Here is a 56,083-nt window from a genome sequence, read left to right on the forward strand (position 1 = left end):
CTGCACACTCTGGAGAACATGGGCCCCGCACCGGAGCCGAACCTGACCGTTCTGTACTCCTCTGCCCTGCCCGAGAACTTCAAGAAGTACGCTGCCAAGGTGTCCATCAATACCAGCTCTGTCCAGTACGAGAACGATGATGTGATGAAGCCCGTTTGGGGCGACGATTACTCCATCTGCTGCTGCGTGTCTGCCACCCAGACCGGCAAGGAGATGCAGTTCTTTGGTGCCCGCGCCAACCTGGCAAAGTGCCTGCTGTACGCCATCAACGGCGGCGTGGACGAGAAGAGCCACGAGCAGTGCGGCCCCAACTATGCTCCCATCACCAGCGAGTACCTGAACTATGACGAAGTCCTGCCCAAGTATGTCCAGATGCTGGACTGGCTGGCCGGCCTGTACGTCAACGTGCTGAACCTGATCCAGTATATGCACGACAAGTACTACTACGAGGAAGCCGAGATGGCCCTGATCGACACCGATGTGCGCCGCACCTTTGCCACCGGCATTGCAGGCTTCTCCCACGTCATCGACTCCCTGAGCGCCATCAAGTACGCCAAGGTCAAGGTCGTGCGCGACGAGACCGGCCTGGCCACCGGCTATGAGGTGGAGGGCGACTTCCCCAAGTACGGCAACGATGACGACCGTGCCGATGAGATCGGCGTGTGGCTGCTGCGCACCTTCCTGGAGATGATCAAGAAGCGCCACACCTACCGCAACTCCGAGGCTACCACCTCCATCCTGACCATCACCTCCAACGTGGTGTACGGCAAGTACACCGGTGCTCTGCCCGATGGCCGTGCCGCCTTTACCCCCTTTGCACCCGGTGCAAACCCCAGCTACGGTGCGGAGCAGAACGGCCTGCTGGCTTCCCTGAACTCTGTTGCCAAGCTGCCCTACCACTGGGCTCTGGACGGCATCTCCAACACCCAGACCATCAACCCCGAGGCTCTGGGCCACAGCGAGGGCGAGCGCAAGGAGAACCTGGTGCAGGTGCTGGACGGCTACTTCGATCAGGGTGCACACCACCTGAACGTGAACGTGTTCGGCAAGGAGAAGCTGCTGGATGCCATGGAGCATCCCGAAAAGGAAGAATACGCCAACTTCACCATCCGCGTCTCCGGCTATGCGGTCAAGTTCATCGACCTGACCCGCGAGCAGCAGATGGACGTGATCTCCCGCACCTGCCATGCCGCACTGTGACCCTGTCGGTCTCGTCCACTCGCTGGAAAGCTTCGGCTCGGTGGACGGGCCGGGTGTCAGGTTCGTTGTCTTTCTGCAGGGTTGTGCCCTGCGCTGCAAGTACTGCCACAACCCCGAAACGTGGAGCGCTGAGGGCGGCACGGAATGGTCTCCGGAGAAGCTGTTCCAGCACGTCTGGCGCTACCGCAATTACTGGGGCAAGAAAGGCGGCATCACCGTCAGCGGCGGCGAACCGCTGCGGCAGATGGACTTCTTGACAAAATTCTTCCAGCTGGCACGCGCCAAGGGGGTGCACACCGCGCTGGACACGGCCGGTCAGCCGTTCCAGCCCGATGACCCCGCCTACCTGGCCGCCTTCGATACCCTGATGGCTTCCACCAGTCTGGTGATCCTGGATCTCAAGGAGATCGACCCGGAGAAGCACCGTCAGCTTACCGGCAGGGACAATGCCAACATCTTAGCCATGGCACGGCACATTTCTGATCTGGGCATTCCGCTCTGGATCCGGCATGTGCTGGTGCCCGGCCTCACCGATGACGATGAGGGCCTGCGCAGGACCGCAGATTTCATCCGCAGCCTGAAAACGGTGCAGCGGGTGGAGGTTCTCCCCTACCACACGCTGGGGCTGTTCAAGTGGCAGAAGCTAGGCATCTCCTATCCCCTGCCCGATGCTGTTCCCCCCACGGCGGAACAGGTCCGCCGGGCGGAGGAACTGTTGGAAGTGGCTAAGTACCCCGGCTGAAGCGATGCAGCCGCCGGTGCTTGACAAAGCTTTTTGCATCTAATATCATAAGAGCAAAAGAAAAGGAGCCTTTTGGCACTCACACCTATTTCCCTGTAGAGACAGGGGATGTGAGCCCAAGAGGCTCCTTTTGCTTATGATATTTATTTTTCTTCCCTTCCGGCGTGATACACCTGCAGATACACCCTTTTGCGCTCGGCATCCGTGTTCTCTGCCAGCTGCTGGCAGAAACGCTCGTCCTCGAACAGGGCGACCACATTGGGCGCATAGCGGGTGCCGCTCTGGGCCCGCAGCTCTTCCAGCAGCGTGCGGAAGGGCTTGGCAAGGTTGTAGCACCGACCGATATTATCGGTGGCGGCATCCAGCGAGTCTGCCACGCTCAGCGCATCCACGATCCCCTTGATCTCCGGCGGGCAGGAGGGTACATCATTGGGATATCCGCCCTTGCCGTTGTAATAGCAGTGGTGATAGAGCGCCGCCAGGGCCAGCGTTCTTCCGCAGCCCATTCTATTCAAAATGTCAGCGCCGGTCCTTGGGTGGCTCTGGATGCAGAAAAACTCCTCATCCAGCAGGCGGCGGGCGTTGTTGTCGATGTACATCAAAACGGCACACTTGCCAAGGTCGTGGTACAGGCCGCACTCATAGGCTGTCTGGCAGAGCTCTTCCCGCCGGGCCTGCACCTCGGCCGCGCTCCTGCAGCCCAGCAGGCCAACCAGTGTTTCGGGCCTTGTCTCGATCTGCCGATGCAGCAGGGCACGGGTCAGCTCTGCCACCATCAGCGAGTGGACATAGGTCGGCTTGTGCCCGGCCAGAATGCTGCCCAGCATCCGTCGGTTCGCCGTTTCATCTGAGCTGGTGCTGATCTTGCTCAACTCCCAGGCGGCAGAGTTTACCACACGGGGATACTGGCTGGCCGGCATCTGTTCCAGATACTGATACGCAGAACGGCGTACCTGCTCCACGGTTGCACGATACCTCTATGCTCCCGCCTCGTCCAGACGTTCTGCATAGACCGAAAGATAGGCCGCCAGAACCAGCTTCCGGTTGATGGCTTCGGCAGAATAATCATCCTGCGCCACGCTTCCCGCCGATTCCAGAAGGATCTTGACCACGTCTTCCAGGCTGCCCACCCCGGCATGGTAGCGGGCAGCGGCGTAAAAATAGGGCACCCGCCAGTTCTGCAGGCGCGCATCCTGACCCTTGTACTTCTTCTTGTGCCCCCAGATGTAGTCCGCCGATTCCAGCACCTGCCGCGCCACCTCGGGATCCTCCTCCTGCCGCAGATGGGGCAGCAGGGTCATGCGGTCCATGTGCATGGAATAGATGTAGCTTTCCCAGGGGAACTCCGGGTCCAGCGCATGGTAATGCGCAGACTGGATGACCTCCATTGCGCGGCGGAACCGCTCCAGATACCGGCAGCTTTCCGCATGGGTGCCGCGGGACATCCCCAGCCGGGTGTTGCCCACACAGCGGATGAGATACTGCCGGGTATTCTTGTCCAGCTGTTCATACCGTGACATGTATTCAGCAGCTTCCGTGAAATAGACCTCGATCGCATCTCCCAACAGGTTGATGCCAGTTGCCTCATCCCGGACGTTCATATAATGCAGGGTGATGCCAGTGTAGTACAGCTCCCTGACGATCATGGGCACGTCTTCCCGGCTGCGGGCCGCTGCCAGCAGCAGTTGATGCACCTTGAACGCCACGCCCACATCCTCGCTGTTCGCGTAGTTGAACAGCCTGCCTGCAAAGGCACTCAGTCCCTGGATATCCGTTTCGGTCAGGGAGGCAGGGTCACGGTCGTAGACAAACTGCGCCAGCAGTGCCTCATTCTGCCGCATCAGGGCGTTGCATCTCAGCGCGTTGGTCTGGATCTCTTCCAGCACGGCAGCGGGAGCTTTACCCTCCGGAAAGCTGGGCCGGGAGATCGAGCGCACAACGCGCAGGTCCCGAATATACTGTTCAAAAGCCTCTGCCTGTGTGCACTCCATCTCATCAGCTCCTTTTGTCGAAGTCCGTCGTTCGATTTGAAACTATCATTCAGTATACGGCATTTTTCGGCAGAAATCAACTGATTTTCGCAGATTTTTACCCCCCCCCCCCGAATATTTTTACGCATTCATACGTTATTTTTTGTATAAAACGCCCTCTTACCGGGGGAAAGGAGTGCCCGATTTACGAAATTGCTTCCGGCAGCTGCATCCATTTGCCCTTCCAGGCGTAGAGCACCATCAACACTGCACCCACAGCCCAGGACACCGGGTAGACCAGCAGCACACCCTCAATGCCTGCAAACAGGGGCAGGGCAAACTGGATCCAAACGATGCGGAACAGGCACAGGGAGATCAGCAGCACCACCATGGGCGGCACGCTCTTGCCGGTGCCGCGCACCGTACCGGCAAGGCCCTGCAGGATGCCCAGCATCCAGTAGAAGGGGCAGAAATAGAGCATACAGATCTTGCCGTAGGCAATGACCGTTTCATCGCCGGTGAACAGGTGCATGATGGGGTCCTGGAAGACGAGCAGCAGGATACCGGTCAGGATGGTGTAAACGATGCACATGCCCAGGGTGACAAAGGTGCCCTTTTTGACACGGCCGATCTTGCCCGCACCAAAGTTCTGGCCTACAAAGGTGGTGGCCGCCATGCTGAAGCTCAGCACAGGCAGAATGTTGAAGCCATCCACCTTCATATAGGCGGCAAAGCCTGCCATAGCAGCGGCACCATAGCCGTTGACGCTGACCTGCACCAGCACATTGGAAAGGGAGATGACCATGTTCTGGATGCCGGTGGGCAGGCCCACCTTGATGATGCGGACCGCCATCTTTTTGTGCACGCGCACTTCCTTTGCCGTCACGCGGTAATCGTCCTCCACCCGCATCAGAAACCGCAGGGAGAGCACACAGGACACCAGCTGGCTGATATCGGTGGCAATGGCCGCACCGGCCACGCCCATCTTGCATCCGGCGATCAGGACAAGGTCGAGGACGATGTTGGTGATGGAGGCAGCGCCCAGGTAGAGCAGGCTCCGCTTGGAGTTGCCGGCGGCGTTCAGGATACCGGCCGCCATGTTATACACCACGCTGAACAGCACACCGCCAAAATAGAGCCGCATATAGAGCACCGCATCCTCCAGCACCTCTGCGGGGGTGTTCATAGCGGTGAGCAGGGCACGGCTGACGGCAATGCCGCACACGGTCAGGATCGCACCCAGAATGGCCGAAAGGGCCAGGGAGGTGTGAACTGCAGTGTGCGCGCCCTCCCTGTCCTTGGCTCCCAGAAACTGGGACACCACGACACCGGCACCCACGGCAATACCCTGGCTGAACCCGATGAGCAGGAAGATGGGCGATCCGCTGGAGCCGACGGCTGCCAGCGCATTGCTGCCCACAAAGTTGCCCACGATGATGGAATCGGCGGTGTTGTACAGCTGCTGCAGCATGTTGCCCAGGATCAGCGGCACCGAGAAGAGCAGGATGCTCTTCCAGATGCTGCCCTCTGTCATCAGCCGGGATTTTTTCTTTTCTTCTAAAATCGTCTGTGCCATAATGTTTCCTTTTTCACGCAAAGCTTCAACTCATATATCAATCGTCATACAGATAAACGATACCTTGTTTCTGCCAAAAAGTCAAGCAAAAGCGTAAAAAGGGGCGTTTTTACCGGTTCCGCCCTATTTCCACCCTCTTGCCGCAGGGTCCAGCATCTCGGCGGCAGAGTAGACCAGGGCGTTGCAGACTGCGGCGGCCACGGTGCTTCCGCCCTTGCGGCCCATGGCCGCGATGGCAGGCACGCCGTGGGCTGCACAGGCGGCAAACAGCGCTTCCTTGCTTTCCACCACATTCACAAATCCCACCGGCACGGCAACGACCAGAGCAGGCCGCAGCCCGGCCTCGATCTCCTCCACAATGGCCAGCAGGGCGGTGGGGGCATTGCCCACCGCAAGGATGGCCCCGGGGTGCTCCTGCGCCGCGCGGTGCATGGAGGCCACTGCCCGGGTGGTTCCGGTCTCGGCTGCGGTCCGCGCCACCTCGGGGTCCGCCATATAGCAGAGGGCACTGCCGCCCAGCCGGGCAAGAGCAGGCTTGGAAATGCCCGAAAGCGCCATGTTGGTGTCGGTGATGATGGGAGTCCCGGCCCGCAGGGCGGCAACACCTGCCGCCACAGCCCCCGGCGTGAAGCGCAGATTTTTCGCATAGTCAAAGTCGGCGGTGGTGTGGATGACCCGCTTGACCACAGCGGCAGTCTCGGGCGGCGGGGTCAGGCCCAACGCTTCCAGCTCTGCCGTGATGATGGAAAGGCTTGTCCGCTCAATGTCGGCGGGCAGATGATGTTGTGGGATCATTGTGCATTCCTCCGCGGGTTCTCCAACCCCATGGCCGCGTAAACGGCATCCAGATCCAGCGCGCCGCGCACGCCATCGGCCAGCAGGTCAAACTGCTGCTGGCGGTACTGCTCCATCGGGATGAGGGCCGCGCTGTCCGGCGCAATGCCCTTGCGCCGGCAGAGCAGGGCCACCAGCTTCTCGGTGAGTTCACCGGTATCAAACAGGCCGTGCAGGTAGGTACCGAACACATTGTCCTGCACGCAGCCCTCGGGTGTGCCGTCTGCCAGTGTGCAGAAGGGCACACCCTGCACCTCGGTGCGGCCGGTATGGATCTGATATCCGGTCAGGGCCGCACCCGCAAAGGGGGCGGCGGTCACGGCGGCAGTGTCCTGGGTGCGGTGCTTCTGGCCGGTAAAGACCGTGCGGGTGGGCAGCAGCCCCAGCCCCCGCATGGTCTGCGCCGTACCGCTCTCCGTGCCTCCGGGGTCAGCCAGCGTCTCGCCCAGCATCTGATACCCGCCGCAGACCCCCAGCACCGGCGTGCCGTTGGCCGCCAGCTTCAACAGGGCTGCTTCCAGCCCGGACTGCCGCAGCCAGAGCAGGTCATCCACTGTGTTCTTGGTGCCGGGCAGGATGATGAGATCCGGTGTGCCCAGCTGGCGGGTATTCTGCACATACCGCACACCCAGCAGCGGGTGCTGCTCCAGCGGCATGAAATCGGTAAAGTTGGAGATGTGCGGCAGGCGGAGGATGGCTGCATCCAGCGGGTGGACCGTTCTGCCCGCATCCAGCCGGGTGGAAAGAGAATCCTCGTCCTCAATGTCCACCTTCAGGTAGGGCACGACCCCCAGCACCGGCAGCTGCGTTTTCTCTTCCAGCATAGCAAGGCCGGGGCGCAGGATCTCCACATCGCCGCGGAATTTATTGATGAGCAGCCCCTTGATGCGGGCGCGCTCCTCTGGCTCCAGCAGCGCCACCGTACCGTACAGCTGGGCGAACACACCGCCCCGGTCGATGTCGCCCGCCAGCAGAACGGGGGCATCCACCAGCCGAGCAAGGCCCATGTTGACGATATCGTCTGCCTTCAGGTTGATCTCCGCCGGGCTTCCGGCCCCCTCAATGACGATGATGTCCACGGTTTCGGCCAGACTGTTGTAGGCTGAGAGGATCTCCGGGATGAGCGCTCTTTTCATTTTGAAGTAGGCGGCGGCGGACATCTGGCCCCGCACCTCGCCGTTCACGATGACCTGACTGCCCACGTCACTGCTGGGCTTGAGCAGGATGGGGTTCATCCGCACATCCGGCTCGATGCCTGCGGCCTGCGCCTGCACCACCTGTGCCCGGCCCATTTCCAGCCCATCCCGGGTGACAAAGCTGTTCAGCGCCATGTTCTGGCTCTTGAAGGGAGCCACGCGGTAACCGTCCTGCGCAAAAATGCGGCAGAGGGCGGCGCACAGCAGGCTTTTGCCTGCACCGCTCATGGTTCCCTGCACCATGATGCACTTTGCCTTGCTCATTCCAGCACCTCCGCAAGAAGTTTCAAAAGCTGTTCGTTTTCAGATCCGGTGCGCACGGCGGTGCGGTACCAGCCGGGGCCCAGCCCGGGGTAGTTCGCACAGCTGCGCAGCACAGCACCCCTTTGCCGCAGGGCTTCTCCCAGCGTCTCCGGGGCCTGAAACAGCAGGTAATTTGCCTTGCCGTCCAGCACCCGCAGGCCCAGCGCCCGCAGCCCGTCCGTCAGGCGGGGCCGCTGTTCGGCAATGAGGGCCCGGACCTTTTCCACATACGCTGTCTCCTCCAGCGCGGCAAGGCCCGCCGCCTGCGCCAGACTGGACACGCCCCAGGGCTGACCGCAGGCCTGCATCTGTTCCAGCAGCGCCGTGTCGGCACTCAGGGCATAGCCCAGCCGCACGCCCGCCATGCCGTAGAGCTTGGTGAAGGCTTTCAGGATGACCAGATCTCCCTCCCCCAGCAGGCCTTTTGCCGTGTGCAGGGCATGGTCGGGCAGGAAATCGAGGAAGCATTCGTCTACCACCAGCAGGGTGCCGCACGCCGCGCAGCAGCGGAGGATCTGTTCCACCAGCGGCAGGGCCGTCAGCTGGCCGGTGGGGTTGTTGGGCTGGCAGAGGAACACCATATCCACTCCCGGGCGGATGGCCGCACAGAACGCATCCGTGACCGCAAAGTCCTCCTGCTCCCGCAAAAAGAAGCGTTCCACCGTGCATCCGACACTTTCCAAAGCAGTGGCATACTCCGCAAAGGTGGGGGCGGTGACCAGCGCCCTGCTGGGCTTTCTGGCCCAGACCAGCCGGAAGATGAGGTCTGCCGCCCCATTGCCGCAGAGGATCTGCTCCGCCGGCACGCTCTCATGGAGCGCCAGCTTTGCCCGCAGCTCCCGGCACAGGGGGTCGGGGTAGCGGTCGGCCGTGGGCAATGCCGCCGTGATGGCCCGGGCCACCCCTTCCGGCAGGCCCAGCGGGCTGACGTTGGCCGAAAAATCCAGCGCATCCCGCCCGAACTCGGCCCGGTAACCGGCCCAATCGCCGCCATGTACTAGTTGCATGTTCGTTCTCCTTTTCCTGGATGGTTCTGGATCCCAGCTCTTGGCCCCCCTTTAGGGGAGCTGTCATGCAAGGCATGACTGAGAGGGCGAGGTCGTTACAAAATAGCCCGTATTGCCACGCCCCACGCCAGTGCAAGAGCGCTTGCCACGTACATCATCCGGTTGGCACGCAGGATATCCTCCGGTTCAATGGGGCGCAGCGGATCGCCGATGGTGGGCTTGGCGTAGTATTCGCCAAAGTAATAGGCGGGCCCGGCCAGCTGCACCCCAAGCGCACCGGCGCAGGCACTCTCGGTCTGGGCGCTGTTGGGGCTGGCGTGGTTCCGGCGGTCCCGCCGCCAGATCTTCCACGCCCCTTTTGCGTCATTGTGCGTAAAGGCTGCGGCAGCCACCCACAGCAGGGCGGCAAGGCGGCTGGGAAGGTAATTTGCCGCATCGTCCAGCTTGGCAGGGATGCGGCCAAAGTAGAGATATTTTTCGTTTTTGTAGCCCAGCATACTGTCCATCGTGTTGATGGCCTTGTAGGTCAGGGCCAGCGGTGCCCCGCCGATGAGCATATAGAGCAAGGGCGCGATCACGCCGTCGCTGGCGTTTTCGGCCACCGTCTCCACAGCGGCTCTGGTCACACCCTCCAGCGTCAGATCCTGGGTGTCCCGCCCCACGATGCGGCTGACCGCCCTGCGGGCAGTAGGCAGGTCGGGCTTGACCAGCTCCCGGTAAACATTGGTGCTCTCCTGCGCCAGCCCCTTTGCGGCCAGTGCCTGCCCGCACCAGAACATCTGGACAGCCAGTCCCAGCCACGGGCTGATGCGGGCAGCTCCCAGGCAGACAAGGCTCGTCAGCAGAAAGGTGCCCACCGGCAGGCAGAAGGCCACAATGGCCCCGCCCAGCAGTTCCCCCTGAGGCGTTTTTGGCAGGCGGGCCCGCAGGCGCTTTTCCAGCGCCGAGATGGCCTTGCCCATGTACACCACCGGGTGGGGCAGCCAGGCCGGGTCGCCAAAGAGGCAGTCCAGCACAAAACCGCCGAGTACTGCGTATTCGATCATCGGGCATCCTCCTTTGTGTACTGCACAGTTTTCAGCAGGTGCAGCACCCGCTGCTCCGCCCAATCTCCTGCATCCAGAACGTAGCCGCCCGCATTGGGGGCGCACCAGTGGTAATAATCCGCATGGGGCAGGGCGTAGCGCTCCATGGCAGCCATCTGGGTGCCGCCGTGGGCCAGAATGACCAGTGTCTCTTCCCCATCGGCAAGGGCCCTGTCCACCAGTGCGGCAAAGGCCCTGCACACCCGCTCCGAAAAGACAGCCTTGGTCTCGCCGTCCGGGCAGGGGCTTTCGCAGTTGGCGTTCACCCAGGCCAGATAGTCCGGGTCATGCTCCATCTCAATGAAATTGCGGCCCTCAAAGCTGCCGAAGCACATCTCCTGCAGGTCTTTCACCTCCACGAGCCTTGCACCCGGGAAGAGCACCTCAGCGGTCTGCCGGGTGCGGCAGAGCGGGGTGATATAGACCGTTTCCGGCCGGAGATCCGCCTGCCGCAGCTGGGCGCGGCCCGCGGGACACAGGGGGATATCCCGCTGGCCCTGATAGCGCTTTTCGGCGTTGTAGGCCGTCAGGCCATGGCGCAGAAGATAGATCAGCATGGGGGCAGTTCTCCTTTCAATACTGTGGGGATGCCGCAGAACATCTGCACCACGCACCCGGCCCGGGCCGCCAGCAGGCAGGCCAGCCGTCCGGCGGCTTCCCGTGCAGCCCGCTCCCCTGCGTCCATGGGCACCACGCCGCCGCCCACCTCGGTGGCCATCACGATATCATAAGCGGAGAGCTCCTCCGCAAGCTTTTCCAGATCCTCAGCCTCTGCGGCCAGGGCCTGCACCTCCGCAATGCGGGTGCCGGGCAGGCGCTGGGCAAAGGTGCGCTTGCCGCTGTACAGCGGCCCGATGATAAAGATCATAACAGTCCTCCCCACTGGCAGGCACACAGCGCCGCCAGCATCCACAGCTCGGCTTTCTGCAAAAACCACCCGGCCAGATCGCCGGTGATGCCGCCAAACTGCTTGTCCGAAACAACATGATAGCGTGCAAACACCAGCAACGCCGCCAGCACCAGCGCCCAGCCGCCCAGTGCCAGCAGGGCGGCGCTGAGCAGAGCGGCCAGCACCATCAGCACCCGGCGGACAGTAGTTCGATCCGCCGCCGTGGCAAAGGTGTGGGCAAGGCCGGTGTTCTTTGCCATCGGGAACGATGCCACGGCCAGGCCCGAAAGGGCCCGTTCCAGCACAAGGGCCAGTGTCCAGCAAAGGCCCACCCGGGGCGTAAAGTCCACGCAGGCGCAAAGGGCGAGGTAGGCCGCAAAATAACTGCACAGCCGGATCACCGCAAAGGCACCGCAGTGGGGGTCTTTGAGGATCTCCAGCTTCTTTTCCCGGTCGCCATAGCTGGAAAGGGCATCGCAGGTGTCGGCATAGCCATCCAGGTGGATGCCGCCCGTGACCCAGACCGGGATCAGGCAGAACCCCGCCGCCTTTGCGGGCATCGGCAGGGGCAGAGCGCCGCACAGGCACCACAGCCCGCCAATGACCACCCCGATGAGCGGGAAGGCGCACATGGCATACCGCATGTTTTTCTGGTTCCACGCGAACTGCGGCACCGGCAGGGCCGAAAACATGGCAAAGGCCACTGCAATGGTCTGCAATCCAATCATTTTTCCACTCCTTTATAATAGACCGGGATGCCGCACACCACCCGCACCACATGGTCGGCCCGGGCGGCAAGGGCATTGTTCACCTGCGCCAGCGCTTTCAGGTAGCGCCCGGTGTCGCCTGCATAGTCGGCACCGCCGCTGAACACCTCGTTGGAGACCACGATGAGGTGCGCGCATTGTCCGGCCAATTGGTTCAGTCCTTCCAAAATGGCCGAAGCCGCATTTTCTCCCGCCCCGGCGGGGTCGTAGAGCTCGTTGGCGGTCAGGTTGCCCAGATCCTCCAACAGCGCAGTTCCCCGGGCAGGCAGACGGATGTTCTCCAGATGCAGGGGGCACTCCACGGTCTCAAACTGCTTTGCCGCCCGCATCTTCCGGTGCTTTTCCACCCGGGCGGCACACTCGGCATCCCACACCTGCATGGTGGCGATGTAATAGCGCGGGAGCGCGGTTTTCAACACCAGGCTCTCGGCATACCCGCTCTTGCCGCTGGCGGCACCGCCCAATACCAGCGTCAGCATTGAGGGGTATACGGCGTGATGCCGCCCTCCGTGAAGGAATAGCAATCGCGGTAAACGGCCAGCGCCATATCCCACAGCGGGATGCTTGCCACCGCTCCGGTGCCCTCGCCGAGATGGAGCCCGGCGGTGAGCAGGGGCGCTTTGCCCAGCGCTTCCAGCACCAGCCTTGCTGCCGGTTCGGTGGAGCAGTGGCTGGCAAACACGGCCTTTTCCGCGGCGGGGCAGAGCCGCACCGCGCACAGCGCCGCCACCCCGCTGATGAAGCCATCCATCAGCACGGGCAGGCCTTCCAGCGCGCCGCCCAGAAAAACACCGCACAGCCCGGCGATGTCGAACCCGCCCAGCTTGGAAAGCACGTCCAGAGGGTCAGCGGCATCGGGCTGATTCCGCGCAATGCCCTGCCGGATGGCATCCAGCTTGCGGGCAAGCCCCGCGTCGGAAAGGCCCGCGCCCCGGCCTGTCATCCGCTCCACGGGCTGACCCAGCAGAACCGCAGCCACGGCGCTGGAGGTGGTGGTGTTGCCAATGCCCATTTCGCCCGTGGCCAGCAGCTGCACCCCCGCCGCCTTCTGCGCCCGGACAAGCCCCATGCCCGCTGCAATGGCATCCACCGCCTGCTGGCGAGTCATGGCAGGGCCGGTGGTGAAATCCGCCGTCCCGGCGGCAATGCGGCAGTTCTGCACTCCGGGCACCGGCTCCCCGGCCATGCCAAGGTCCACAGGCACCACTTCGCAGCGGGCCGTTTTTGCCATCTGGCAGACACTGGTGCGCCGGGCGGCAAGGTTCTCGGCCACAGCCCGGGTCACGCTCTGGTCTGTCTGGCTCACGCCCTGCGCCACCACGCCGTTGTCGGCGCAGAGCACCAGCACGGCCCGGCGGGAAAACGCCAGCTCTGCCGTGCCGGTCAGGGCGGCGGCATCCTCCAGCATGGTCTCCAGCATGCCCAGCCCGCCCAGCGGCTTGGCCAGGCTGGCCCAGTGAGCGTGGGCGGCGGTGCGTGCGGTCTCGTCCGGCCGGGTGATCTTGGAAAGAAGCTGTTTCAGTTCAAGCTCTGTCATTGGTCCTGTTCCTCTTGATGATAGTGTGCGGCGGCATCCACGAACCGCCGGGGCAGGGCCGTGCCCGCCCAATACAAATGCGGGAAGCCCGCATAGAAATGCTCATTTGCAAAGCCGCAGTCCCATTGCTTCCCGTTGGGCTTTGCGGCGGTAAAGCCGGTGCCGTTGTCCGTGGAATCCCAGTGGTGGAACTCGTGCACCGGCAGACGCTCCCCGGCGCGGAACAGCATACTGTCGGCGTGGGCAGTCAATGCCGCATATCCAAACCGCACCAGCCTCCCCACCCGGAAGCCCTGCCCCGGCAGAACGCCTGCCATGGGCCAGCATTTTCCGTTGGCATCCTCCAGGCTCTGGCCCAGATAGAGAAAGCCCCCGCACTCGGCCACCGTGGGCAGACCGCGCTCCACAGCCCGGCGCACAGAGGCCAGCATGGAGCGGTTCGCGCTCAACTGCCCGGCATACAGCTCCGGGTAGCCGCCGGGCAGGTAGAGCCCGCCGATCTGCCCCGGCAGGGCGGAGTCCTGCAGGGGGCTGAACCAGCAGAGCTCCGCCCCCGCCCGCTCCAGTGCTTCCAGCGTTTCGGCGTAGGTGAAGCAAAACGCCGCATCCCTTGCAACGGCAATGGGAACGCGGGGGCGCTGTTCCTCTGCTCCCTGGGGCGGCAGCTCTCCCGCAGGGGGGAGCCGATCTGTGTGCACCAAAGGCGCTGCGCCTTCGGTCAGAGCAAAAAGCTTTTCCCAATCCATCACCAGCGCATCGGCCATCCGGCTGATCTTCTGCTGTAAGTCCGCGATCTCCCCGGCAGTTTTCAACCCTAAGTGGCGGCTCTCAAGGGCGGCATCCGGCAGGTGGGGCAGATAGCCCAGCACCGGCAGGCCGGTCTCCCGTTCCAGCATGGGAGCCAGCAGAGCATACAAATGGGGGGCGCAGTCATTGAGCAGGATGCCCGCCAGATGGCTGGGGGTGCGGAACTGCTTCAGCCCGTTGATCTGGGCCGCCAGCGTCAGGCTGGCCCCTCTGGGCTGGACCACCAGCAGCACCGGCAGGCCCAGCGTATCGGCCAGATGCCAGGCACTGGCGGTATCACTCACGCCGCCTAGTCCATCGTAAAAGCCCATGGCACCCTCGCACACAGCTGCCCCATGCCCGGCTGCGGCCTGCGCATAGAGCGCGCGCACGGTCTCCGGCGCGGAGAAAAACAGGTCGAGGTTATGGCTCTCCACCCCCAGCACGGCCCGGTGAAACATGGGGTCGATATAGTCCGGCCCGCTCTTGAAGGAGCAGGGGTCCTGCCCCCGCCGCTTGAGCGCCGCCAGCAGAGCGCAGGTCAGTGTGGTTTTGCCGCTGCCGGAACAGGGCGCGGCCACAAGAAATTGGATCATTTGCGTTCTCCTGTGATAAGGAAGATGGGGTTATTGGCCATCAGCAGGTGGAGCCTGCCCGCAGGCCGGGTGCGGCTGACCGCGATCTGCGTTACCTCCGCAGCAAGGCCGTGGGCAGTCAGTGCGGCCACGGCGGCGCTCAGCGTTTCCAGCGCAATGGCAGAGATGCAGATGCGGGCGTTCGGATTCCGGGCAAGCACCGTGTCCACTACAGCCTCCATGCCCCCCTTGGTCCCGCCGATGAACACGGCATCCGGGGCGGGCAGGTCAGCCAGCGCGGCGGGGGCGCGGCCCTCCACCAGTGTCAGGTTGCAGGCGTGGAACGTTTCCCGGTTCTGCCGGATGAGCCCACAGGCCTCCGGGTCACACTCCACGGCATACACATGCCCCCGGGGTGCGGCCAGTGCCAGCTCCACGCTCACGCTGCCGGTGCCCGCTCCCACATCCCACAGGGTATCGGCAGGCTGCACGGCCAGCTTGGCCAGCGCCGCCGCCCGCACCTCCTGCTTGGTCATGGGCACCTCTCCCCTGTGGAAGGCTTCATCCGGGAAGCCGGGCACCCGCCGGGGCGGCTGAGGAAGATGCTCCACAAGCAGAACGCTCAGGCTTGCAAACTGCTTTTGCGCAAATTCCTGCGCTGTGCCGAACAGGATCTTTTCCTCTGCCCGGCCCAGCTCTTCGCCCACCAGCACATGGGCATCGCCCAGCCCGGCAGCAGCCAATCGGCCGCAGAGGGAGGCAGGCGTTTCTGCCCCGCCGGTCAGGAAAAACACAGGCTTTCCCCCGGCCGTCAGGCACTCGGCCACCGGGTCGCAGGCACAGCCGTGGGCCGAGACCAGCTTCCACTCCTGCCAGGAGCGACCCACCGCAGCGGCCAGCAGCTGAACGCTGGAAAGCCCCGGCAGCACCCGGCAGGAGATGCCAAAGGCCCGCAGCATCGGCAGCAGCTGGGCCGCACCGGAGTAAAACCCGGTGTCGCCGCTGTACACAAGGGCAGCATCCACCTCCGGGTCAGCCGCCAGCGCGGCAAGGACATCCTCAGGCTGATACAGGGCCTTCCGGTGTTCCGTGCAGCCCTGCGGCAGCTGTTCCAGCAGGCGCTTTGCCCCCAGGATCAGTCCGGCGTTCTGCAGGGCGGCAAGGCCCTGCGCGGTCAGGCTTTCCGGCGTGCCCGACCCCATCCCGATGAGTGTGATCATTGCAGCATCTCCCTACAATGTGTCAGGATCTGTTCCGCCGTTTCGCCCTGCTCGGCCGGGCGGCGGATGACGATGAGCTGTGCCCCGGTGTCCTGCGCTGCCCGGGCTTTTTCCTCAAAGCCGCCCGCCGCGCCGCCATCTTTGGTAACGAGGAAGCGGATGGCAAACTGCTCCATCAGTGCCCGGTTCAACGCATAGGAGAACGGCCCCTGCATGGCGATGATGTTCTTATGGGGGATATCTGCCCCCTCGCAGGCGGCAATGCCCTCCCGGGTGGGCAGGACACGGGGAAAAAGCCGTGCCGGTTCCAGCACAGCAAAGGCAGAAAGCTCCTTGGCCCCAGTGGCAAGCAGGACATTTCCCTGCGTCCGGGCCAGAAATCCCGCCGCATGGGCCGCAGAGGCAAACACCATGCTCCCGGCGGGCAGCGGGCTTTCGGGCCGGAGCAGGCGGCGGTACTCCGTGCCTGCTGTTTTGCAGGCTGCCCGGATGTTCCGGGTGGCCTCCACCGCATAGGGATGGGTCGCGTCCACACAGAGGTCAACCCCCTGCAGCAGGGCGGTCATCTCCTCCGGGGTCAGCCGCCCGCAGTGGACGGTGATGCCGGACCTTTCGCCCTGTTCCTCGGCCCCCAGCGGGGTGGCCACGCTGACCAGTACCTCGGCCCCCAGTGCGGCCAGCTGCTTTGAAAACACACGGCCCTCGGTGGTGCCGCTGAATACCACGGCCCTCATGCGCGGTACCCCCGCGGCGTGACCATCCGCCCGCTCAGCTGGCGGGTCTGGGCGTTGCCGACAAACACGATGGTGAACATATCCACCGGAGTGGTTTCCAGCGCAGCCAGCGTCAGAACGCGGCTTTCCTGCCCCTCCCGGCCAATGTTCCGCACGATGCCGCAGACCGTTCCGGGTGCTTTGCCGTTTGCCAGCAGGATGCGCACCGCCCGTGCCAGATAGTCCGGCCGCCCCTTGGAGGAGGGGTTGTACAGCGCGATGCAGAAATCCCCCATGGCTGCTGCCGCCAGCCGCCGCTCGATGACCTCCCACGGCGTGAGCCGGTCAGAGAGGGAGAGCACACAGAAATCGTGGGCCAGCGGGGCACCCAGCACCGCACCGCCGCTCAGGGCGGCGGTCAGGCCGGGCACCACCTCCACCGTCACGTCCGGGAAGTGCTCGGCCAGCTCCAGCAGAGGGCTTGCCATGCCGTAGACCCCGGCATCTCCCGAGCAGACCAGCGCCACCGCCCTGCCGCTCCGGGCCGTTTCCAGCGCCCAGCGGCAGCGGTCGATCTCCTTGGTCATGCCGGTGGAATAATAGAGCTTGTCCGGGAAGTAGGGGCGCATCAGATCCAGATAGACCGTATAGCCGCACAGCACCTCGGCTTGCGTTAAGGCGCTCTGCGCCTGTGCGGTCAGAAACCGGGGATCCCCGGGCCCAAGCCCGACAACAAAAACAACATTAGGCATCCTGCCACCTCCAATCCGGGGCAAAGGGACGAAGCGCCAGCGCAAAGGTCACGCCGTTGCCCGCCTGTTTGGGAAGAATGATCGTGCCGCCTGCCGCCAGCACCGCCGCCCGCTCGCAGACATTGTCCACACCGGTCACGCTCCGGACAAAGGCCGAAGGTGTGAACTGCCCGGGGGCGTTCTGCAGCTGTGCGGCAGAATAGAACTGCACCGGCCAGCCGTGGATTCTGCAAAATTCCAGCAGTCCCGGCTCATGGGCTTTCAGGTCGATGCTGGCTGCCGCCGTGATGCACACTGCTGCAAGGCCGTGGGCCGCGCAGAACTGTGCAAAGGCCGCTTCCAGCTGTGCAGCGCTGGTCCCCCGCCTGCACCCGATGCCCAGCACACCGATCTTCGGGATCAGGTGCAGCGCATCGCCCGCCGGGAAAAGGGTCAGGGCAAAGTCGGCGCGCTCTGCCTCCCCCGCCGGGACCACCCCGGCAGGGGCCTGCCCGGCAATGGGGAATTCCGAGCGGTACCGCACCGGCCCGCCCGCCAGCAGCCTGCTGCTGACGCGCTTGATGCGCTCCGGCTCCAGCACGGCACAGTTCTGGTGCCTGGCCCACGCATCCACGGCAAACACACCGTTGGCATCGGTGGCCGTGGTAATGACCGGCACCGCACCGCAGACCGCCGCCAGCGCCCGGGCCAGATCGTTGGCCCCGCCCAGATGGCCCGAAAGGACCGGCACCGCAAAATGGCCGCACTCGTCCAGCACCACCACGGCAGGGTCCACCGCCTTGCTCCGGCAGTGGGGCGCAATGGCCCGCACCGCTATGCCCACAGCCCCCACAAAGATCAGGGCATCCGCATGGGCGAACTGCTCCGCAGCCCAATCGGCAAGGCCAGGCCCGCCATGGCCGCAGCGGGCCACAGTGCCGGGCAGGGCACTGGCCAGCTTTTGGGCCAACGCCAGCCCTTTTTCCGTAAAGGCGAGATAGGCGCGGGTCACTGGTCTGCCCCCTTGCGGAACTCCGTCGTAAAGGTTGGGTCGTAGAGCTTGCTCCGCTCATACCGGGTGCCCAGAAATTCCCCCACCACGATGAGCGCTGTCTTGGTGATGCCGTTGGCGCGGGTGCTCCCGGCCAGCGTGCCCACGGTGCAGCGCACCACCTTCTGCTCCGGCCAGCTGGCCTTGTAGACCACAGCGGCAGGAGTCTCCGGCGTGTAGGCTCCGCCTGCCAGCAGGGCCTGCTGCACCTTGTCGATGAGGCCGATGGAGAGGAAGATCACCATGGTTGCCCCATGGGCGGCAAGGCTGGCCAGCTTCTCCTTTTCCGGCACCGGGGTGCGCCCCTCCATCCGGGTGATGATCACGGTCTGGCTGATGGTGGGCAGGGTGTACTCGGCGTTCAGCGCCGCCGCCGCCCCGCAAAAGCTGGACACGCCGGGGGTATCATCGTAGGGGATGCCGTCCACATCCAGTGCGTCCATCTGCTCCCGGATGGCCCCATACAGGCAGGGGTCGCCGGTGTGGAGCCGCACGGTGGTCCCGCCTGCGGCTTCCACCCGGCGCATCACGTCCAGCACCTGTTCCAGCGTCATCTCGGCGCTGTTGTAAACGGCGCACTCCGGCTTCGCCAGCCCCAGCAGAGCCGGGTTGACCAGACTGCCCGCATAAATGATGCAGTCGGCTTCCTGCAGCAGGGCCGCGCCCCGCCGGGTGATAAGGTCAGGTGCGCCGGGGCCTGCGCCTACAAAATGTACCATCTCAATGCTCCTTCCATTCGTTCAGCAGTTGTGCGGCAGTGTCGGTGGCTCCCAGCGGGCCGTGCTGGTTGGAAAACAGCACCGCCCCCACCCGGAACGCCCCGCAGGCCCGCCGGTCAAGGTGGAGCTGGACTGCCCGCAGCAGGCTTTCCAGCACCGGAGCCCGCAGGCCGGCGCTGTCCAGGAGTTCCAGACAGGCATCGGTGGTGGCAGCGTTCATCAGGGCGGCGCAGACTTCCCGGGAAGCGCCGCAGAGCGCCGCATGGGTGCAGAACAGCTCGGTGCGGCAGTCGGCAGTGTGGGAATGGGTGTTCATAATACCGCCCGCCACCTTGACCAGCTTGCCCACATGGCCCACCAGAAGCACCTCTTCAAAGCGGGCCGCAGCAGCCATATCCAGCGTGTCTCCAATAAAGTTCGAGGTTTTCACCACCGGAACAGCGTGAAACTCCGGGTATCTTTCGTGCAGATAGTCCAGCCCGTAATTGCCAGGGGCCAGGATGAGCCGTCTGGGGCTGCCCGCCCGGAGAGCGGCCTGATTCATTTCCAGCTGGATGGTGTCCAGGATCGCCTGCTGGCTCATAGGCTCCACAATGCCGCTGGTTCCCAGCACCGAAAGCCCGCCCTCGACCCCGATGTGGGGGTTGAAGGTGCGCTTTGCCACCTCTTCCCCGCCCTCGATGGAGATGGTCACGGCAAAGCCGCCGGTGTAGCAGGCGCTCTCGGCTTCCCTTTGCAAGGCCTCAGCGATCATCTGCCGGGGCACATGGTTGATGGCAGCTTCCCCCACCGGCTGGTCCAGCCCGGCCTTGGTCACCCGGCCCACGCCCTTGCCGCCGGAGATGCGGATTTCGGTGGTATTGGGCAGCAATTCTACGGCGGCGATCACGGGCAGGCCGGTGGTCACATCCACATCATCCCCGCCGTCCTTCTCAATGGCGCATTCGGCACCGGCTCCGGCGGGGCGGCAGTACAGCGGGGCCACCTCCACCACGATGCCCTTCGGCGTGCGCAGGGCAACGCTCTCCGGGGCATGGCCGGTGAGCAGGAGCCGCGCGGCCCCCGCCGCACCCAGCGCCGCGCAGGTGCCGGTGGTGTACCCGCAGCGGAGCAGCTTCTGCCCACTGCGGACGTAATGTTCAAACTTTGGCCCGGCAGGCTTTTCCGGGCCGAACACGGCCTCGTACTGCTCCTTGGTCAGGCTGTACAGCGCCCGGATGTTCTCCGGGGCAAAGGCCTCCTTTGGGGTCAGCACCCCCGAAACGCTGTGCGGGAACACGCAGACCACCGCATCCGCGATCTTCTGCGCCATGTCCAGCTCGTGCAGGCTGACGATCACGGCCAGCCCCTGTTCATGGGCCAGTTTCTGCAGGATGGTCAGCAGCTCGATCTTTCCCTTGACATCCAGAAAAGAGGTTGGCTCGTCCAGCAGCAGAACTCCGGGCTGCTGGCAGATGGCACGGGCCAGCAGAACGCGCTGGCGCTGACCGTCGCTGATGCAGTTGAAATCCCGGCCCGCCAGAGGGGAAGCCCCCACCAGTTCCAGCGCGTCCCGCACGGCCTGCCGGTCGGCATCGGACAGGATGCCCAGCCGCCCGGTATAGGGGATACGCCCGGCGGCGGCAAACTCAAAGCAGGAAGTCAGCTCGGTGCGGCGGGTGTGGGGCAGCATCAGGGCCAGCTTCCGGGCCCGGGCTGTGCCGGTGTAATCGGTCAGGCTGCGGCCATCCAGCAGGACAGCCCCGCCCAGGGGGGCCAGCTGGCCCGCCAGCGTTTTGAGCAGGGTGGATTTGCCCGCGCCGTTCGGCCCGATGAGGGCCAGGATCTGCCCCGGCACCGCCCCCAGCGTGATGCCGGAAGCAAGGGGCGCACCGCCATAGCCGATGGCCAGCTCTTTCGTTTCACAGCGGTATTTCATCGCACACCCTCCTGACCCCGGCGCACCAGCAGCCAGATGACCACCGGTGCACCAAATACTGCCGTTACGGCGCTGATCGAAAGCTCGGTGGGGGCAAACATACTGCGGGCGATGAGGTCACACAGCAGGCAGAAGGCCGCCCCGCCCAGGCAGCACCCGGGCAGCACCACCAGCGGCCTTGCGCTGCCGAACAGCTGCTTGACCAGATGGGGCACCGCGATGCCCACAAAGGAGATGGGCCCCGCAAAGGCTGTGACACAGGCGGCCAGCAGGCTGGAAAGCAGCACCAGCAGCCGGGAAAAGGCTTTGACATTGATGCCCACGCTCCGGGCGTAGGCCTCCCCCATCTGGTAGGCGGCCATGGGCTTGGAAAGGCAGAACGCTGCCGCCAGAGCGGGCAGTACCACCAGCGCCGCCGCCCGCACATTGCCCCAGGTCATGCCGGAAAAGCTGCCCTGAGACCAGTTATGGAGGTTGACAATGTTGCTGTCCTGGGCAAAGGCCACCACAAACTCCGTGACGGCCGAACAGATGTAGCCGATCATTACGCCGCAGATGACAAGGATGCTCATCCGCTGCACCCGCCGGGAGACCGCCAGCACAAAGGCCATGGAGGCCATGGCCCCCGCAAAGGCGGCTGTGATCAGGGTAAGGGAGCTGGTGAGCAGGCCATGGTTCAGAAAAGCCACCATGACCAGTGCCACGGCCAGCTTGGCCCCGCTGGAAATGCCCATGACAAAGGGCCCTGCAATGGGGTTGGCAAAAAAGGTCTGCAACAGGTAGCCCGCCGCCGAGAGCGCCGCCCCCAGCAGCACCACCATCACGGCCCGGGGCAGGCGCAGCTGGGTGATGATGCCCACGCTCAGAGCGTCCTGCCCGCGGCCGGTCAGGGCCGCCAGCACTGCCCCCGGTGTCAGGGACACACTGCCCCAGAACAGGTTGGCGGCAAACAGCACCGCCAGCAGCAGGGCAAGGATGCCGTAAGAAAGGATCAGGCGCTTTTTGCTGGTCATAGGTTACTCTACTTTCCTCAGAAATTGCAGGTCGGCGGGGTCGTTCTCCGTAAAGACACGGTGCAGATCGAGCACAAAATCGACCAGCGCCGTACTCTGCTGGAAAAAGCTCTGGGTGGTGCACCAGACACTGCCGCTCTGCACGGCCTTGAACTCGGCCAGCAGGGGGCATTTTGCCACCAGTTCCTCCGTGGTATGCACCACGCCCTCAATGGTGCTGTTGTAAAGGAGCACATCCGCATCCTTTGCACCGGCGTAAAAATCCTCCAGCGGCAGGTTCATGGTGGAAAGGTTGTTGCCGTTGTCGGTCAGGTCCGCAAAAACATAATCACCACCCGCCATCTCGATCATCTGGGCCACATAGTCGCCGCCCTTGCGCACATTGGCAAGGTTGTTGGCTGTGATGGAGAAAAAGGCACAGCGCTTGCCGGTGGGAGCCTGCCCGGCCAGCGGTGCAAGGCGCTCCACCTGCCGGGCAAACTCCTGTTCCGCCAGCTCCTCTTTCCCCAGCAGGATGCCCCAGAACTTGAGCCATTCCAGCCGGGCCAGCGGGCCGCTCTCATAGCTGGAGCGCTCCACCAGCACCGGGATGCCGAACCGTTCCAGCTGCTCCTTGACCTCCGGGGTGTGGTAGATCATGGTGTTCTCGATGGCAAGGCCGCAGTTGGCCGCAAGGATCTTTTCATAGTCCGGGGCGCTGTACTTGCCCGCATAGGCAATGCGCCCGGCCTCCATGGCGGCTCTGGCCTCATCCAGATACCAGCCCTCCGCCCGGGTGCCGGAAAGGGTCACGCTGTCCAGCCCATCCAGCGCGAGGAACAGGTCCATCACCGAGGTGGAGACAAGGTAGATGTTCCGGACGGGCTGACGCAGCACCGTCACGCTCTCGGGCAGGCCTTCCACCGCAGCGGCATCCTCCGGGGTCACAAGGAACTGCTCCCCCGATTCGGTCAGGGTCAGCATGGTATAGCCGCCCTCATAGCAGTCGGCAGTAAACTGTGTGGCGTAATCCAGCGGGCAGGCATGGTCAAAGACCAGTTCCTCTGTGCTGGCGGGAGCCGTTTCGGAGGCGGCGCAACCCGACAGGGCCAGTACTGTAGCAGGCAGAACGCGCAGGAATTGTTGTCTCGTCAGTTTCATCAGTTCAGCGCAAAGGTCAGCGTATACTCGATCTCATGGGGGGTGCTCATGGCTACGGTATCGGCAGTGACAGTCAGCGGGGTGCCCAGTGCAGAAACAGGGATCTCAAAGGTGGAGTTGCCCTCGGTGTTGGTGGGCAGATACTTCTCGCCGTCCACGATCATGTAATCATAATTGGGGCTGCTCCACAGGATGACAGCGGTCATTTTGCCGTCTGCCACGGTCAGGGCGGCAGGGCTTTCCACGGTGGCACGGCCAGAGCCGCCCTCCAGGGTCACATTCACGCTGTATTCACCGTCCGCAGGGGTCTCGGCAGCTTCTTCCGTCTTGGGCTGTGCATTGCGGATGCTCACGGTGTGGTCATACCACTTGCCCTTGGTCCCGAGGAGTGCCAGCTGGAAGTCCTGGTCCACAGCGGCCACGGGGATATCATAGCCGTAGACCTCCTCCGAGGTGCCATCAGAGTAGGTGACGGTGTCGGTGGTAGGCAGCAGCCAGTCTGCCTTGTTGGCCTCGGCATCGGCGGCCATGCCAACGTACAGGTTGACGATCTTCTTGGAGGCCAGACTGACATGGAAGGTCATCTGCCCGTTCTCCACGGTCAGGGTGCCCATGCCATTGCAGGCTTCGTTGGCGTGGAACATGCCGCTGTCGGTGTCGAACTCAGCCGTGTACACGCCGTCCGGCAGGGCGGCTTCGGCAGGTTCGGATGCGGCAGCGCTCACGGCAGAAGCGGCTTCCGAGCTGGCAGCAGAGGAAGCAGTGGAAGAAGCCCCGCCGCAGCCGGTGAGGACGGCGGCCAGCATCAGAGAAGCAACGGACAGGGAAACAAGCTGTTTGCAGTGCATAAACAAAATACCTCAAAAATTCAGAATTTGAAATGGGAGTGTTTCTCCTCATGCGGGGAAGCTCTCCATAAAAAATGCCCGAAAAGATCTCTCCCTTCGGGCATTGGAAATGCGGAATATTAGCCGTTCAGGGAATCAATGGCGGCTTTGGTGTGCTCAATGTAGCGCTGCTGGATGTCCTCGATCTCACCCAGACCGGCGATCTGGCACTCCACGGACGCGAAGTCACCGGAGGCCTGGAACTGGCTCAGCCAGGAATCGTCATCCGCACCGGCCATATCGTTATTGGCGTGGTCACCGGCAACGACCATCAGGGGACGCAGGATGACCTTGGTGTAACCGGCGGCCTTGACAGCCTCGATGACGTTCTCGCAGGCGGTCTCCTCGGGCTCACCCTCCACCGTGCCGATGAACACGTTGCTGTAGCCCAGGGTCTGCATGGCGGTCTGCATCTGGCTGTAGCTCACCTTTGCGGTGTGGGAGGTGCCGTGGCCCATAAAGACGAAGGCGACCTTCTCCTCAGCGGCGGCCTCCAGGCTGTCGAAACCGGCATCCTTCACAGCAGCAGCGGTAACGGCCTTGGCAACAGCTTCCTTGTCGGCGTTGATGACGGCAGCATCGGCACCAACCTCGCCCAGCAGGGGCTCAGCAACGGCGACGCTCTCGAACTTGTCCTTGTACTCGTCGATCATCTCCATCATCTCGTCGTACTCTGCACCGTGCATCAGGTGGGTGGGCTGGACGACCAGGTTCTTCACGCCGTTGGCCACAGCGCGATCCAGAGCCTGCTGCATGTTGTCGATCTTCTCGCCGTCGCGGGCCTGAACATGGTTGATGATGATCTGTGCGGTGAAGGCGCGGCGGACAGACCAATCGGGATAAGCGGCCTGCAGCGCATCCTCGATGCCCTTGATATCCTTCACTCGGCTGTCGTTGAAGGAGGTGCCGAAGGAAACCACCAGCAGCTCATTCTCGCCGATGTCGTCCTGATTGCGGCTGTCGTCCTTGGAAGCATCGCCGGTGTCGCGGCCAAAGTAGTCAGGGTCAGCCTCTTCGCCCTCGACCAGCTCCTTCTGGGCATCGGTCAGGGCATCCCATGCGGCCTTGGCGGCCTCACACTGGGCATCGGTGTCATCGGTGCGCTCCTGCACATAGATGGCATCGATCAGGTCTGCAACATTCTTTGCGGCCAATTCGTCAGCCTCCTCGCCGGAAACCTCGCTGCTGGCAGCAGATCCTGCCGTGCTGGAAGCAGTGGTGCTGCTTGCGGCACCGCCGCAGCCGGTCAGTACACCGGCGCAGAGGGCCAGAGCGGTCAGAGCGGCCGCTGCTTTGTGGATGGTGCGTTTTCTCATTTTTGTTCGTTCCTTTCCTGTTTTTGAACATGATTTTTGCTGAACAGAAGGTACAGGAAAGAGTGCCCGGCAAAACAAAAGGGGCCTTTCTGCTTGCGGGATGGCAAAGCAAAAAGGCCCTTTTCAGTTTTTTCAGGCTTTTTGGGTACAACCAATTCCTCGTGATCTGGGGCTTGCGCCCCCGTACCAACAGCGGGCAGGTTTCCTGGCTGAAAGCTCAACATCCACCGCCGCCTTCCCGGAACATACGTTCCAGTGACCGGTGCAGCTGCACCCTGGCGGTAAACTCCCTTATCACAGTGACGAGATCGTGCGGGATTTGCACCCGCTTCCCTTTTAACGTGCCTGCCCCCGGCCAGAGCCGCGGGCGGTACGCACCTGCTGTTTTCTATTCAGTTCGCTGTTCAGTATAACATACTCAACGGAGGAATGCAATCACCACTCCGGGGAAACTTCCGGGCTCACAGGCGGTGTTTTTTCCCCGATCAGGGCCACCGCCACATCGTTGACATTGGTGCCCGTTGCCCCGGTGATGATCAGGCCATCCACTGCTTTCAGGGCGTGGTAGGAATCGTTGTTCTGCAAAGCAGCGTATCCGCTCCAGCCCCCGGCCTCCAGCGCGGCAAGGGTATCCCCATCCACATAGCCGCCGGCGGCATCGGTGGGGCCGTCTGTGCCATCGCTGCCCACAGAGAATACCGCCGCGTTCAGCCCGGCAATGGCAGGCGCAACCGCAAGGGCCAGCTCCTGATTTCTTCCGCCAAGCCCTTTTCCGGTCAGGTGAACGATGGTCTCGCCGCCCGCGATGTAGGCCAGCTTTTTCCCCTGCCCTGCCTGGGTGCGGACAATGGAGCCAAGGAAGCTGCCTGCTTCCCGTGCTTCGCAGCAGAGTTGGTCGGTCAGGAGAACCGGTTCATATCCCAGATTCCGGCAGGCGCTGGCCGCGGCACGGCAAAGCTCCCGCACGCTGCCGGTGATCCGGGTGGTCACATTGTCCAGCGTTTTGGGCGTTTCCTGCGCCAGCAGGGCCCGGGCCTGTGCTGAGAGTGCCAGATGATACTTTTTGGCAACGGCAAGCGCCTGGGCGCAGGTGGAGGTATCCGGCACCGCCGGGCCGCTGGCGATCATATCCAGCGGATCCCCCAGAATGTCGCTCAGCACGATGCTGAACACCTGCGCAGGGGCACAGCGCTGCGCGAACCGCCCGCCCTTCACACCGGAAAGCCGCTTGCGGATGGTATTCATCTCCACAATGTCGGCCCCGCTGGCCAGCAGCTGGCTCGTGATGTCCTGCAGCTCTGCCCCGGGAACGAGCGGCTGCTCGAACAGCGCACTGCCGCCGCCGGAAAGCAGGAACAGCACCGTATCCCCGGCAGTCAGCCCCTGCACCAGCTCCAGCGCCTTTTGAGTGGCCGCAAAACCGTTTGCATCCGGCACCGGGTGGCCCGCCTCATAGCAGGCCACACCTGGGATCTCACCTTTCACATGGCCGTACTTGGTCACGACCACACCGCCATCCACCCGGCCCAGCGTTTCAACCGCCGCGTGTGCCATCTGCCAGGCCGCCTTGCCCGCCGCCACCAGAAGCACCCGGCCCTTCCCGGGCCGGAGATCCCGCAGCGCACGGCGCACCGCCTCATCCGGCAGAACAGCGTTCAGGCTGGAACGAAGGATCACATCCGCATCCCGGCGCAGTGCAGCATTCATAGACTCGCCCTCCTTGCAGCGGTGCCCGCCCCTCCGGGACAGCGCACCAGAAACAGCCGAATAAAAAATCAAGACCGACGATCTCTTTTGAAATCGTCGGTCTTGTTTCAATCCGAGTGGCGAGAATCGAACTCACGGCCTCTTGAACCCCATTCAAGCGCGCTACCAAAACTGCGCTACACCCGGACATCTGATCGAGCTTGTCGCTCACAGCTCAATCAGTATACCCGAAGAATGGTGTTTTGTCAAGCACTATTTTCAAATTTCTTTTTCATTTTCGGCAATGGCCGTTGTGCTGCCCACCGGCTGCGGAAACTCCACCGTAGCCAGCGCCACAGCGAACACGCTCTGCGCACCGGCATCCAGCAGAGCCTGCGCGCAGGCCGAGGCCGTGGCTCCGGTGGTCAGAACATCGTCCACCAGAAGGATGCGCTTTCCCTCCACAGCCTCCGGCCGGGCCACCCGGAAGGCACCCGCCACATTGGCCAGCCGCTCGTCAAGGGAAAGTCCCTCCTGCCGCCGGGTGGAGCGGGCACGAGTCAGCGCGTCCGTGACCACCGGCACGCCCACCGCCCGGGCAAGGGGCTGTGCCATCCGCTCCGGCACATTGTAGCCGCGCTTTTTGCTGGAGGCCGGTACCGGAAGGATGCAGTCGTAACCCCTGTCAAGGCCCGGCACCGGTTCGGGCAGGGGCTCAGAGCCGCGCATTCTGATCTCGCTGCCAAAGAGCAGGCGGGCCATCTCCACGCCCAGCTCTACAGCTGCCCAGGGCGCGCCCTGATATTTCGCCCGCAGCACCGCGCGGCGGACAAGGCCGGTGTATCGGTAGGGCGCGGCTGCCCCATCCAGCCGCCCCAGGTAGTGCTCGGAGCCGCGCAGCCGCATGGAAGGTGCACGGCGCAGCTCTGCCAGCCCATCGGCGCAGTCCGGGCAGGCAGGCTGGTTCCCCAGCACCCGGTCACAAAAAGGGCAGCGGCGCGGGTAAAGCACCCAGCGCAGCTGCCGCAGTGTGCGGCTCAGGCCGCTGTAATAAAGCATCAGTCGTTCTTGACCGCAATGATGACGCGGACCTTTTTTCCGGCAGCGCAGCCGAAATTATCGTACCAGCCGGTCAGCTGGTAGCCGTCCGCATCCACCTGAGCCAGCTTGGTGGGGTAATACTGGCCCTTGTACCACAGGTAGACCTGCACATTGTCTGCCATCTCGTAGCGTTCATTGCCCGAGAGCACCGAGGCCGCGCCGACCTTGTCGATCTTCAGGGGCATCAGCTGCATCATGGCCTTGACAGAGCCGGTGGTCTCCTGCCGCACGGCAATGCCGCCCGCCAGCACCGGATACTTGATGGCCGTGGTGTAGCTGGCCACCGCGCCGTTGACGTAGCAGATATAGGTCGCCCCGCCGCCGATGTAGTTAAAGATCTGCTTGAAGGGGGTGCCCGTGATCTCCGCGATCTGCTGGAAGCCAATGCTCATCAGGGAGCCGGTGTTGCTGGTCAGCTTCTGCCAGGCCGTGCTCAGGATATCGCCCGAGACGATGCCCCACAGGATCTCGCTGGTGGTGGGCACCAGCAGATTGGACAGGCGGTCTACCGCCGTGGCACCGGTCACAGTGGTGGTGGTATCCGAGGTAGAGCCGGAGCCGTCGGTGCCGCCCGTGGCCGCTCCGGTGGTGGTGCCTGTCGTGGTCGTGGTGCCGGAAGCGGAATCTCCCGCCGTAATGCTGGTGACGAGGCTCTTCAGGTCAGAATAATTCATGGCCAGATTTTTCACATCGTCCAGCACGCCGTAGCTCCACAGGTCGCCGGTCACATCGTTCAGGATGAGCCGGTCGATCTGTCCGGCATCGTTGACGGTATAGTAGCGGACATCGAGGTCACTCAGTGTTACCCCCGATAGGCGGCTGGGACGAACCGTCCCAGCCACACCCTCCGAAGTTGTATCCAGAATCTCTACATCGTCGGCCAGGGCGGCTGCGCCCAGAGCAGTGGCATTGGCATTGATGGTGCCGTTGACGCGGCGGTCCTCGATGTGCTCCACGCTCTCGCCCTCCGGGGTGACCTTGATCTCTACCAGCCACCCCTGCGGAAAGTTCAGGCTCTTGTCCACATTCACAGTGCGGGCAATGCCATCGGTGCACATGACGGAGACTTTCTGCAAAACATCCGCGCCGTTCTCTTCCACCAGACTGCGGGTGGCGGTCTGCACGACACCGTAGAACACGTTGTCGGCTTCCTCGCCGGTCACGATCCCGGCAGCCTCATTGTTCATGCCCAGCAGCAGGGTGACGACCTCGCCCACGCCGCCGCCGTTGAGGGAGGACACCTGGGAGGCCACCGCAGAGGAACCCAGCGTATAGCTGGTGCCTGCCACCGTTACACTGGTGGGGGCGCTGGCACTGGGCGAAACTGCCGTGATGCGGCCAGCGGCGCGGCGGGTGTAGACCCACAGCGTCTGTAAACTTTCGCTGTAATAATACACGTCGTATTTGTTCAGTTCCGCAGATTCCGACGCTTTATCGTTGCGGTAGACCATCTTGGGAACAAAGGGCAGCTGGACCGTATCGCCCGCCACAAAGGGGCCCTTCAGGCTCTTGAGCATGACGCTGGAGGTATCCACCTGACCGTTGGAGACCGTGAAGCCCAGGCTGCTGCCGTAGGCACTGCCGCTGGCAGCGTTGGCTGTCAGGGTGTTGTAGAACAGCAGGGCGCACTCCTCGTAGTTGAGCGCCTCGCCCTGGCTGCGGTCCACCTGATTGCGCAGGCCCAGCTCACTGGCCTTGTTCAGCTGTGCGTTGGGGAAGGAGCCGCTCAGGTCGGTCATCTTATAGCCCATCAGCTTGAGGATGGCCGTGACCGCCTCCTCCAGCGTCACGGCGTTGTCGGGCCGGAAAGAGCCGTCGGTGTAGCCGTTCATCCAGCCGTTCTGCACCGCAATGCGGACATAGGGGGCATAGGGCGAAGTGCCGGGCAGGTCGGTGAACAGGGTGCCCACCGTGCCCTGAGAGCCCACGCTCTCGCGGTAGGTGGAGTAGGACACCAGCATCCGGGCCAGCGCACTGCGGGTGACCACAGCGTTCAGAGCAGCCTGCTGGCTGCTGTCCATCGCGTTCAGCGTGATGGACAACTGGACCGCCGTGTTGGCGTTGCCCGCTGCCGATGCCGGCAGCACCAGCATCGACACGGCAATGCTTACCGCCAGCAGAAATGCAAGGATTCGCTTTTTCATGGAAAATCCTCCTTAAAATAGTTTCTAATGTATTCCGGGTTGCGGCTCCCAGCGTCTGCTTCGTGCAAAGCCTTGCACTTGCATCCTGCTGGCCGCGGCCCCAACAACTCCTCCCTTCATCCGCCACTGGCGGCGGTCGTCGTTGTTGCCCCTATTAGGGGAGCTCCGCAAGGCGCTGGCAAAGCCAGACCGAAGCGGTGAAAGGTTTAATCATATCTCAGCGCTTCAATGGGGTTCAGCCTTGCGGCGCGCTTGGCGGGCAGGTAGCCGAACAGCACGCCGATGCCCACCGAGATGCCAAAGGCCACCACGATGGAGTTGAACGAGGGACTGACGGTCACATCAATGTCGCTGGAGATCATGGGCAGGATGCGGTTTGCCGCCATGGACACGATATAGCCAAGGACGATGCCCAGCACGCCGCCCAGTGCGGAGGTGGTGGCAGCTTCCACCACGAACTGCGACAGGATCACCCGCTCCTTGGCACCCAGTGCCTTGCGGATGCCGATCTCCCGGGTGCGCTCGGTCACCGACACCAGCATGATGTTCATAATGCCGATGCCGCCCACCAGCAGTGAGATGCTGGCAATGCCGGTAAGGATGATGATGACCATGTTGATCATCTCGTTCATCTCCTCCAGCCACTCGCTGGCGCTGTAGATGTAGTAAGCGTTGTCGCTCTTGAGCAGGTCGTGCAGACCGCTTTCCACCACCGCCTTGGCCTCGTTGGCCCGGCTCTCGTCCTTCATAATTGCAACAAAGTTCTTGGCGCTGGACTGGTTGGAGAGCCGCATGGCCGTGGTGTAGGGCAGATAGATGCAGTCATCGTCGGAGCCCTGCTGCATGTTCTTGTCCGTCACCTTGGCGTTCAGCACGCCCACGATCCGGAACTTGTAGGCCCCCAGCTTGATGGTCTGGCCCACCGCGTTGCCGCCGTAGGCCGCCCGGTTGAGGTAATCGCCGATGATGCAGACCTGCTTGTTGTCCTTGATGTCCATGTACTGCAGGCCGCGCCCCTGGGCGAGGGTATAGTTTTTCATCTCAGTGTAGTGCTCGTCCACACCGTAAACGCTGGTGCCGTAGCGGTAGGTCGTGGTGCCCACCTTGGGGGTGTTGTTGCTGAAATCGATCTGGGGCGAGACTGCGGAGATGAGCTCCTTGTTCTTATCCGCGATCTTATACACATCCTCCACCGAGGCGGTGCGGGAGCCGTAGCCCCAGACCTGAATGGACAGGGCATTCGTGCCCAGCGCCGAAAAGCTGTCCCGCATGCTCTGGGTCATGCCGTTGCCCAGGCCCACGATAACGATGACCGCCATGACACCGATGATGATGCCCAGCATGGTCAGGAAGGTGCGGAGTTTGTTGCTCCACACATTCTGGAGGGCCTGACGGAAGGTCTCAATGATCATTTGTTCCCCTCCTGTTCTGCCGATTCAAAGTTCAGCGTCGGCTGGACGATGGCTTCCGGCGCGCGGGAGTCGCCATCGTAGACCACCTGACCATCCTCCAGCCGGATGATGCGGTCGGCCTGCACGGCAATGGAGTTGTCATGGGTGATAAGCACCACCGTATGGCCCTGCCCATGCAGGTCCTGCAGCATTCCCAGCACCTCGCGGCCGGTGTGGCTGTCCAGCGCGCCGGTGGGCTCATCCGCCAGAATGATCGCCGGGTTGCGCACCAGCGCCCGCGCGATGGATACGCGCTGCTGCTGGCCGCCCGAAAGCTGGTTGGGCTTGTTTTTCAGCTTATCGCCCAGCCCCACCTGCTCCAGCACCTCGCGGGCCCGGCGGTGGCGCTCGGCGCGTGGGATGCCCGCATAGACCAGCGGCACCTCCACGTTTTCCAGTAAGTTTAATTTGGGCAGAAGATTATACTGCTGGAAGATGAACCCCAGCATCTCGTTGCGGATGGAGGCCAGCTCGTTCCGGCTCATCTTGCCCACATCCCGGCCGTTCAGCCGGTAGGTGCCCGCCGTGGGCACATCCAGACAGCCGATGATGTTCATGCAGGTGGACTTGCCGGAGCCGGACTGGCCCACAATGGCAACAAACTCGCCTTTTTCTATTTTCATGGTGATGTGGTCGGCGGCTTTTACCGTGGTGTCGCCCATCTGGTAATACTTGCAGACCGCATCAAATTCGATCAGAGCACTCATTCCATCCTCCCATCAGAAGATCATCATGCCGCTGCCATCGTCATAGTAGCTGTCGCTGCTGACCGAGTTGGGGTCGTAACCAATGGTGTCCCCCTCCTGGATGCCGCTGACGATCTGGGTGTAATCATCATCGCTGACACCGGTCTTGACGGCCACATAGACAAAGCCCTCGGGTGCCTCCATGGTGGCATCCGCCTTGGAAGCGCTGGGGGAATCCTGGGTCACCAGCACATAGCCGCCCCGGACGATGGCCGCATTGGGCACGGTCAGGGCATTGGCAGCCTCGGCCACCACGATCTCGGCATTGGCGTTCATGCCGGGCCGCAGGCCGTCGGTCTCGTCAATGCGGATGGTCACCGGGTAGGTGGTGGTGCCGCCGTTGGAAGCGCCCTTCATGGAGACGCGGGTCACAGTGCCCACATAGTTCTTATCCTGCACGGCATCGGCCGTGATCTGCACCTTCTGGCCCACAGTCAGGGAGCTGATCTGCAGCTCGTCCACATTGATGACCATTTCCAGATAGCTCAGGTCGTAGATGACGCAGAGGGTATCGCCGGATTTGACCGCATCGCCCACCTTGGCATCCTTTTCAATGATGGTGCCGCTGATGGGAGAGGTGACGGTATAGTTGGCCATGGTATCCTGCAGGTTCTGCAGGGAGATCTCAGCGCTGCGCAGGGTCTCAGAGGCCGACTGGATGCTCTCGGTCAGGTCATCGCCGCTCAGCTCGATCAGGATATCGTCCTTGGCAACAGTCTGGCCCTCCTGCACATGGATGGAGGTCACGGTGCCTGCGGCCTGTGCGGTCAGGGTACGCTCTGCCTGATAGCCAAAGGTGGCAGAGCCGATGGAGCTGACCCCGTTGATGGAGGCGGTGGCCGCCTGCGCGGTGGTCAGGCCACCCGCGTTCCGCACGGCAATGGTCACGGTGCGGGTGAGCAGGTTGCCGGTGCTCAGGGCATCCGTTCCGGTCACGCTGGTCACGGTGCCGTCCAGCTGCTCAAAGGTGCCGTCCAGCGTCACCTGGGCGGTCTGGCCCACGCTGAAATTGGCGGCATCAGCGGCGGGGAATTCCAGCGTCAGCAGCATTTTGGAGCTGTCGCGGATGATGGCGACCTCCTGCCCGCTGGTCACCTCGTCGCCCTTGGCGACCTTCAGGGTGCTCACGGTGCCATCCACCTCGGCACGCACATACTGGCGGTCCACCACCTTGTCATAGCTGCGCTGTGCCTGCTGCATGGCGATCTCAGCCTTTTCAAAATTGGTGGAAGCGTCCGAGCTGTCCAGCGTGTAGAGGATGCTCCCCTCATCCAGCACGTCGCCCTCCTCGAACTCGCCGGTGAGCACCTTGCCCTCCACCAGAGATTTCACGGTGTAGGTGTTGGCAGGGTTCAGGGTGCCGGTACCGCTCAGGGTGTTGGAGACATCCCGCACTTCAGGGCTGGTCTCCAGATAGCTGGGGTCCACGGCTGTGGTGCTGGCGCTCTTGGGCTTGAGCAAAAACACACCGCCCGCGATCACCACACAGACCACCGGCACGAGCCATTTCCAGTTCTTCTGCAAAAACAGCACCGGGGCCTTGGTTGTCTGTGCCGCAGGCGTTTCCGCACCCGGGTTCTCCGCGCCGTCCTTCTTCTTATTCCAGATCATCATGTTCCTCCTATCAGATTCAGGCCCGCCGGGGGCGGCCTGTCAGGTTCCTTTCCTATGTATAGGTGTAGTGTATCGCATTTTGCCCGGATACACAAGCGTCCAAATTTCGTTTGATCGCTTTTCAGCAAATTTTCACAGATTGTAAACCTTTGTGCAAATCGCAAGTTGACCTGTCTGCCGCTTTCTGGTTTAATCGGGACGTTGTTTGAACCAAACCAGAGGAGGATTTTTTCTATGAATCAGACCAGTAAGTTCTCGGTGCGCGATATCTGCTACGCGGGCCTGTTTGCCGCCGTCATCGCCGTGATGGCACAGATCTCCATCCCCATGCCGCTGGGTGTGCCCATGACCATGCAGACCTTCGCCATCACGCTGGCGGCTGTGGTGCTGGGCTCCAAGCTGTCCGCCATTGCCACGCTCGTTTATCTGCTGCTGGGCGCTGTGGGCGTGCCCGTGCTGGCCAACTTCTCCGGCGGCATCGATAAGTTTGTCGGCCCCACCGGCGGCTTTCTGATCTCCTTCCCCATCATGGCCTACATCATCGGCCTTGGCGTGGAGCACAGGGATGCTTTCAAGGGTGCTTTCCCCGTGGCGGTTGTCGTGGGCACCGTGGTCAACTATATCGTGGGTGTTATCCTGTTCGTGATCGTCGCCCACAGCACCGTGTCCGTGGCTGTTTCTGCCTGCGTTCTTCCCTTCATCCCCACCGCCATCATCAAGGCTGTGCTGGCCTGCGTGCTGGGCCTGAACATCCGGAAGCGGATCCCGGGGGTAAAAAAGGCATGAGCATCGTACTGCGCCCGCATCACCTGCTCTGCACCCAGGGCTACTCCGGCCATGGCTACAGCGAAGCCTTTGTGGAGCACATGAACGATATCGTCCATCAGCTGCGGGATGTGCCCGGGACGAAGATCCAGCTCACCTTCTCCACCGACACCCTCTGTTCCTGCTGCCCCAACAAGCTGGACACCGACCTGTGCGACACACAGGAAAAGGTCAAGCGGTACGACCGCAAGACTGTGGAGTATTTCGGGCTGGAGGAAAAGGAATACGACTACCAGGCCCTCATCCGGGAGATCGATGCCAAAGCCACCCCCGAGATGCTGGCCGATATCTGCCGGGACTGCTGCTGGTTCCCCATCAGCGCCTGCTGCAAGAATATCTGCGAAGGCAAATACGTGAAATAACATTTCCCCCTATACAACAGGCCGCCGTGCAGGATCATCTCCTGCACGGCGGCCTCTTTGTTTTATTCTGTTTCTGCGGCCTGCACCGTTACATAGACCCCGGCGGGGACACAGGCGGCCCAGGCATCCTGCTCGCTCAGCCAGTCGAATTGCTCGCACACATGGTCCGGGCACTGACTGTCGAGAAAGGCGATAGCCCCATCCTTTACCTGCAGATGCACGATATAATCGCCCACATCATACAGATAATCGTGGTCCTCGTCCAGCGGGATCGTTTCGGTGATGCCGTCGCCGAAATCGACCACGGCCACCAGCGGCTCCGCTTTGGGGGCGTTGGCACGGTACAGCACGAACAGGAGTGCTGCCGCGGCCAGCACCACGGCCGCAAAGATCAGGTTTTTCTGCCAGCTTTTCAGGCGTTTCATGCAGCGTACTTGCTTGCAGCTGCACCTGCAATGCGGCCAAAGACAACGAAGTCAGAGACAGCAGTGCCGCCCAGACGGTTTGCACCGTGGACACCACCGGTCACCTCACCTGCTGCGAACAGGCCGGGGATGATCTCGCCGTTCTCGTTCAGGACTTCGGTGTTGGTGTTGATCTTCAGGCCGCCCATGGTGTGATGAACGCCTGCGGTGACCTTGATGGCATAGTAGGGAGCGGTATCCAGCTTGTTTGCAAAGCTGGTGCGGCCAAAGTCGGGGTCATTCTTGGCCTCAACGTAGCCGTTCCAGGTGTTCATGGTCTCGGCCAGAGCAGCGCCGTCCACGCCGATCTGCTCAGCCAGTTCCTCATAGGTCTTGCCCTCGAAGGTGTAGCCCTTCTTGATGTAGCCCTGAATGACACTGGAATCATCGACCATCTTCTGGTCAATGATCAGCCAGCTGTAGCTGCCGGGCTGTGCGATCTCAGCGGCAGAGACCACGTCACGGGTGCCGACTTCATCAATGAAGCGCTTGCCCTCGGAATTGATCAGAACAGCGCCGTCGCCGCGCAGACCCTCGGTGATCAGAGAAGCGCTGTCGTACTGGACAGTGGGGTGGATCTGGATCTGGTCCATATCCACGGTGTCAGCACCGATGGCCTGTGCCATCTTGATGCCCTGGCCCAGGATGCCAGGGGCGTTGGTGGTCATAAAGCCCTTCAGCTCGGGCTTATACTCAACGACCATATCCATGTTTGCGCCGAAACCGCCGGAGGTCAGGATCACGGCCTTGGCGTTGATGGTAATGGTCTCACCGGAAGCGCCGGTGGCCTTGATGCCAACAGCAGCGCCGTTGTCATCGGTCAGGATCTCGGTGGCGGTGGTGTTCACCATGATCTGGACACCAGCCTTCTGGCAGTCCTCCTCCAGCAGGGGCACCATATAAGCACCCACGGAGACGACCTTGCCCTCCTCATTCACAGGGCGGTGGATTCGCTTGACGGATGCGCCGCCTGCAGAGGAGACGCTGTTCAGGGTGATGCCCTGCTCACCCAGCCAGTCGATGGCATCAGCGCTGTTGGAGCACAGGGTCTCCACCAGAGCAGGGTCATTGACACCCTTGCCGCCGATCATGGTATCCAGCTCCATCAGCTCAACGCTGTCAAAGTAGCCGGTGGGGTTGGCCTGGTAGGCAGCCCACTGCTCGGCCACGGTAGCAGCCAGAGCGGTGATGGTCTCGTTGTCAGCATACTTTTCAGCAGCGGCCTTCAGGGTCTTTTCGACACCTGCGCCCTCAGCGAACTCGTTCTCATCCTGATACACGGTCTTGCTGGCGTTCATGCCGCCGGTAGCGCGCACAGAGTTGCCGCCCACCATGGACTGGCTCTCCACGATGACAACGCTCTTGCCCTCGCTGGTGGCAGTCAGGGCAGCGGTCATACCTGCGCCGCCTGCACCCACGATGACGATGTCGGTATCAACAGTAGAGTCCTCAGCAGGCTCAGCGTTGTTCTCCACAGCGGTCTGGAAATCCTCAGGCTTCAGACCAGCAGCGGTGATGGCAGCAGCGGCTGCCTCCTTGATGGCATTGGAGGTGATGGTAGCACCGGACACGCCATCTACTTCGATGCTGCCGCTCTCGGCGATCTCGCCGGGCAGCTGCTCGATTGCCTTGGAGCCAACGCCCTCGGTCTCATCGGCACCCTCAGCGGTGCAGCCGGTGATCTTGCCGTCGGTCAGGGTCAGGGTAACGGTAACATCGCCGCCAAAGCCCTTGGCAGTGCCGGTAAAATCGCCGGTAGCACCAGCGCCGGTGGTGGAGGCGGACTTGCTGCCGCAGCCGTAGCCCAGCAGGCTCACTGCAACGACAGCAGCCATGGCCAGCGCTGCAATGCTCTGTTTCATTTTCGTATTTTTCATGGTTTCTTCTTTTTCCTTCTCAGTTGAACCAATGTTGCAGGCAGTTAGCCTGCGCGAACATATCTCAGCATAAAAAGGGGGCTGCCCATTCGGAAGGCAGCCCCCTTTGCCGAACTAGGAAAAGATCAGGCGTTGGCCTGTGCAGCAGCAACAGCGCAGGCAACGGTAGCGCCGACCATGGGGTTGTTGCCCATGCCGATCAGGCCCATCATCTCAACGTGTGCGGGCACGGAGGAGGAACCTGCGAACTGAGCATCACCATGGACGCGGCCCAGAGAGTCGGTCAGGCCATAGCTTGCGGGGCCTGCAGCCACGTTATCGGGGTGCAGGGTACGGCCCGTGCCGCCGCCGGAAGCGACGGAGAAGTACTTCTTGCCGTTCTCGATGGCCCACTTCTTATAGGTACCTGCAACCAGGTGCTGGAAGCGGACGGGGTTGGTGGAGTTGCCGGTGATGGAGCACTGAACGTCCTCCTTCTTCATAATGGCAACGCCTTCCATAACGTCGTTTGCGCCGTAGCACTTGACAGCAGCGCGCTCACCCTCGGAGAAGGGGATCTCCTTGACGACGGTCAGGGTCTGGGAGGGGATATCGTACTCGGTCTGCACATAGGTGAAGCCGTTGATACGGGAAATGATGTAAGCTGCATCCTTGCCCAGGCCGTTCAGGATAACACGCAGGGGGGTCTTGCGGACCTTGTTTGCAGTGCGGGCAATGCCAATGGCACCCTCAGCAGCAGCAAAGGACTCGTGGCCTGCCAGGAAAGCGAAGCAGGTGGTGTCCTCGCTCAGCAGACGAGCGCCCAGGTTGCCGTGGCCCAGACCGACCTGACGCTGCTCAGCAACAGAGCCGGGGATGGTGAATGCTTCCAGACCTTCGCCGATGGCAGCAGCGCACTCGGCAGCGTCGGTCAGGCCGCGCTTGACGGCGATGGCGGTGCCCAGGGTGTATGCCCAGACAGCGTTATCAAAGCAGATGGGCTGCACGCCGCGCACGATCTTGTCGCAGTCGATGCCCTTAGCGAGGAGCATCTCGTTGCAAGCGTCCAGAGACTCCAGGCCGTTGGCCTTCAGGCATGCCTCGATTTTCGGCATACGGCGATCCATAGATTCAAAAGTTGCCATGAGTTGTTCCTCCTCTCTTATTCCTCACGCGGGTCAATGTACTTGACAGCGCCCTGCTCCTTGCTGAAGCGGCCGTAAGTACCCACGTTCTTCTCGTAAGCCTCGTTGGGGGTCTTGCCGTGACGGATATCCTCCATCATCTTGCCCAGCTTGACGAACTGATAGCCGATGACCTCATCGTTGGCATCCAGAGCCAGCTTGTTGATGTAGCCCTCGGTCAGCTCCAGGTAACGGACACCCTTGGCCTTGGTGGAGAAGATGGTGCCGGTCATGGAGCGCAGGCCCTTGCCCAGGTCATCCAGACCTGCGCCGATGGGCAGACCGTCCTCAGAGAAAGCGGTCTGGCTGCGGCCGTAGACGATCTGCAGGAACAGCTCGCGCATTGCCACGTTGATGGCATCGCACACCAGGTCGGTGTTCAGAGCTTCCAGAATGGTCTTGCCGGGCAGGATCTCGCCAGCCATAGCAGCGGAATGGGTCATGCCGGAGCAGCCGATGGTCTCCACCAGAGCCTCCTCGATGACACCGTTCTTGATGTTCAGAGACAGCTTGCAGGTGCCCTGCTGGGGTGCACACCAGCCCACACCATGGGTGTAGCCGCTGATGTCCTTGATCTCATAGGCCTTGACCCATGCGCCCTCTTCGGGGATGGGAGCCGGACCATGCTTAGGACCTTTGGTGATCGGGCACATATTCTGTACTTGCTGCGAATAGGTCATAATCATACTCTCCTTTTGACAAATTGATGCCATTGGCAGGGGGTGTCCTGCCGTTTGCATTGACCGGCTGCGCCGCTCTCTTCCGCGCCACACCGGTACTACCACGCATGATTTTATTATAGAGAACCTTGGCGGAATTTGCAAGACGTTTTGCGGATTTTTTCACAAGCATTTTTTGCAGTTATTTGCTGCTAACTAGCACTTTCACCGCTTTCGCCGCCCAGTTCGTCACATTTCTATCATATTTGTCAAAAGGAATATCTTGCGCTGTCCGGTTCAGTTTTTTCTGGGCGGCTGTTGGGCCCTGACAGGCCGGAGCGCCCAGATGCACACAAAGCCCGCCGCCGCGCCTGCCATGGCCAGCCAGTGCCGCCCGGTGGCAAGACCCCAGAGGTTCGCCGCAAAGGGGAAGGCAAGGCTGCCCACGCTCTGCCCCAGCGCCAGAAAGCCGTAGTTCACCCCGGCGTGGGGCAGGCCGAACAGGTCGGTGGAGAGGGAAGGCAGCACCGCCGCCAGCGCCGAATAACAGAAGGTGAGCCCTGCGTACACAGCCACAACGAGCCACCCCTGCGCGAACAGGAAGGCCGCTGAAAGCCCCAGCGACACGCCGAACAGGATCAGGTCAGTGGGGCGGCGGCCGATCCGGTCGCTGAGCAGGGGCATCAGCAAGCGGCCCGCCGCGCTGCCCACGCTGCCCAGCACCACACTCCACAGGGCAGCGCCCTCGTCCAGGCCCCGCTCCATGCCCAGCTTTAAGATGATGGGGCTGAACAGCAGCACCGCCGGGGTGGAAAAGCAGACCGCTCCGGCACAGAGCCAGTACTGCTTTGTTCTGAGCATCTGCAGCGGGGCAAGGTCGAGGGCCGGGGTGCCCTTTCCCCTGCCCTGCTCCTCGGGTTTCTGCTTTGCCGGAGGCGGGTCGGTGAGCAGGGCACTGCCCACCAGGCAGATTGGCAGTGTGAGTGCCCCCAGCGCCCAGAACGCCCCCCGGATCCCCTGCACCGGGCCAAAGCCCTTCAGTGCCGTGCGGACGAATCCGGTCAGGAACGCACCGCTCAGGCCCACCGCGCCGCCAATGACCCCCGTGGCAAGGCCCTTGCGCCCGGCGTACCATTTCTGGGCGCAGGACTGGATGGACGGGTAGAGAAACGCCGTGCCCAACCCCGCCGGAATGCTGAACACTGCCCAAAACCATACCCCCTTCTCCCCGGGCAGGAGGGCCGCCGCAAAGAACCCGCCGCAGAGCAGGCCGGTGCCCCACAGCGCCGCGCAGCGCGGGCCTTTTTTATCCTGCAAAAAACCACCGATGACGCATCCCACCCCGAACGCTGCGATCAGGATGCCGAACGCATAGCCCGCACCGTCCTCGGTCAGGCTGAACTCGTCCATCACCGGCTGCTGGAACACGCCCCACGCCGCAGGCAGGCCCGTCAGGATCTGAATGGCCGCCCCCGCCGCCAGGATCGCCCAGGGGTGGCGCGCTGTAAACTGCTTCATCTGTTTTATCACCTCGTTCTGTCAGTGTGCCCTTTTTCATTGACAAAACGGCATGATTCTTTATAATTAAAGATGTTCAAATTAAAATAACTTCACCCTCTCCGTCAGTGCTGACGCACTGCCACCTCCCCCAAAGGGGGAGGCTCTGGCGGTTCTTTGAAAGGCCTCATCTGGGATTGCCCTTGGCTCTCCCTTTGGGAGAGCTGTCGAGCGAATGCGAGACTGAGAGGGTGAGGATGCTGAGAAAGAGGAACCAACTATGAAATCACAGGCATTGAAGGGTATGCGCGACCTGCTGCCCGCTGAGCAGACCCTGCGCGACTACATCCAGGGCAAGATCCTGGAGACCTACCGTGCTTCCGGCTTTGAGCGCATCTCCACCCCCATGCTGGAGGATATGGAGAACCTGGACAAATCCGATGGCGGCGACAACCTGAACCTGATCTTCAAGGTGATGAAGCGTGGAGACAAGCTGACCAGCGCCCTGGGATCCGGCGACCCCAAGCAGCTCTCCGACATGGGCCTGCGCTATGATCTGACCCTGCCCCTGAGCCGTTTCTACGCTGCCAACAAGGACAAGCTCCCCCACCCCTTCAAGGTCATCCAGACCGACCGCGTGTTCCGCGCCGAGCGCCCCCAGAAGGGCCGCCTGCGCGAGTTTGTCCAGTGCGACATCGACATTCTGGGCGACGAGAGCCCCAATGCCGAGGTGGAGCTGATCGATGTGACCGCCCGTGCCCTGCTGGGCATCGGCTTTACCGGCTTCACCGTGAACATCAATGACCGCCGCATCCTGCGCGGAATGCTGGAGAGCATGGGCTTTGCCGCCGACACGCTGGACTCTGTCTGCATCACCTTTGACAAGATGGATAAGATCGGTGCCGAGGGCGTGAAGGCCGAGCTGACCGAGAAGCAGCTGCCCGAAGCTGCCATCAACGCGCTGGCCGATTTCATTGCCGCCGGTGATGTGACACTGGAGTCCGTAGCTTCCCGCTGTGCCGACCCCGCCATTGCCGATGACCTGAAGTATGTGCTGGCCACCGCAAAGGCCATGGCTAACGGCCGCTTCGATGTGGCCTACTGCCCCAGCCTGGTGCGCGGCCAGGGCTACTACACCGGCATGGTGTTTGAGATCACCTGCCCGCAGTTCAGCGGTGCAGTGGCTGGCGGCGGCCGCTACGACAACATGATCGGCAAGTTCCTGGGCACCAAGGTGCCCGCCGTGGGCTTCTCCATCGGCTTCGAGCGCGTCTGCGGCATCCTGCTGGAGCAGGGTTACCAGATCCCCGGTGCCAAGCAGAAGATTGCCCTGCTCTACAACAGCGATGTGGACTTCCCCGCCGTGCTGGCCAAGGCCGCACAGCTGCGCGACACCTACAATGTCACCGTTCTGCCTCAGGCCAAGAAGCTGGGCAAGCAGCTGGGCCAGCTGGAGGCTTCTGGTTTCGCCGGTGCCGCCTTTATGGACAAGGATGAAGTAAAGATCTTCGCACAGCAGTAATGGGCGGGCGGCGGGAAGTTTCCCAAAGCAAGTGTCCGCTGGGGTGGGACCCTGTTGCCGCAGGCAATAGGGCGGGCGATGGAATGGCCCGTTTCACTTGCGCGGGAAAGCTTCCCGCCGCCCTTTGCAACAGCATATACAACAAAGCCCTCTCGGTCGATTGGCCGGGAGGGCTTTGTTTTGTGCGGGTCAATTACAGGTTGTACAGTTCCGTATACTTTTTGGTCAAATAATCCAGATAGTAGTGCGCATCAAAGGTGCCGCAGGCATTTCTGACGACCTCGGCAGGCTCCAGCAGGTGGCCGTACTGGTGCACCTTTTCCCGCAGCCAGCCGGTGACGGCGGAGAGATCCCCGTGGGCCACACCGCCGTACACATCGAATTCCTGCTCCATATTGTGGAACATCTGGGCACCGTAGGCATTGCCCAGAGCGTAAGACGGGAAGTAGCCGAAGGAGCCGCCCGACCAGTGGCTGTCCTGCAGACAGCCCTCGCGGTCATTGGGAACCTCCACGCCCAGATACTCCTTGTACAGCTCTGCCCACGCGGCAGGGACCTCCTTTGCCGTCAGGGTGCCCGCAATGAGCTGCTTCTCGATCTCGTACCGAACCATGACGTGCAGGCAGTAGGTCAGCTCATCGGACTCGGTGCGGATGAGGCTGGGCTCCACCTTGTTCACGGCGCGGTAGAACTGCTCCGCAGTCACATGTCCCAGCTGTGCGGGGAAGAATTCCTGCACCTTGGGATAGATGGCCCCGATAAAGGCGCGGGAACGGCCGATGAGGTTCTCGTAGAAGCGGGACTGGCTCTCGTGCACGCCCATGGACACACCGCCGGTCAGGCAGGTGTACTGCAGGTCATCCCGGATGCCCAGCTCATACAGGGCATGGCCGCCCTCGTGGAGAACGGAGTACATCGAGGAGGCCACATTGTGCAGGTCGTAGTTGGTGGTGATGCGGACATCCTTGTTGTTGAACTCCAGCGTAAAGGGGTGTTCGGTTTCTCCCAGGCCGCAGTGGCCGCGGTCAAGGCCCATGACCTCCATGAGATAGTCCGCAAACGCCTTCTGCTGCTCGACCGGATATTCCAGATGCAGGAAGCTGTCATCGATCTGGGGCTTCTCGCCGATGGCCCGGATGAGGGGCACCAGACCCTTGCGCAGGGTGTCAAAGAACACGTCCAGCTGTTGGGTGTCCACGCCCCGCTCATACTCGTTCAGCAGGGCATCGTAGGGCGCTTTTTCCGCATCATAATAGCCCGCGAACTTCCGGTTATACTCCACCAGCTCCTGCAGGATGGGGCAGAAGGAGGCAAAGTCGTTTTCTTCCTTGGCCTTGTGCCAGACATCACTGGCGCGGTTGGTCAGCTCGCTGTATGCCATATACTCCTCGGCGGGGATGCGGGTGAGCTGCCGGCAGCTGCGGCGCAGCTCCTCCACCTCGCGGCGGTGGAGGGTGTCCAGCGTCTCCCGCCGGGCATAGAGCTCCTCCACCAGTGCAAGGGTCTCGGGGGCGGTCATCAGCTTCTGCAGTTCACCGGCCAGAATGCTCAGAGCCACACCCCGGCCCTCGGCCGTGTTCTTGGGGGCCACGGTCACAGCGTCCAGATACAGGCTGTTGGAGGCGCAGTTGTAGGCGTACAGCTTCTTCTGCAGGGTCTCCAGCGCCCGCAGCTTCTCATTTTGTTCCATTGGGTGTTTCTCCTTTTTCAGTTTTTGGTGGGAAATGCCGGGTCATTCCAGAAAAAGCGCTTCCGGGCCACCGGGTCCGGGTCTGGGATCTCAAACGTATAGCGCTCCGTTGCATTGATGACCGTGGTCTGGCCGTGGGTGCACACCCGGGGCAGATTGGCATTATAGCTCAGGTGGACATGCCCGTGCACGAACCACTTGGGCTGGTACTCCTCCAGCAGGTCGTTGAAGCAGGCAAAGCCCTTATGGGCCCGGTCATTGCCATCGTTCAGGCCGGCCGCCGGGGAATGGGTCAGCAGCAGGTCGATGCCGCCCGCCCGGTGGGCCTTGAACCAGAGCCGCCGCATCCGGCGGCGCATTTCCCGCTCCGTATACTGGAAGGTCTCCTCACTGTTGTAGCGGATGCTGCCGCCCAGCCCCATGATGCGCAGCCCTTTCCAGACATACACCTGATCGTCCACACAGATGCAGCCGCCCGGCTCGCCCTCTGTGCGGTAGGAGCCATCGTGGTTGCCATGGACATACAAAATGGGGGCCGCTGTAAAATTTGTTATATATTCGAGGTATTTTTTGGGCAGATCCCCGCAGGAGAGGATCAGATCGACCCCAGCCAGGCGTTCCCGGGTGCAATAGTCCCACAGTGCCTTGGAGGGGGTATCGGAAATTGCAAGTATCTTCACGTCCGCAACACTCCGTTCTGTTGAGCTTTTTACAGCGTCGTCTCTTTCAGGCTGCTCAGGCCGTTGATCTCCAGCAGGCCCAGCGTTCTGACATCCAGCTGATCGTACCGGGGCAGGCTGCCCTCCACGCACTCGCCCAGCCAGTCCATCTCCATCAGTTCCTTGGGGGTGTAGGTGTCTGCGGTGGGTGCCTTGGGGATATGCCCCTGCGCAAAGATGCCCGCCGGGAAGATGGGGAACTCGTTGGCCGCAAGGTTCTTTTCCAGCAGATCGAGCAGCTGCTGCGTGCCCTTGGGCAGGGTCTCGTAGTAATCCAGACGCTCCGCGTCACTGCGGAAGCCCCACCAGTAGTTGATGGCCTTGCCGCTGGAACCGCTGTCCCAGGTGCCCTCGAAGATGGAGCGGATGATGCCGATATAGAACACTTCCCACTTCCAGACCGGCAGTGCCACCGGCTGGATGCTGCCATCCGGCATCCGGCGGCACAGGCCGTATTCCCTGGCGCTGCCGGTGGGCTCAAAGGGGCTGCAGGCGTAGAACAGCTCGATATCCGGGCAGTCGGAGAAATCCAGCGGTTTCCCCGGCTCCTGCAGGCAGGCCCAGCGCAGCAGGATATGGCTGTTGGGCCGCACGGTGCGCAGGCCCCGGGCAAAGGCGTTGACGGCCGCAGGCACACCGTAAACGGGGTTGGCCGCCACATAGCCCACCCGGTCGGTCAGATTCAGGATACCCGCCAGCATTCCCAGCAGGTAGTTGGCCTCATAGGTGCGGGGGTAATAGGTGCGCACCAGCGGATGGGGCGCGTTCAGGCAGCAGTTCAGGAACCGGGTTTTGGGGTGCTGGGCCGCTACCTTGAGGCAGGCGGGCCGCATCCGGATACTGGTGGTGAACACCACGTCCGCGTTGTCGTGGGCTACTTCTTCCATGATCTGCTCCGCGTCCACCTCGGGGGAGACATTTTCCCGGTTGGTGATGACGAGCCGGTCCGGGAATGCCTTTTTCAGGGCCTCGATCCCCTTTTCGTGGCCCCGCACCCAGGCGCTGTTCTTGGCATCGTACTCGTGCAGGAACACCACCTTGAGCTGGCTGGGCTTGCTGAAGATGTTCAGCTTGTTCAGCAGTGGCTCACTGCCGGGCTTTGGCTCCAACGAAAGCTCCACGGCGTGGGGCTCCGTCAGGATCTTGATCTCATCCCACAGCTTGGCCAGGTTTTCCCGCACCTGGCTGGGGGTGGACTGGCAGGCATCCGAATACCGGTAGACCGAGAGGTACACCAGCAGCGCGTCGCCCGGGGTCAGCCCCAGGGCGGAGCCGCCCAGCGCATAGAACTGCTGGCTGAACATGGTATACAGGGCCGAGAAGTTCAGCCGGTCGTCATCCGACCATACCTCGCTGGCGGCCTTGCAGACCAGCGTCTGCAGCTTTGCATAGCCGCCCAGCCGGGAGAACCGGACATTGTTGATCTTGCTCAGCTTATAAAAATCAAGAAACTCGTAGTAGATCTTGTTTTCCAGCGTGTCGTTCCGGGCCGGAACAAGCCGGGTGACCGTGCCCGGAATGGTGACCGCCTCGTAGTATTTGAGGACAGACACCCGCTTGTTGCCCTCCTGCACATAGAACTTGTTCAGGTATTCGTAGGCAATGATGGGGGTGTGGATGCCCTCCTCCAGATGGGCCTCGCAGAGATTCGACCACTTGATGGCAAACTCGGTGTCCTCTTCCAGCAGGGGCATAAAGTTGGCCGCAAAGGCCGTGTGCCGCCCGCTGGTCTTGGTGCCCACAATGCTCTCGGCGGGGATATCCACCAGCCCCAGCGGTTCCTGGGCGACGATGTTCACCCCGTTCAGGATATCATCCAGCACCGCAAGGTACGGCGACTGGCCGCGCGCCACACAGGCACGGTAGGCACGCTGGCCCGCGCGCAGGGCGCTTCTATAATCTTCTAGCATGGCCATAGCAGAACTCCCTTCTTCAATGGCTCCTGTTTTCCTTTCCCGGCCCGTGCCGCCGGGTATGCGGCACAGGTCTAAGGACAGTATAACATGAAATTCGGATTTATGGGAGACTTTCTCCGGCAAAGGTGTTGATTTACAGAAATTTTTCAGGTACGATAAATAGGAAACCATATTTGTGAGGTACATTTTCATGCAGACTGAACAGCTGCCCCGCCTGGAAGCGGGGGAATACCCCGGCGGCATCTGGTACTACGAGCCCCACACCTACCTGCCCTACCGCTATGTGCTGGGCCGGGTGGGCAGGCACCCGCTGGTGTGCATCGGCATCAACCCCAGCACCGCCCAGCCCGGCGCGCTGGACCCCACCTTAAAGAGTGTGGAGCGGCTGGCCAACGCCAACGGCTTTGACAGCTGGATCATGTTCAACGTATATCCCCAGCGCGCCACCGACCCCAACGACATGGACCGGGTGCCGGACCGCGCCCTCTGCGACGAGAACCTGCGCTGGCTGCGGGCCGTTCTGGCCGAGACCGAGCCCACCATGTGGGCCGCATGGGGCACCCTGATCGAAAAACGGGACTACCTGCCCGGCCTGATGCGGGAGATGGTGGCCCTGACAAGAGAGCGGGACATCCCGTGGGTCACCTTTGGCAAGCGGAGCAAAAAGGGCCACCCCCATCACCCGCTCTACCTGCGCAAAGATTCCACACCCGAGCCGTTTGATGTTGAAAACTATCTGGACACCTGTTTTTGAGGGAGGGATACCATGACCCCGGAACGCTACCAGGCCCTGCTGCGCTGGCTGGAGGCCCGCCCCGCCCTGAAAAAGCTGGTGATCGCCCTGAACCGCTGGCTGCCTGCCGTGCCCTTTGCCTGCTACCCTTTGCTGCTGGTGCTGCTGAATGTGCGGTGGTTCCGGCTGCTCTCCGCAAACCGCGCCGCCGCTCTGGATTTTATGCAGCTCATCGCCCGGGCAGTCTTTGTGCCGGCCTTCGTCTTTCTGGGCGGCACGCTCCTGCGGGCCAGGCTGAACTTTCCCCGCCCGTATGAGCAGCCCGGCTTCACGCCGCTGGTGCCCAAGGAGACCCACGGCAAGTCCTTCCCCTCCCGCCACGCCCTGAGCGCCGCCGTGCTGGCCGCTGTGTGGTGCTACTTCTACCCCGCCGCCGGGGCCTGCATGGTGGTGGTGGCCCTGCTCATCTGCGCCCTGCGGGTGCTTGCCGGGGCGCACTTTGTCCGGGATGTGGCCGCCGGTGCTCTGCTCGGCTTTGCCCTTGGGGCCGCCGGAATGTACCTGCTGTGACCCCAAAATTCCCCCTGCGCCGGAAAATCCAAAAAAATTTGAAATTCCGCTTGACAGAAGCCTATGCGTATGGTATTATACTTCTCGCAGCGTGTGCCGAACGCACACTGCCGCCAGATAAGTACCCCATGGGATAACAACGTGCGCCCGTAGCTCAGGTGGATAGAGCAACTGCCTTCTAAGCAGTGGGCCGGGGGTTCGAGTCCCTTCGGGCGCATATTATGTGGTGCCTTTAGCGTAGTCGGTTAACGCGCCAGATTGTGGATCTGGAGACCGTGGGTTCGAGTCCCACAAGGCACCCTGCTAGGAATCAGACCGGAAGCCGAAAGGTTTCCGGTCTGATTTTTTGCTTTTCCGGCCCATTTTAACACGTATTTCCGTTGCTTTTCCGCTTTCTGCCGAAAAGTACAACTTTTTTCGAAATTGTGCTTGACAATTCCAGATTCCATGGTATAATAACTAACGTTCCGAGCCGAACGGCCCACGAACAAAACAGAATATGCGGATATGGCGGAATTGGCAGACGCGTTAGATTCAGGTTCTAATCGGGGCAACTCGGTGGAGGTTCAAGTCCTCTTATCCGCACCATGACGAATGTTCTTACAGCATTTAGCTGTCAAAGAACATTCGTCATTTTTTATTTGCTAAATAGCGACATCACAGGGGGCGTAGTTCACAACTACGCCTTTTCTTGTATTCACCGATACATCGGGTGTCGGCAAAGGAAGTGCGCTTGGAATCTCGATGGTGCCCACACAGTTGTAGTGAATGCGGAGCCGCTGCTCCCATACACCATTGACCTTTTCTGCATTGAACACTTCGATTTTTTCCACCAGTTCATTCAGCATCCGGGGTGTCAGCTTTTTTGCTCTGGTGTACTTGCGAACCAGACTGATGAACATATCCGTTGTCATAGTACGGCTGCTCTGCTTTTCGATTTCGGAGCGGAGCTGTTTGATTTCCTCGGTCAGCTCCTTTTGCTCGTCCTCATATCTCCGGGACATTCTGGAAAAGCGTTCATCAGAGATCTTGCCGGAAACATTGTCCTCATAGATGCGCTCAAAGAGGCCGTCCAGTTCTTCATCACGGGCAAGGAGTGCTTTCAACTCTTTCTCTTTCAGCTTGCGGTCGGCTTCGTCTGCCTGCTGGGAGTGCCCGATAACAGCCTTCAAAAAGTCGTCCTCATAGAGGCTGGCAAACTTGGTCAGCCGCCGAATCTCGCCCAGCACCACTTCTTCCAGAAAGTCTACCCTGATGTAGTGGGTGGATTGGCAGGTGCCACGGTTGCCCTTGTAGTTGGAACAGTTGAAATACTTGATTTCCGGGTTGCCCTGATTGAAGTGGAAATGCAGATTGCAGCCGCAGTCTGCGCAGACGAGCAAGCCAGAGAACATATTGTGTTCTCCGTTGCTGGTACGGCGTTTGCGCATTTTTCCGCGTTTCTGCTGTACCTGTTCAAACACGGCTCGCTCAATAATTGGCTCGTGAACATTTTGGAACACTACCCAATTTTCCGGGTCGTTATGAATCCGCTTCTTATTCTTGTAGGACTTGGAGTAGGTTTTGAAGTTCAGAACATCACCACAATACTCCTGCTGGTACAGAAGATGGGTAATCGTGGAGCCATTCCACTTGGTGACGGGGCGCGTCTTGGTCTTTCCGGGACGGCCGATGCCTTTCTGAATCCAGTAGGCCTGCGGCGTCAGGATGCCTTCCTTTTCAAACTGGGTGGCAATCTGTTCCGTGCCAAAGCCCTCCAACGTCATATCAAAAATGCGCCGGACAACTTGTGCAGCTTCTTCATCAATGACCCAATGCTTGGGATTGTTCGGGTCCTTGATATACCCATAGGGAGGAAGTCCCATCGGTTCGCCGGAGTTGCCTTTGATTTTATTACTGATACGGCGTTTCTTGCTGATGTCGCGGGCATACCACTCATTGAACAGGTTTCGGATGGGTGCCAGTTCGTTTTCTCCCTCGGCCGTGTCGATGTTGTCCGAAACGGCAACAAGTCGGATGTCATGGTCTGGGAAAAATTCTTCTGTCAGCCGTCCGACCTCAATATAGTTTCGGCCCAAACGGGAAAGGTCTTTGACGAACACAGCGGAGGCTTTCCCTTGTTCGAGCTGCTGCATCATTTCAACGAAACCGGGACGGTTCATGGTCACGCCGGAAATGCCATCATCCAGAAAGTGAACCAGATTGGTATAGCCTTTTTCCTTTGCAACTTTGGTGAGCAGCTTCTTTTGGTTGCCGATGCTGTAACTCTCGCCCTCCAAATTATCATCACGGGAAAGACGCTCATAGAGAAAAGCGGTTGCTTCACGGGATTTCTTGTTACTCGACTGTTTCATACTCGCTCCTTTCTTGGGACAGTCGAATAGCAAATTCACTTGTACACCTATATTATAACACAATCCGCTTTCTCTGTCCGCTGCCTCCCGAAAGGTCATTATAATTTTTCGCTTTCGGATTTCATCAGCCGGAGAAGAACTTCTCCTAAGGTCTGGGAACTTTCTTCTTTGAACACCGGCTCAACGATAAAGGAGCGATTGCCAATACGATAAGTCGAATCCAGAGTAAGCATCTCTGGATTTTTTGTTTTTTCCGGGTTTGTCTTTTTCGCTTGCATCGTAAAAATCCCCTTTCTTAAAAATCAAAAAATGAGCCAACGGATGGCTGCTGGCAGCAACCCACGGGAATCTCACCCCTGCATTCCTCATGCAGCCCTACTCATTGCCTGCGACGCTCTGAACGCTCGGACTTTGACGGTAAGGGAGTATCAGCCTGTCTGTATGTCATGGCCCGCAAGCAGCCGCACTTGCATTGCGGCGGGGTGGAGATCGCTCCGCTTTTCAGAGAAAAGCATCGTGGCGCACCCGCCGTCCGGCTCGATACAGACAGCAACGTATCCGTTTGCCCTATGATGCACCGCCATTGTCCTGCGGGCATATTTTTCAAGGTGCTGTCCCGAAACGTGGAAAGGGTCAGCTCGTTTCGGCTTTGGTTACAATAGAAGAAATCAGTTTGATTTCCAGATGGCGTTTCATGTACTCGTCTATGCACACATGAGGCTGACCGTGCTTGTCGTAGAGAATGCCTGTACAGAGCTTGTTGATATAACCTCTGTAATGTCGCAAAACCTGTTCAACTGCATCGGTGTCCCCAGCGCAGGCGGAGCGAATCACCGAGAGCGGTAAAAGCTCTCTGCTTGTGTGTTCATAGGAGTTCATTTACGCCTAACCTCCCTCCGGCAAGTGCGCCTTTAGCTTTTTTTGCAGCTCGTTCAGCGTTTTTGTCCGGTGGCGCTGTACAGCACTCCGGGACATTCCCATGAGGTCGCCAATCTTGCCATCGCCCAGTTCCAGAACGCAAAACAGAATCAGAATGCTTTGTTCTTGCTTTGGCAGAGCGGCAAACGCATTGGCAACAAGTTCATTGTCGATGTGCAGATCACAGCCGTAGGATGAAAATACAAATTCTTCACTTGGATAATGGTCTACACTCGTGAGCTGCCCCAGTTCTTCCAACGAAAGAACGCTGAATGACTTTTCACGGTCAAGCAGACGTTTCTTATTTCGGTGATAGTTCCGGGCCTCATTTCGCAGCACCGCTTTGCAGAACGCATCGAATCGGTACTGTTCGCCATCGTTGCGAGGGATAGCTTCCATCTTCTCACCCCCTTTCCGTGGGGATGTCGGGTGGATTTTTCCCTTTCCGCTAATATGACACCTGAAACACCCGATTCTGCCCGCTTTTTTGAAAATTTCCAAAAATATTTTTGAAACAGGCAGCTTTTCAGGCGGCAATAGAAAAGCCCAGCAGACCGAAAACGGCCAACCGAGCATAATGAAAGCACGAAACGCGCAGTAGCTACATCGTATAGTACATAGTAAAAGCCCTGCTGACCCTGTGCGGGAGCAAGGCTTTTTTTGACAGTTCAAAACTGGGCGGCTGATAGAATATCAAGTACATGACGGCATCCTCCTATGGCCGCCATACGGACGATGAAACGCTCTGATACGCAAAAAGAACCGGCGGCCTTGATTTTCTCAAAAGCCGCCGGTTCAAAATGGGCGCGCGGATATGTCTGCTATACGACGGCTTTTTTTCTTTTGCCGTCGTGCGGCAGGTGTTTTTACTTTTTATTCTTTTGTGCTACATGGACGATTATGGCAACTAAAATAATTGCGGCGACCATACCAATTAAAGGGAGCCATGTGTCGGTGATGCTTTGCAATACGGCATTCCGGTTTACATTTTCGGGCAACTTTAGACCTCCAAGTCTCGCTGTTCTGTGACAATACGTTTACAGGAAAGATACGTTGCAAGGAAATAACTTCCGTAGACAAGCAGAAAAAGAACGATTGTCAGTCCGATATTGGTTGCGATATGGATGTTCATAAATTCTTCCACCACAGCCATTGCTTTGCCAATCAGGAAAGCAGAATACACGCCAGCGACGACTAGCGGAATGGCAAAGAACACGACTGTCTGCACAAAAAGCGTATGATTGATTTGTCTGTGTCCTGCACCCAGCTTTTGCAGCAAGCCATAACGATACACATTGTCGGTCGTTTCGGTAAGCTGTTTTAACGCCAGAAGTGCGGCGCAAATCAGCAAAAAGACCAACCCGATATAGCAGCAAAGGAAGCTCACCAAGGCATCAAGGCCGTAGAACGTCTCATACATCATGTTCTTTTCGGCATACCGATAGCCGTGTGTACTATCCAATCCAATCGGAATCATCTTTTGCAAAATTTCATTGGAATCTGCATTAGGCTCATATTGCACCAAAAGCGCATTTACGTCTTTTTCAAGAGAAGCGGTGACGAAATCGGGAACGATCAAGGTGCCGCGGTCATTATTACCAACCGAAGTCATAACGTATGTTTCCTGCAAAACGTTATCTTCTGCACGCTGTAAAGTCGCCCCGCCAACCGTGATTTCCGGGTGGCTCTGCAATGCAGCAGCAACATACCGATACGTTCCATTGTAGTTGCAGTTCAACAGGTATTGGCCATCGTTCAGCGTGATGGGTGCTTTGTTCTGCATGGCTAAGGCACGATTCAAGTCCGAAATGGAGATTACGGAAACCTTGCTGTCAGGAACTTTTTCATCAATCGGCCAAAATTTGACTTTCTGTCCTTCAAATAGTTCAGAGTAGGTCATATCGGCCTCGTAAACACTGATTTGCTCTGTAGCTTTGGCGTAGTTGCTTATGGTAATATCGTGTGCAGCGAGATAGGCAGCAATATCGCTGTCCCCATCAACAGAAACATTGGAAAGCACATTCAAATCATAGGGCGTTGCAGATTGGGACATTTTGTTCATAGCAAGCGCTGTGCTTGCGCCAATCGACACGGCGCAGATCGTGATGGTCAGCAATCCGCATACAACCGTTACCACAAGATAATTGGTTCGGATTTTACTGCCAATCTGACGGACAAGGAACGTATTCAGACCTTTCATGTAAAAGCATTTCCTTGCACTTGCTGCTTGCATGAAAACGGCTGACAGCGAGTAGAACAGCAGAAAAGTTCCCGCGACCAATGCCGCCGCTGCCAACTGGAACAGATTATTTTCATGCGATGGCAGAACCCCGTTTCTGTTGAACAGCGCGGCAGAAATTCCGATGCAAAGCAGCGAGAGCAGGAACAGACAAACCGGCAAGATGCGGTTTTCATTCTGCATACTTTCGTTTTTTCTGCCGTCCGTCAATAGGTCAATCAATTTAACATTGGTGACAGACCGAATATTGAAAAGCATGACGATAAAAAAGATGATTGTGAAACACAACACGGTCTGGCGAAGCGCTCCGGCTGAAAACACGATCCGAAACTTTTCAAGATTGATTGCAAAAAGCCGCAATGCAATCAAAGAAAACCCTTGCGAAAAGAAAAAGCCCAAAAGCAATCCTGTGCCCAGCGCAATGATGCCAACACAAAGCGTTTCGCCTGCAAACAACCGGGAAATACGCCCTTTTTTCATGCCGAGCATCATATACACGCCTAATTCCTTAATTTTTGTGAAAAATTCTTTGCGCGTATCCGTCCCACGATGCAGTTCGTTGAACACCTGCCCATCTTTGATAAACAAAATGCGATTGCAATAGCTGGCGGAAAAAGCGTCATGCGTTACCATGAGAATCGTTGCTGAAAGCCGTTCATTCAATTCGGTCAACATTGTCAACAGCATTCGGGAAGAGTTGGAATCCAGTGCGCCGGTCGGCTCATCTGCCAGTACGATGGCGGGATTTGTCACCATCGCTCTTGCAGCAGCTACTCTCTGCTGCTGACCGCCGGACATCTGATAGGGATATTTACCCAATACATCCTGAATGTTCAGCGCTTGGGCAATCTGTGGAATACGCTGCTCTATTTCACTGGGTTTGGCACCTGCGATGGAAAGGGCCAGAGAGATATTTTCATAGGCGGTCAAGGTGTCCAGAAGATTGAAATTCTGGAAAATAAACCCCAGCTTTTTTCCTCGAAAGTCTGCAAGCTGTGACCCGTGAAGCGCCGTAATGTCCTTTTCTTCTACATAGATATGACCGCTGGTGACGGTATCAATCGTGGAAATGCAGTTCAGCAAGGTGGTTTTGCCAGAGCCGGAAGCACCCATGATGCCGAGAAATTCTCCTTTGCGAACAGAAAAAGAGATGTGGTCGATGGCTTTTGTCAGGTTGCCTTTGTTACCGTAAAATTTTTGGATGTCATCCACCCGTAAGATCGTATCGCCCATAGGTCAGGCTCCTTTCTCAAAAGCGCTTTGCTTTTGTGCTTTTACTCTACCACAAGGAATTTTCCGATGCCATTAAATTGGATTACATTTGTATTACCAAAATGTAAGGTTGAAAAAAGCGAGGCTTTACAGCCCCGCCGCCTGCAAATAGCTTTCCGTAGGAAAAACCATCGTCACAGTCGTTCCCTGTCCCGGAACGCTGGAAATAGAAAGTGAGATATTCATTTTTCGACATAGCCTTTGGCTCAAGTACAAACCAATGCCGGTTGATTTGGAATAACGGCGGCCGTTTTCACCAGTAAAGCCTTTGTCGAACACGCGCGGCAAGTCAGCAGCAGAAATACCAATGCCATTATCGGAAATGAAAAGAGATACCGTGTTTTTCTCTGCTCTGGCTGAAAATTCAACTTGTAAATTATCTTTCCGATACTTGATAGCGTTGGAAAGAATCTGTCCGATCACAAAGGTGCAGCTCTTGCTGTCTGCGGCCACGGGAATATCCAGTTCCTTTAGAACCGGCTTTCCACCGACCTGAATCAACGGCTTTGAGTACGTTTTTAGCGCAGCGTACACCAATGCCTGCAAGGTGATTTTCTCCACCTTAAAGTCCTTTTCCACATCGGTACTGCGGGCGTAATATAGCACCTGCTCCACATAAGCATCAATTTTCCGCAGTTCATCGTCAATTCGCAGTGTGGTGGGATTCTTTTCATTTTCAACGATCAGCCGGGCAGAGGTGATAGGCGTTTTGATTTCATGCACCCATGAATCAAGGTATTCCCGATATTCACGGTTCTCCTGTTCTGCACAGGCAAGCTGGTCGTTCTGGTATTTGTTGCAGCACCGCAGAACGTCCACCAAAATCTGCCCCTCTAAAAAATGAGGCGGTACCATTAACTCACCTAAAAGTGTTTTTATGTCCAGCTGCTCTGTCATTTTTTGAAGCAGATTATAAAAACTCTGCTTGCGAAAAAAGTCATACAGCAGCGCTGTACTGTACGCTGCAAGTAAAATCACCTCGGCAAACAGAATAAACACAGCAGGTGTTTCAATCAGCCAGAGGAGCGCAAGCAGCACGAGTGCAGCCACCAGCATACAAATCAGGGAAAAGATACGGTCAAGCAGATACTCGGATAACTTCATACGCAATACCCTAAACCACGTTTCGTTTCCAGATAGTCCGGCAGACCGATTTCGGTCAGTGCTTTCCGTAACCGAACGATGTTGACATTCAATGTGTTTTCGTCTATAAATTGTTCACTCTGCCAGAGTTCATCAATAATAGCGTCACGGGGAATAATGTTGCCCTTATTCACCATAAGCAGGCGCAAAATCCCAAGTTCATTTTTGGTAAGTGTTTTTTTGTTCCCTTGATAGCTGATTTCCGCCTTGAGCAAATTTAAGGTCAAGCCTTTGTGCGTGAGA

The 56,083-nt window shown here is 60.3% G+C and carries 51 protein-coding genes, 4 tRNA genes, 1 pseudogene and 1 riboswitch (2 of these 57 running past the window's edge); of the genes and pseudogenes, 10 read left to right on the forward strand and 46 right to left on the reverse strand.

The annotated features are described in order from the left end of the window. Both pflB and pflA read left to right on the forward strand, forming a co-directional pair. A protein-coding gene (gene pflB / locus J3353_RS03550; RefSeq protein ID WP_207684183.1) for a formate C-acetyltransferase crosses the window boundary here: on the forward strand, positions 1–1,200 show its 3' portion. Its footprint begins 1,053 nt before the window's first position; the window shows 1,200 of its 2,253 coding nt (coding positions 1,054–2,253); its start codon lies beyond the left edge, outside the window; it ends in the stop codon at positions 1,198–1,200. Continuing rightward, the gene (gene pflA / locus J3353_RS03555; protein WP_207684184.1) at positions 1,187–1,942 is read left to right on the forward strand and encodes a pyruvate formate-lyase-activating protein; all 756 of its coding nucleotides are present in this window, start codon (positions 1,187–1,189) and stop codon (positions 1,940–1,942) included. Before pflB ends, pflA begins: the two co-directional genes overlap by 14 nt. 143 nt (positions 1,943–2,085) lie before the next feature. On the opposite strand, the gene J3353_RS03560 is transcribed toward pflA, so the two are convergent. The 30 genes from J3353_RS03560 to J3353_RS03705 form a co-directional block, all read right to left on the reverse strand. Further along, positions 2,086–2,904: an HD domain-containing protein gene (locus J3353_RS03560; protein WP_207684185.1), complete on the reverse strand. Its 819-nt coding sequence runs from the start codon at positions 2,902–2,904 to the stop codon at positions 2,086–2,088. Positions 2,905–2,919: 15 nt separating this feature from the next. Beyond that, a complete protein-coding gene (locus tag J3353_RS03565) occupies positions 2,920–3,933 on the reverse strand; it encodes a hypothetical protein (protein ID WP_207684186.1) in 1,014 nt (337 codons plus the stop codon). A 184-nt stretch (positions 3,934–4,117) separates the two neighbouring features. Continuing rightward, positions 4,118–5,488 (reverse strand): MATE family efflux transporter, encoded by a 1,371-nt coding sequence (locus J3353_RS03570; protein WP_207684187.1) that lies wholly within the window; start codon positions 5,486–5,488, stop codon positions 4,118–4,120. Between the two features lie 123 nt (positions 5,489–5,611). Beyond that, on the reverse strand, positions 5,612–6,283 hold the full coding sequence (locus J3353_RS03575) for a precorrin-8X methylmutase (protein WP_207684188.1): 672 nt from the start codon (positions 6,281–6,283) through the stop codon (positions 5,612–5,614). Next, a complete protein-coding gene (locus J3353_RS03580) occupies positions 6,280–7,782 on the reverse strand; it encodes a cobyric acid synthase (RefSeq protein WP_207684189.1) in 1,503 nt (500 codons plus the stop codon). Before J3353_RS03580 ends, J3353_RS03575 begins: the two co-directional genes overlap by 4 nt. Then, entirely contained in the window at positions 7,779–8,828 is a 1,050-nt protein-coding gene (locus J3353_RS03585; protein WP_207684190.1) for a histidinol-phosphate transaminase, read from the reverse strand. Before J3353_RS03585 ends, J3353_RS03580 begins: the two co-directional genes overlap by 4 nt. Positions 8,829–8,923: 95 nt before the next feature. Further along, positions 8,924–9,874, reverse strand: a complete 951-nt coding sequence (gene cbiB / locus J3353_RS03590; RefSeq protein ID WP_207684191.1) for an adenosylcobinamide-phosphate synthase CbiB — start codon at positions 9,872–9,874, stop codon at positions 8,924–8,926. Next, complete coding sequence (locus J3353_RS03595) at positions 9,871–10,470, reverse strand: histidine phosphatase family protein (protein ID WP_005934985.1); 600 nt, start codon at positions 10,468–10,470, stop codon at positions 9,871–9,873. The genes cbiB and J3353_RS03595 overlap by 4 nt, the downstream gene beginning before the upstream one ends. Next, the gene (locus J3353_RS03600; protein ID WP_156069182.1) at positions 10,464–10,781 is read right to left on the reverse strand and encodes a bifunctional adenosylcobinamide kinase/adenosylcobinamide-phosphate guanylyltransferase; all 318 of its coding nucleotides are present in this window, start codon (positions 10,779–10,781) and stop codon (positions 10,464–10,466) included. The genes J3353_RS03595 and J3353_RS03600 overlap by 7 nt, the downstream gene beginning before the upstream one ends. Next, complete coding sequence (locus tag J3353_RS03605; RefSeq protein ID WP_005934989.1) at positions 10,778–11,530, reverse strand: adenosylcobinamide-GDP ribazoletransferase; 753 nt, start codon at positions 11,528–11,530, stop codon at positions 10,778–10,780. The genes J3353_RS03600 and J3353_RS03605 overlap by 4 nt, the downstream gene beginning before the upstream one ends. Beyond that, the gene (locus J3353_RS03610; RefSeq protein ID WP_207684192.1) at positions 11,527–12,048 is read right to left on the reverse strand and encodes a bifunctional adenosylcobinamide kinase/adenosylcobinamide-phosphate guanylyltransferase; all 522 of its coding nucleotides are present in this window, start codon (positions 12,046–12,048) and stop codon (positions 11,527–11,529) included. Before J3353_RS03610 ends, J3353_RS03605 begins: the two co-directional genes overlap by 4 nt. Continuing rightward, complete coding sequence (gene cobT, locus J3353_RS03615; RefSeq protein ID WP_207684193.1) at positions 12,042–13,106, reverse strand: nicotinate-nucleotide--dimethylbenzimidazole phosphoribosyltransferase; 1,065 nt, start codon at positions 13,104–13,106, stop codon at positions 12,042–12,044. The genes J3353_RS03610 and cobT overlap by 7 nt, the downstream gene beginning before the upstream one ends. Continuing rightward, a complete protein-coding gene (locus tag J3353_RS03620; RefSeq protein ID WP_207684194.1) occupies positions 13,103–14,488 on the reverse strand; it encodes a cobyrinate a,c-diamide synthase in 1,386 nt (461 codons plus the stop codon). The genes cobT and J3353_RS03620 overlap by 4 nt, the downstream gene beginning before the upstream one ends. Beyond that, positions 14,485–15,687 (reverse strand): precorrin-6y C5,15-methyltransferase (decarboxylating) subunit CbiE, encoded by a 1,203-nt coding sequence (gene cbiE, locus J3353_RS03625; RefSeq protein WP_207684195.1) that lies wholly within the window; start codon positions 15,685–15,687, stop codon positions 14,485–14,487. Before cbiE ends, J3353_RS03620 begins: the two co-directional genes overlap by 4 nt. Then, a complete protein-coding gene (gene cobK / locus J3353_RS03630; RefSeq protein ID WP_207684196.1) occupies positions 15,684–16,421 on the reverse strand; it encodes a precorrin-6A reductase in 738 nt (245 codons plus the stop codon). Before cobK ends, cbiE begins: the two co-directional genes overlap by 4 nt. Beyond that, positions 16,418–17,152 carry a precorrin-3B C(17)-methyltransferase gene (cobJ, locus tag J3353_RS03635; protein ID WP_207684197.1) on the reverse strand — a complete coding sequence of 245 codons (735 nt, stop codon included), beginning with the start codon at positions 17,150–17,152 and terminating at the stop codon, positions 16,418–16,420. The genes cobK and cobJ overlap by 4 nt, the downstream gene beginning before the upstream one ends. Continuing rightward, positions 17,145–18,143, reverse strand: coding sequence for a cobalt-precorrin 5A hydrolase (locus tag J3353_RS03640; protein ID WP_207684198.1), 999 nt, complete (start codon positions 18,141–18,143; stop codon positions 17,145–17,147). The genes cobJ and J3353_RS03640 overlap by 8 nt, the downstream gene beginning before the upstream one ends. Next, positions 18,140–18,901, reverse strand: coding sequence for a precorrin-4 C(11)-methyltransferase (gene cobM / locus J3353_RS03645; RefSeq protein WP_207684199.1), 762 nt, complete (start codon positions 18,899–18,901; stop codon positions 18,140–18,142). The genes J3353_RS03640 and cobM overlap by 4 nt, the downstream gene beginning before the upstream one ends. A gap of 1 nt (position 18,902) precedes the next feature. Continuing rightward, a complete protein-coding gene (gene cbiD, locus J3353_RS03650) occupies positions 18,903–20,819 on the reverse strand; it encodes a cobalt-precorrin-5B (C(1))-methyltransferase CbiD (RefSeq protein ID WP_207684200.1) in 1,917 nt (638 codons plus the stop codon). Beyond that, positions 20,816–21,832 (reverse strand): iron ABC transporter permease, encoded by a 1,017-nt coding sequence (locus tag J3353_RS03655; RefSeq protein WP_097773375.1) that lies wholly within the window; start codon positions 21,830–21,832, stop codon positions 20,816–20,818. Before J3353_RS03655 ends, cbiD begins: the two co-directional genes overlap by 4 nt. Positions 21,833–21,835: 3 nt before the next feature. Beyond that, on the reverse strand, positions 21,836–22,972 hold the full coding sequence (locus tag J3353_RS03660; RefSeq protein ID WP_207684201.1) for an ABC transporter substrate-binding protein: 1,137 nt from the start codon (positions 22,970–22,972) through the stop codon (positions 21,836–21,838). Continuing rightward, positions 22,972–23,820 (reverse strand): iron transporter, encoded by an 849-nt coding sequence (locus J3353_RS03665; protein WP_207684202.1) that lies wholly within the window; start codon positions 23,818–23,820, stop codon positions 22,972–22,974. Before J3353_RS03665 ends, J3353_RS03660 begins: the two co-directional genes overlap by 1 nt. 119 nt (positions 23,821–23,939) lie before the next feature. Then, entirely contained in the window at positions 23,940–25,175 is a 1,236-nt protein-coding gene (locus J3353_RS03670) for a sirohydrochlorin cobaltochelatase (RefSeq protein ID WP_097773372.1), read from the reverse strand. 177 nt (positions 25,176–25,352) lie between these two features. Then, positions 25,353–25,572: riboswitch (cobalamin riboswitch) on the reverse strand. A 38-nt stretch (positions 25,573–25,610) separates the two neighbouring features. Continuing rightward, positions 25,611–26,882 (reverse strand): glycerate kinase, encoded by a 1,272-nt coding sequence (locus J3353_RS03675; RefSeq protein ID WP_207684203.1) that lies wholly within the window; start codon positions 26,880–26,882, stop codon positions 25,611–25,613. 111 nt (positions 26,883–26,993) lie between these two features. After that, positions 26,994–27,068: transfer RNA gene (locus J3353_RS03680), tRNA-Pro, on the reverse strand. A 72-nt stretch (positions 27,069–27,140) separates the two neighbouring features. Beyond that, positions 27,141–27,920: a ComF family protein gene (locus tag J3353_RS03685; RefSeq protein WP_156059710.1), complete on the reverse strand. Its 780-nt coding sequence runs from the start codon at positions 27,918–27,920 to the stop codon at positions 27,141–27,143. Continuing rightward, positions 27,920–30,106 (reverse strand): S-layer homology domain-containing protein, encoded by a 2,187-nt coding sequence (locus tag J3353_RS03690; RefSeq protein ID WP_207684204.1) that lies wholly within the window; start codon positions 30,104–30,106, stop codon positions 27,920–27,922. Before J3353_RS03690 ends, J3353_RS03685 begins: the two co-directional genes overlap by 1 nt. 206 nt (positions 30,107–30,312) lie before the next feature. Beyond that, positions 30,313–31,518, reverse strand: a complete 1,206-nt coding sequence (locus J3353_RS03695; RefSeq protein ID WP_207684205.1) for an ABC transporter permease — start codon at positions 31,516–31,518, stop codon at positions 30,313–30,315. After that, positions 31,515–32,264 (reverse strand): ABC transporter ATP-binding protein, encoded by a 750-nt coding sequence (locus tag J3353_RS03700; RefSeq protein ID WP_117506087.1) that lies wholly within the window; start codon positions 32,262–32,264, stop codon positions 31,515–31,517. Before J3353_RS03700 ends, J3353_RS03695 begins: the two co-directional genes overlap by 4 nt. Positions 32,265–32,276: 12 nt before the next feature. Beyond that, positions 32,277–33,914, reverse strand: a complete 1,638-nt coding sequence (locus J3353_RS03705; RefSeq protein WP_242699329.1) for an HlyD family efflux transporter periplasmic adaptor subunit — start codon at positions 33,912–33,914, stop codon at positions 32,277–32,279. A 237-nt stretch (positions 33,915–34,151) separates the two neighbouring features. On the opposite strand from J3353_RS03705, the gene J3353_RS03710 reads away from it, so the two are divergent. Continuing rightward, positions 34,152–34,703 (forward strand): biotin transporter BioY, encoded by a 552-nt coding sequence (locus J3353_RS03710; protein WP_035394764.1) that lies wholly within the window; start codon positions 34,152–34,154, stop codon positions 34,701–34,703. After that, on the forward strand, positions 34,700–35,104 hold the full coding sequence (locus tag J3353_RS03715) for a DUF1284 domain-containing protein (RefSeq protein WP_156072428.1): 405 nt from the start codon (positions 34,700–34,702) through the stop codon (positions 35,102–35,104). Before J3353_RS03710 ends, J3353_RS03715 begins: the two co-directional genes overlap by 4 nt. 62 nt (positions 35,105–35,166) lie before the next feature. On the opposite strand, the gene J3353_RS03720 is transcribed toward J3353_RS03715, so the two are convergent. The 5 genes from J3353_RS03720 to J3353_RS03740 all read right to left on the reverse strand — a co-directional run bounded on the left by J3353_RS03720 (position 35,167) and on the right by J3353_RS03740 (position 40,785). Then, complete coding sequence (locus J3353_RS03720; protein WP_207684207.1) at positions 35,167–35,529, reverse strand: NusG domain II-containing protein; 363 nt, start codon at positions 35,527–35,529, stop codon at positions 35,167–35,169. Further along, positions 35,526–37,445: a flavocytochrome c gene (locus J3353_RS03725; RefSeq protein ID WP_207684208.1), complete on the reverse strand. Its 1,920-nt coding sequence runs from the start codon at positions 37,443–37,445 to the stop codon at positions 35,526–35,528. The genes J3353_RS03720 and J3353_RS03725 overlap by 4 nt, the downstream gene beginning before the upstream one ends. A 125-nt stretch (positions 37,446–37,570) precedes the next feature. Next, positions 37,571–38,569: a GGGtGRT protein gene (locus tag J3353_RS03730; RefSeq protein WP_097801401.1), complete on the reverse strand. Its 999-nt coding sequence runs from the start codon at positions 38,567–38,569 to the stop codon at positions 37,571–37,573. Positions 38,570–38,586: 17 nt separating this feature from the next. Further along, on the reverse strand, positions 38,587–39,288 hold the full coding sequence (locus tag J3353_RS03735; RefSeq protein WP_035394767.1) for an iron-sulfur cluster assembly scaffold protein: 702 nt from the start codon (positions 39,286–39,288) through the stop codon (positions 38,587–38,589). 276 nt (positions 39,289–39,564) lie between these two features. Then, on the reverse strand, positions 39,565–40,785 hold the full coding sequence (locus J3353_RS03740; protein ID WP_207684209.1) for an MFS transporter: 1,221 nt from the start codon (positions 40,783–40,785) through the stop codon (positions 39,565–39,567). Positions 40,786–41,044: 259 nt separating this feature from the next. Here J3353_RS03740 and hisS point away from each other — a divergent pair, with 259 nt between their 5' ends. Then, the gene (hisS, locus tag J3353_RS03745; protein ID WP_097773364.1) at positions 41,045–42,286 is read left to right on the forward strand and encodes a histidine--tRNA ligase; all 1,242 of its coding nucleotides are present in this window, start codon (positions 41,045–41,047) and stop codon (positions 42,284–42,286) included. Positions 42,287–42,479: 193 nt separating this feature from the next. Here hisS and J3353_RS03750 read toward each other — a convergent pair whose 3' ends face one another. Genes J3353_RS03750 through J3353_RS03760 form a run of 3 tightly spaced genes read right to left on the reverse strand, consistent with a single transcriptional unit; the run spans position 42,480 to position 46,611 of the window. Further along, positions 42,480–43,976, reverse strand: coding sequence for a carboxypeptidase M32 (locus J3353_RS03750; RefSeq protein WP_207684210.1), 1,497 nt, complete (start codon positions 43,974–43,976; stop codon positions 42,480–42,482). A gap of 17 nt (positions 43,977–43,993) precedes the next feature. Continuing rightward, a complete protein-coding gene (locus tag J3353_RS03755) occupies positions 43,994–44,656 on the reverse strand; it encodes a metallophosphoesterase (RefSeq protein WP_207684211.1) in 663 nt (220 codons plus the stop codon). Positions 44,657–44,685: 29 nt separating this feature from the next. Continuing rightward, positions 44,686–46,611, reverse strand: coding sequence for a BMP family ABC transporter substrate-binding protein (locus tag J3353_RS03760; protein WP_242700841.1), 1,926 nt, complete (start codon positions 46,609–46,611; stop codon positions 44,686–44,688). Between the two features lie 190 nt (positions 46,612–46,801). On the opposite strand from J3353_RS03760, the gene J3353_RS03765 reads away from it, so the two are divergent. The 5 genes from J3353_RS03765 (at position 46,802) to J3353_RS03785 (ending at position 48,502) form a co-directional block, all read left to right on the forward strand. Continuing rightward, entirely contained in the window at positions 46,802–47,365 is a 564-nt protein-coding gene (locus J3353_RS03765) for a DUF1643 domain-containing protein (protein WP_005935043.1), read from the forward strand. Between the two features lie 12 nt (positions 47,366–47,377). Next, positions 47,378–47,914 (forward strand): phosphatase PAP2 family protein, encoded by a 537-nt coding sequence (locus tag J3353_RS03770; protein WP_207684212.1) that lies wholly within the window; start codon positions 47,378–47,380, stop codon positions 47,912–47,914. Between the two features lie 143 nt (positions 47,915–48,057). Next, a tRNA-Arg gene (locus J3353_RS03775) sits at positions 48,058–48,131 on the forward strand. A 9-nt stretch (positions 48,132–48,140) separates the two neighbouring features. After that, positions 48,141–48,214 (forward strand) — tRNA-His (locus J3353_RS03780). Between the two features lie 201 nt (positions 48,215–48,415). Continuing rightward, positions 48,416–48,502: transfer RNA gene (locus tag J3353_RS03785), tRNA-Leu, on the forward strand. 56 nt (positions 48,503–48,558) lie between these two features. On the opposite strand, the gene J3353_RS03790 is transcribed toward J3353_RS03785, so the two are convergent. From J3353_RS03790 to J3353_RS03820, 8 genes and pseudogenes are all read right to left on the reverse strand, one after another. Next, complete coding sequence (locus tag J3353_RS03790; protein WP_242700842.1) at positions 48,559–50,268, reverse strand: recombinase family protein; 1,710 nt, start codon at positions 50,266–50,268, stop codon at positions 48,559–48,561. Positions 50,269–50,366: 98 nt separating this feature from the next. Next, positions 50,367–50,546: a hypothetical protein gene (locus J3353_RS03795; RefSeq protein ID WP_005927535.1), complete on the reverse strand. Its 180-nt coding sequence runs from the start codon at positions 50,544–50,546 to the stop codon at positions 50,367–50,369. 355 nt (positions 50,547–50,901) lie between these two features. Then, positions 50,902–51,147 carry a helix-turn-helix domain-containing protein gene (locus tag J3353_RS03800; protein ID WP_207684214.1) on the reverse strand — a complete coding sequence of 82 codons (246 nt, stop codon included), beginning with the start codon at positions 51,145–51,147 and terminating at the stop codon, positions 50,902–50,904. Between the two features lie 6 nt (positions 51,148–51,153). Further along, positions 51,154–51,585, reverse strand: a complete 432-nt coding sequence (locus J3353_RS03805) for a sigma-70 family RNA polymerase sigma factor (protein WP_044960731.1) — start codon at positions 51,583–51,585, stop codon at positions 51,154–51,156. 601 nt (positions 51,586–52,186) lie between these two features. Then, entirely contained in the window at positions 52,187–53,683 is a 1,497-nt protein-coding gene (locus J3353_RS16540; protein WP_370569156.1) for an FtsX-like permease family protein, read from the reverse strand. After that, positions 53,666–54,658, reverse strand: a pseudogene (locus tag J3353_RS16545) (ATP-binding cassette domain-containing protein); the annotation flags it as partial. The gene J3353_RS16540 and the pseudogene J3353_RS16545, both read right to left, overlap by 18 nt. 126 nt (positions 54,659–54,784) lie before the next feature. Beyond that, a complete protein-coding gene (locus J3353_RS03815; RefSeq protein WP_207684216.1) occupies positions 54,785–55,801 on the reverse strand; it encodes a HAMP domain-containing sensor histidine kinase in 1,017 nt (338 codons plus the stop codon). Continuing rightward, on the reverse strand, positions 55,798–56,083 hold the final stretch of the coding sequence (locus J3353_RS03820; protein WP_207684217.1) for a response regulator transcription factor. The gene runs 377 nt beyond the window's last position; 286 of the gene's 663 nt are visible here — the last part of the coding sequence; its start codon lies beyond the right edge, outside the window; its stop codon occupies positions 55,798–55,800. The genes J3353_RS03815 and J3353_RS03820 overlap by 4 nt, the downstream gene beginning before the upstream one ends.

Origin of the sequence: Faecalibacterium sp. Marseille-Q4137, assembly GCF_017377535.1 — a bacterium.
GTDB lineage: Bacteria > Bacillota > Clostridia > Oscillospirales > Ruminococcaceae > Faecalibacterium > Faecalibacterium duncaniae.

What these genes read in the sequence shown, in the direction of transcription:
- J3353_RS03585 (WP_207684190.1), bottom strand. Translation starts at nt 8,828, where the DNA reads ATGCAACTAGTACATGGCGGCGATTGGGCCGGTTACCGGGCCGAGTTC.
- J3353_RS03690 (WP_207684204.1), bottom strand. Translation starts at nt 30,106, where the DNA reads ATGAAAAAGCGAATCCTTGCATTTCTGCTGGCGGTAAGCATTGCCGTG.
- J3353_RS03685 (WP_156059710.1), bottom strand. Translation starts at nt 27,920, where the DNA reads ATGCTTTATTACAGCGGCCTGAGCCGCACACTGCGGCAGCTGCGCTGG.
- J3353_RS03790 (WP_242700842.1), bottom strand. Translation starts at nt 50,268, where the DNA reads ATGAAACAGTCGAGTAACAAGAAATCCCGTGAAGCAACCGCTTTTCTC.
- J3353_RS03660 (WP_207684201.1), bottom strand. Translation starts at nt 22,972, where the DNA reads ATGAAACTGACGAGACAACAATTCCTGCGCGTTCTGCCTGCTACAGTA.
- cbiD (WP_207684200.1), bottom strand. Translation starts at nt 20,819, where the DNA reads ATGAAATACCGCTGTGAAACGAAAGAGCTGGCCATCGGCTATGGCGGT.
- pflA (WP_207684184.1), top strand. Translation starts at nt 1,187, where the DNA reads ATGCCGCACTGTGACCCTGTCGGTCTCGTCCACTCGCTGGAAAGCTTC.
- cobK (WP_207684196.1), bottom strand. Translation starts at nt 16,421, where the DNA reads ATGAGGGCCGTGGTATTCAGCGGCACCACCGAGGGCCGTGTGTTTTCA.
- cobT (WP_207684193.1), bottom strand. Translation starts at nt 13,106, where the DNA reads ATGACAGAGCTTGAACTGAAACAGCTTCTTTCCAAGATCACCCGGCCG.
- J3353_RS03760 (WP_242700841.1), bottom strand. Translation starts at nt 46,611, where the DNA reads ATGGCCATGCTAGAAGATTATAGAAGCGCCCTGCGCGCGGGCCAGCGT.
- J3353_RS03695 (WP_207684205.1), bottom strand. Translation starts at nt 31,518, where the DNA reads ATGATCATTGAGACCTTCCGTCAGGCCCTCCAGAATGTGTGGAGCAAC.
- J3353_RS03595 (WP_005934985.1), bottom strand. Translation starts at nt 10,470, where the DNA reads ATGCTGATCTATCTTCTGCGCCATGGCCTGACGGCCTACAACGCCGAA.
- J3353_RS03815 (WP_207684216.1), bottom strand. Translation starts at nt 55,801, where the DNA reads ATGAAGTTATCCGAGTATCTGCTTGACCGTATCTTTTCCCTGATTTGT.
- J3353_RS16540 (WP_370569156.1), bottom strand. Translation starts at nt 53,683, where the DNA reads ATGCTTTTCAATATTCGGTCTGTCACCAATGTTAAATTGATTGACCTA.
- J3353_RS03565 (WP_207684186.1), bottom strand. Translation starts at nt 3,933, where the DNA reads ATGGAGTGCACACAGGCAGAGGCTTTTGAACAGTATATTCGGGACCTG.
- J3353_RS03800 (WP_207684214.1), bottom strand. Translation starts at nt 51,147, where the DNA reads ATGAACTCCTATGAACACACAAGCAGAGAGCTTTTACCGCTCTCGGTG.
- J3353_RS03665 (WP_207684202.1), bottom strand. Translation starts at nt 23,820, where the DNA reads ATGCACTGCAAACAGCTTGTTTCCCTGTCCGTTGCTTCTCTGATGCTG.
- cbiB (WP_207684191.1), bottom strand. Translation starts at nt 9,874, where the DNA reads ATGATCGAATACGCAGTACTCGGCGGTTTTGTGCTGGACTGCCTCTTT.
- J3353_RS03620 (WP_207684194.1), bottom strand. Translation starts at nt 14,488, where the DNA reads ATGATCCAATTTCTTGTGGCCGCGCCCTGTTCCGGCAGCGGCAAAACC.
- J3353_RS03720 (WP_207684207.1), bottom strand. Translation starts at nt 35,529, where the DNA reads ATGAAACGCCTGAAAAGCTGGCAGAAAAACCTGATCTTTGCGGCCGTG.
- J3353_RS03705 (WP_242699329.1), bottom strand. Translation starts at nt 33,914, where the DNA reads ATGATCTGGAATAAGAAGAAGGACGGCGCGGAGAACCCGGGTGCGGAA.
- J3353_RS03610 (WP_207684192.1), bottom strand. Translation starts at nt 12,048, where the DNA reads ATGCTGACGCTGGTATTGGGCGGTGCCGCCAGCGGCAAGAGCGGGTAT.
- cbiE (WP_207684195.1), bottom strand. Translation starts at nt 15,687, where the DNA reads ATGATCACACTCATCGGGATGGGGTCGGGCACGCCGGAAAGCCTGACC.
- J3353_RS03795 (WP_005927535.1), bottom strand. Translation starts at nt 50,546, where the DNA reads ATGCAAGCGAAAAAGACAAACCCGGAAAAAACAAAAAATCCAGAGATG.
- J3353_RS03715 (WP_156072428.1), top strand. Translation starts at nt 34,700, where the DNA reads ATGAGCATCGTACTGCGCCCGCATCACCTGCTCTGCACCCAGGGCTAC.
- J3353_RS03580 (WP_207684189.1), bottom strand. Translation starts at nt 7,782, where the DNA reads ATGAGCAAGGCAAAGTGCATCATGGTGCAGGGAACCATGAGCGGTGCA.
- J3353_RS03600 (WP_156069182.1), bottom strand. Translation starts at nt 10,781, where the DNA reads ATGATCTTTATCATCGGGCCGCTGTACAGCGGCAAGCGCACCTTTGCC.
- J3353_RS03670 (WP_097773372.1), bottom strand. Translation starts at nt 25,175, where the DNA reads ATGAGAAAACGCACCATCCACAAAGCAGCGGCCGCTCTGACCGCTCTG.
- J3353_RS03575 (WP_207684188.1), bottom strand. Translation starts at nt 6,283, where the DNA reads ATGATCCCACAACATCATCTGCCCGCCGACATTGAGCGGACAAGCCTT.
- J3353_RS03710 (WP_035394764.1), top strand. Translation starts at nt 34,152, where the DNA reads ATGAATCAGACCAGTAAGTTCTCGGTGCGCGATATCTGCTACGCGGGC.
- J3353_RS03675 (WP_207684203.1), bottom strand. Translation starts at nt 26,882, where the DNA reads ATGAATGCTGCACTGCGCCGGGATGCGGATGTGATCCTTCGTTCCAGC.
- J3353_RS03730 (WP_097801401.1), bottom strand. Translation starts at nt 38,569, where the DNA reads ATGGCAACTTTTGAATCTATGGATCGCCGTATGCCGAAAATCGAGGCA.
- hisS (WP_097773364.1), top strand. Translation starts at nt 41,045, where the DNA reads ATGAAATCACAGGCATTGAAGGGTATGCGCGACCTGCTGCCCGCTGAG.
- J3353_RS03750 (WP_207684210.1), bottom strand. Translation starts at nt 43,976, where the DNA reads ATGGAACAAAATGAGAAGCTGCGGGCGCTGGAGACCCTGCAGAAGAAG.
- J3353_RS03725 (WP_207684208.1), bottom strand. Translation starts at nt 37,445, where the DNA reads ATGAAAAATACGAAAATGAAACAGAGCATTGCAGCGCTGGCCATGGCT.
- J3353_RS03605 (WP_005934989.1), bottom strand. Translation starts at nt 11,530, where the DNA reads ATGATTGGATTGCAGACCATTGCAGTGGCCTTTGCCATGTTTTCGGCC.
- J3353_RS03570 (WP_207684187.1), bottom strand. Translation starts at nt 5,488, where the DNA reads ATGGCACAGACGATTTTAGAAGAAAAGAAAAAATCCCGGCTGATGACA.
- J3353_RS03700 (WP_117506087.1), bottom strand. Translation starts at nt 32,264, where the DNA reads ATGAGTGCTCTGATCGAATTTGATGCGGTCTGCAAGTATTACCAGATG.
- J3353_RS03765 (WP_005935043.1), top strand. Translation starts at nt 46,802, where the DNA reads ATGCAGACTGAACAGCTGCCCCGCCTGGAAGCGGGGGAATACCCCGGC.
- cobJ (WP_207684197.1), bottom strand. Translation starts at nt 17,152, where the DNA reads ATGCCTAATGTTGTTTTTGTTGTCGGGCTTGGGCCCGGGGATCCCCGG.
- J3353_RS03805 (WP_044960731.1), bottom strand. Translation starts at nt 51,585, where the DNA reads ATGGAAGCTATCCCTCGCAACGATGGCGAACAGTACCGATTCGATGCG.
- J3353_RS03655 (WP_097773375.1), bottom strand. Translation starts at nt 21,832, where the DNA reads ATGACCAGCAAAAAGCGCCTGATCCTTTCTTACGGCATCCTTGCCCTG.
- cobM (WP_207684199.1), bottom strand. Translation starts at nt 18,901, where the DNA reads ATGGTACATTTTGTAGGCGCAGGCCCCGGCGCACCTGACCTTATCACC.
- J3353_RS03740 (WP_207684209.1), bottom strand. Translation starts at nt 40,785, where the DNA reads ATGAAGCAGTTTACAGCGCGCCACCCCTGGGCGATCCTGGCGGCGGGG.
- J3353_RS03735 (WP_035394767.1), bottom strand. Translation starts at nt 39,288, where the DNA reads ATGACCTATTCGCAGCAAGTACAGAATATGTGCCCGATCACCAAAGGT.
- J3353_RS03770 (WP_207684212.1), top strand. Translation starts at nt 47,378, where the DNA reads ATGACCCCGGAACGCTACCAGGCCCTGCTGCGCTGGCTGGAGGCCCGC.